Raw genomic sequence first — 57,671 nt, 5'->3', positions numbered from 1 at the left:
CGAGATGGTGCTGGTGGAGGACGGAGGAGGCGACGGCTCCTGGCAGGTCATCCAGGCCCTCGCCGCGCAGGACCCGCGCGTCGTCGGCATCCGCCTGGGCCGCAACTATGGCCAGCACAACGCCCTGCTGTGCGGTATCCGGGCCGCCCGTGGCGAACTGATCGTCACGATCGACGACGACCTGCAGAACCCTCCCGAGGAAGTGCCGCGCCTGCTGGCCGAACTCGGGAACGGCTACGACGTCGTCTACGGCACGCCGCAGGCGGGCGCGCACGGGCTCTTGCGCAACATGGCGTCGCGCGTGACCAAGATCGCGCTGCAACAGAGCATGGGTGTGGAATCCGCGAGCAAGGTGAGTGCGTTCCGGGCGTTCCGCACGCACCTGCGCGACGCCTTCGCGGGTTACCGCAGCCCGTCGGTGAACATCGACGTGCTGCTGACGTGGGGCACCACCCGTTTCTCCGCGGTGCGGGTGCGGCAGGACGAGCGCACCGTCGGCGATTCGGGATACAGCCTGCGGCGGCTGTTCACGCATGCGGTGAACATGGTCACCGGCTTCTCCGTCCTGCCGCTGCAGATCGCGAGCGTCCTGGGCGTGCTGTTCGGCGCCGTCGGCTTCGCCATCCTCATGTACGTGGTGGGGCGGTACATCATCCACGGCAGTTCGGTGCCCGGCTTCACCTTCCTGGCATCGATCATCGCCATCTTCTCCGGCGTCCAGCTGTTCGCGCTCGGCATCTTCGGCGAGTACCTGGCGCGGATGCATTTCCGCTCCATGGAGCGTCCGCCCTATACGCTGCTCGAGAGCACGCGGCGCGAATGATGCCGGCGCGATGGCCCCGGCAGTTCGCGCGATTCGCCACCGTGGGACTGGTTTCCAATGCCGTGCTCTACGCGGCCTACCTGGTGCTGACCGCGGCCGGCATGGGCGCCAAGCTGGCGATGACGCTCCTCTACGCGGTGGGCGTGTGCCAGACGTTCGTCTTCAACAAGCGGTGGACCTTCTCCTTCCGGGGGCCGGGCGCGCCGGCCTTTTCCCGGTATGCCGTGTCCTATGCCCTGGGCTACCTCGTCCAGCTGGCCATCCTCCATGTCTTCGTGGACCGCCTCGGCTTTCCGCACCAGGCGGTGCAGGCCGCAGCCATGGTGCAGGTCGCCGTGTTGCTGTTCCTGCTGCACAGGTTCTGGGTCTTCCCCGCCGCGGCCGCGCATCCCCCTCCGGAGCAACCCACATGAAAGTCCCGTTCAACAAGCCGTACATGACCGGCAAGGAGCTCGAGTACATCGCGCAGGCGCACGCCTCCGGGCACCTGTCGGGGGACGGGGCGTTCACCAAACGGTGCTCGGCATGGCTGGAGCAGTGCGTGGGCTCCCACAGGGCGCTGCTCACGCACTCCTGCACGGCGGCGCTGGAGATGGCGGCGCTGCTGGCGGACCTGCAGCCCGGCGACGAGGTGATCATGCCCTCGTTCACCTTCGTCTCCACGGCCAATGCCTTCGTGTTGCGCGGCGCCGTCCCCGTCTTCGTCGACATCCGGCCGGACACGCTGAACATCGACGAACGGCTGATCGAGGCGGCCATCACCCCGCGCACGCGCGCCATCGTGCCGGTGCACTACGCCGGCGTCGCGTGCGAGATGGATCCCATCCTGGACATCGCGCAGAGGCACCGGCTGCTGGTGATCGAGGACGCCGCGCAGGGCCTGATGTCCACGTACAAGGGCCGCCCGCTGGGCAGCATGGGCCACATGGCGGCACTCTCCTTCCACGAGACGAAGAACATCATCTCGGGGGAGGGGGGCGCGCTGCTGGTGAACGACCCGCGGCATGCCGAGCGGGCCGAGATCATCCGCGAGAAGGGTACCAACCGTTCCCAGTTCTTCCGGGGCCAGGTCGACAAGTACACCTGGGTGGACGTGGGTTCTTCGTACCTGCCCAGCGAACTGGTGTCGGCTTTCCTGTGGGCGCAGATGGAGCAGGCCCGGGAGATCACGCAGCGCCGGCTCGCGCTGTGGGACACCTACCACGACGGTTTCGCCGCGGCGGAGCGGTCGGGGCAGGTCCGCCGGCCCGTGGTGCCGGGCCACTGCGCCCACAACGCCCACATGTACTACCTCCTGATGCCGGACCTCCAGGCTCGCACCGAGCTGATCGCGGCGCTGCGGCACGAGGGAATCCAGTGCGTCTTCCACTACGTGCCCCTGCATGGCACGCCGCTCGGGCAGAAGGTGGGCCGGTCGGCCGGAAAGCTGCCTGTCACGGAAGAGATGGCGGACAGGCTGGTCCGGCTGCCGATGTGGCTGGGCCTGGAGCATGAACAGGCCGGGGTGATCGGGAAGGTGGCCGGGGCGTTCTGAAGAGGCGCGAATCCGCTGCCCCCGGGCGCAATGCGGCGAATCCGGGCCGGGCCCTTGAAACTCCGCCGGTTGCCTTAAACTACGTCTTCCTGGGGCTGCACCGGTTTCGACGTGGGTTCGGAGACGCAGCAGGGCATGTCGAGGCTCAGTTCCCTCGTTAATCCAGCTGAAACAAACCAACTGCGAACGACGAACGTTTCGCCCTCGCCGCTTAATCGCGCGTGAGCCTTGCAACGGTTGGCCGATGGGCCGGGCCAGGGTCGTAAGGTCCTGACTGCAAGGTAATCTACATTGGCTGGCTCCGCATCGGGTACCTTGGTGCGGGGCGAGAAAATAGGGTGCTGGCGGCTTCCGTAGCGTGCGACTGCGCGACGGGGGCGGCGAGAAACAAAACAGATCGCTAAGCATGTAGAACTGTTCGTTGAAGGCTTGCGGACGCGGGTTCAATTCCCGCCAGCTCCACCAAACATGAAGGCCGTCCGGTCCCCACCGGACGGCCTTTTTTCATCTGCCCTCGTGGCCGGAGCGTTCGAAGGCGGGGCCGGCGACCCCCTGTCAAGGCGCGCGGATTCCAGCGGCGGCGATCGTCGACGGGCGGTCGGACCGTCATCACTACGGGTGACAGACGCGCGCGCCACGCTTGCCTATGATCGCGCGCAACGAATCCTGGGGACCAGAACATGGGGTTGGAGAAGGGGATGCACCCGTTGGGGGGTGCATGGAGCGCGCTTGCGCTCGTCGCGGCCATGGCTTGCGCGCCCGCCGCCAGGGCACAGCCCTCGCCGCAGCAACTGCAGGACATCCAGCGGCAGCAGGAAAGCATCCAGCAGCAGGAACAGCAGCGACTGCAGGAGCAACTGCGGCGGCAGGACCCCGCGCGCCGGCCGCCGGGCGGCGTCGACCCGGGGCTCGCGCCTTCCGGCACCGACGGCACCGTGCCCGGCCCGTGTTCGGTCGTGAACGCGATCCGCCTGGAAGGCGCCGACCGCCTCGGCGCGCAGGAGCAGGCACAGCTCACCGCCCCCTTCATCGGCCAGTGCGTGGGCCTGAAGGAGATCGGCGAGCTGATGCGGCTGATCACCAACCGCTACATCGAGCTCGGCCTGGTCACGACGCGGGTCTACATCCCGCAGCAGGACCTGGGCCAGGGCACGCTGCGGCTGCTGGTGCTCGAAGGCAAGGTCGGTGAACTGCGCCTCGAGGACCCGGCGTCGCGCGTGCACCTCGCCTCCGCCTTTCCCGGCCTGCGCGGGCGCGTCCTGAACATCCGCGACATCGAGCAGGGGCTGGACCAGATCAACCGCCTGCGATCCAACAACGCGGCGATGGAGCTGCAGCCCAGCACCGACCCGGGGCTGACGAACATCGTCATCACCAACCAGCCGGGCTCGTGGGTGAGCGGCAGCCTCACCTTCGACAACTACGGCTCGCCTTCGACCGGCGACATCCGCGCGACCGGCACCCTCAGCCTCGACAACCCGCTGGGACTCAACGACGCCTGGTTCGTCTCGCTCTCGCGCAACACCGATGCGCACCCCGGCTCGCGGCTTTCCGAAAGCTCGCTCCTGAGCGTGAACTTCCCGTACGGCTACTGGAACTTCCTCGCCTCGGCCAGCAACAGCCGGTACAACAGCGTGGTGGCGTCCGCGACGCAGCGCTTCAACAGCACCGGCGAGACGGACACCTACAACCTGGGCGTGCAGCGTGTCCTGCTGCGCGGGCAGACCAGCAAGCTCACGCTGAACGTCGGCCTCACCCACAAGGATTCGCGCAACTACATCGAAGGCTCGCTGCTGACCACCGGCAGCCCGAAGCTGACCGACGTGCAGGTCGGCCTGACCTCGGTCTTCTTCGCGGGCGGCGGTTTCTGGACCATCGACGGCGGCGTCTCCAAGGGCCTGTCGCTGTTCGGCGTCGAGGAACTGCCCGGCGCCGGCACCGGGACGATCCCCACCACCCGCTGGCTGCGCTTCCAGGGCTCGGTCTCGTATGGCCGCCCGTTCAAGGTGGCGGACCTCGATGCCAACTGGTCCAGCACGCTGCAGGGCCAGACCAGCCGCGATTACCTCTACGGCTCGGAGCAGATCTCGGTCGGCGGCCTCTACACGGTGCGCGGCTTCGACGGCAGCTCCCTGTCCGGCGACCGCGGCGTGTACTGGCGCAACGACCTCAGCGTGCTGCTCCCCGCGTCGCAGGATGCGGGCGTGGCGCGCTGGTTCGGCCGGCTGCAGCCGTACCTCGGCGTGGACGTCGGCCACATCTCCGGCCGCGCCGGCCAGGCCGGCGGCACGCTGGCCGGCATGGTGCTCGGCCTGCGCGGCGTCGGCGGCCGCCTCGGCTTCGACGTCGGCTACGGCGCACCCGTGCACACCCCGTCCGTGCTGAAGCAGCGCGGCAACGTCGAAAACCACGCGCTGTACGCGCGCGTGACCCTCGGATTCTGAAGATCAGGCGCGCCCGCGGGGCGCAAGGAGTCGTGTCATGAAAGTCATCGCCAAGGCCACCCTCAAGGGCGCTTTCACCGGGGCCTGCCTCGGGATGATCCCCGTCATCCACGTCAGCCACGCGCAGCAGGTGGTCGACCCTGCCGCCGCCGCGGCGAACCGCTCCGCGCTCACGCAGTCCCTCAACGGGACGGCGGTGCAGAACATCGCCGCGCCGAACGCCGGCGGCCTCTCGCACAACAAGTTCACCACCTTCAACGTCGACCCCAAGGGGCTGGTGATCAACAACTCGAGCATCAACGCGATCTCGAACATCGGCGGCGCCGTGGTGGCGAACCCGCACCTGGCCGGAGGCGAGGCCCGGCTGATCCTGAACGAGGTGACCAGCGGCAACCGCTCGATCCTGAAGGGCACGCAGGAACTGCTGGGGGGACGGGCGGCGTACATCCTGGCCAACCCGAACGGCATCACCTGCGACGGCTGCGGCTTCATCAACTTCCCGCGCGCGACGCTGGCCACCGGCGCGCCGGTGCTGTCCAACGGCGCGATCAGCGGCTTCACCGTGAACGGCGGCGACCTGCTGGTCGGCCCCGGCGGCCTGAACGCCACCGGCGTCGACTTCTTCGACATCATCACGCGCGCCACGGTGCTCAACGGCCGTGTCAACGCGAACGACCTCTCCTTCGTCCTGGGCCGCAACCAGGTCGACTACGCGACGCTCGCCGCGACGCCGCTCGCGACCGCGGCGGGCGAGCCGGCGCCGGCCTTTGCGCTGGACTCGTCGGAGCTGGGCGGCATGTACGCCGGCCGCATCTGGCTGCGTGGCACCGAGGCGGGCGTGGGCGTGCGCGCGATGGGCACGGTGGCTGCGTCGGTGAGCGACGTGTCCATGGACGTGAACGGCAAGATCACCTTCAAGGGCAATGCGGCCACCGCGGTGCGCGATGTCACGCTGAAGGCCGCGCAGGTGGAGCTGGACGCGGCCACCGTCTATGCCGGCAACGACACGACGCTGCAGAGCGCCGGCGCGACCACGCTGGCCGGCGGCCGCACGGGCGCTGGCCGGGACCTGCGCATCGAGAGCACGACCCTCACCGACGCGCAGGGTGTGCGCGACGCCGGCCGCGACCTCACGGTGCAGGCGACCGGCGCCTGGACGGTGCAGGGCAGCACGGTGCAGGCCAAGCGCCATCTCACGGCAGCTGCCGACAGCGTGGCACTGCAGGCCGGCGCCAGGGTCATGGGCGAGGCGGACGGCACCGACGCGGACGGCAGCGGCCTGGGCCGCACCCGTGTGACCGCCACCCAAGGCGTCACGCTGCAGGACTCTGCCCTGTTCGGCGGGAACACCGTCGAGGTCGCCGCCGCCAGCCTGAGCGTCGACGCGGCCAGCAACGACAACGGGACGCAGGGCATCCGCGGCGGCTCGGACGTGACCGTGACAGCGGACAGCGTGGACAACGCCGGCCTGGTCGCCAGCGACGCCGCCCTGACCGTCGAGGCGGGCACGGTGACCAACCGCGCCACCGGCCTGGTGCAGGGCGCTTCGACCGCGATCACGGCGGGCACGATCACCAACGCCGGCGATCTCGCCAGCCTCGGCGGCCTGGCCCTGCGCACGAACGCCCTCACCAACCAGACGGGTGGCGCGATCCTGGCCAACGGCACGCTGGACGTGCAGGGCCATGGCGCGGCTTCCACCAGCCTCACCAACGAGGCCGGTGCCGAGGTCAAGGCCCGCGTGCTTTCCGTCCAGCTCGACGCGGTGGCCAACAGCGGCCAGCTGTACGGGCAGGACAGCCTGGCGATCACGGCGGACACCTTGACGAACCATACCGGGGCCTCCATCGCCACCCCGGGCAGCCTCACGCTGCAGCAGGCCGGCCCCGGCGGCACGCTGGCCAACAGCGGCACCGTGGAGGGACGCACGCTGTCGGTCACCTACGCCTCGGTGGACAACGCCGGCAGCGGGCGCCTCTTCGGCGACGACGCGGCGACGCTCGTCGTGTCCAGCCTCACCAATGCGGGCACCGTCGCCTCCGACGGAGTCCTGGCCCTCAACCAGAACGGCACCCGCGGCGCTTCGCTGGCCAACACCGGCACGATCGCCGGGGCGCAGCTGGGCGTCTACTTCGACACCATCACCAACGACGGCCGCCTGTACGGCGCGTCCGCGCTGCTGGCTGGAGCCAGCATCCTCACCAACCGCAGGGTGATCGAGTCCGGCGGCACGATGGGCCTGCAGGTGCGCTCGCTCGCCAACATGTCCACCGCCGCGGCGGCGGCCGACATCTATGCGGTCGGCGACCTGTCGATCACCGACAACCACACGCTCGCCAACACGTCGGCCACCGGCAAGGTCGCGAGCATCGTCTCGCGCGACGGCTCCCTGCTGATCGATTCGCGCAGCGGCGACGCCGCCACGCAGTCGGTCACCAACTCCGGCGGCCTGCTGTTCAGCGGCCAGAACCTCACCGCATTCGTCTCGCGCCAGTACATCAACCAGTCGTGGGTGGGCATGCGCGCCTACACCTTCAGCAACCTCGGCAACATGCTGCTGGGGGCTCCCGACAGCACCACGCTGCTCGGCTCGGCGCAGGCGGTGACGGTACGGAACGTCGACTCCGACATCGAGGCGCGGACCGGCGACATCCAGGTCAACGCCAGCTTCCTGGAGAACACCACCACCGACAGTGCCCCCGTGAAGCAGGAGGTCCACGTCGGCCGCCGCTCGTCCGGCTCCTTCGAGTACGACGGCAACCTCGACGGCCTCGGCGCCATGGTGGAGGTGTACAGCAACTGCGGCACCTTCGCGGACCACTTCGACGAGGGACGCATCGGCCACCGCTGCACGGCGGGCGTCGACATGTACGAAGAGCAATTCACGGGCGGCCCCAACCTCGCGCCGCGCGCCAAGCTGATCGCCGGGCGCGACCTGACGCTGTACATCGAGAACCAGGCGCTCAACTACATCAGCCTGATGTCCGCGGGCCGCGACGTCAACGTGAACGGCGCGCCGGGCGCGACCTTCGAGAACAAGGCGGAGAAGCTGCGCTACCGCGAGAGCGCGTACGTGGTCAGCTACGAGGACGGGGGCGTCGAGAGCAACCCCGGCGTCAATTGCGACGGCGACCGGTGCTTCTACGGCTACGTGGACGGCCCGGGCCCCGACGACGCGCTGTGGCACAAGAAGCGGTTCGACAACATCTCGCTGGCGACCGACCCCTTCTACTACAAGCAGGGCATCGCGTCGACGGTGCAGGCGGTCGGCGCCATCAACATCCACATCACCGACGTGGTGAACAACAGCACGGGCGACCGGAAACCCAATTCCGCACCGATCCCGAGCCCGACGCCGCCTTCCACCCCGGCCGCCGGGTCGCCCATGACGCCCGGCGCCGTCGGCGCCCAGCCGCTCGGCACCGCCACTCTTGGGGGCATCGCCACCCTGGGCAGCAGCCCCTTCTTCGTGCCGGCGGCCAGCCCGTCGTCGCCCTACCTCTTCGAGACCAATCCGAGGCTCATGAGCCTGGAAGGCCTGTACGGCTCGGACCTGCTGCTCAAGAGCCTCGGCCTCGACCCGACCAAGTACATGCGCGTCGGCGACCCGTACTTCGAGCAGCAGCTGCTGCGCCAGCAGTTGCTGGCCGCCGCCGGCCAGCTGTTCATCGCCGACGGCCTGGCCAGCGAGAACGACCAGTTCAAGCTGCTGATGGCGAACGCCGCCTCGGTCAGCGGCGACCTCAAGCTGCGCGTCGGCGTGGCGCTCACCGCGGAGCAGCTGGCCAACCTGAAAAAGGACATCGTCTGGATGGTCGAGACGGTGGTGAACGGCAAGAAGGTGCTGGTGCCGCAGCTGTACCTGTCGGACGCCACCAAGGCGAAGCTCGCGGACGGCGCCCGCTTCGTTGCCTCCAACATCAACATCAAGACCGAAGGCGCCATCACCAACACCGGTGCTTTCGTCGCTTCCAACAACATCACGATCGACGCGGGCACCACCTTCACCAACCGCATGGGCACGCTGGTCGCCGCCAACGGCCTGAGCATCGCGGCCACCGGCGACATCCTCAACCAGAGCGGCACCCTGCGCGGGGGCAACGTGGCCCTGGAGTCGCGCACCGGTTCTGTCGTGAACGAGACCTTGACGCGCGACGAGGTCGTGCGCGGCGCGCACGGGCAGGGGCTCACCACGGTCGTCGGCCAGACGGCCACCATCGAATCCACCGGCAACCTGCAGATCAAGGCGGCGCAGGACATCACCTCGAAGGGCGGCCAGGTCGCCGCGGGCGGCGATGCGAAGCTGGAGGCCGGCCGTGACATCACCTTCACCGGCATCGAGCGCAAGAGCCTGGAATCGTCGGTGACGAACACCAGCCAGGGTGGCTACGATACGACCGAGCGCAGCAGCACGCAGCGCACGCAGGTGCAGGGCTCCGGCCTGACGGTCGGCGGCAACCTCGACGCCAGCGCCAAGCGCGACATCAAGATCGAAGGCAGTTCCGTCGACGTGACCGGCGATGGCCGGCTGGATGCTGGCCGCACCCTCACCATCACGGCCCAGGCCGAGACGTCGAGCTCCAGGCAGGACACCCAGACCGACAGCTGGAACACCAGCAGCAGCGAGAAGACCACCATCGACCGCACCACGGGCAAGGCCAGCACGGTCAACTTCGGTGGCAGCCTGACGATCAAGTCGGGCGGCGACACCAACGTGGTCGGCTCCGAGATCGCGGTGGGCAAGGACCTGAACGTGGAGGGCATCGGCGGCAACCTGAACGTCACCACGTTCCAGGAATCCACCACCATCACCTCGGAGAAGAAGTCGAGCTCCTTCTTCGGCGGCGAGGCGAAGGCCGACGCGGGCGACAACGCCACGCAGAGCAAGGCGTCCGCCAAGGGCACGCTGTACAACAGCTCGGAAGAGACGACCCGCATCGACTCCACCACGCACCTGCGCTCGGGCATCAGCGTGGGCGGCAACCTGAACGCCGGCGAAGGCGCGATCAAGGGCGACGTGAACATCACGGGCTCGAACATCGCCACCGGCGGCGACCTGAAGCTCGTCGCCGGCGGGGACATCAACGTGCTGGCCGCCGACGACAGCACCACCGTCACCAAGACCAGCAAGTCGACGTCCCTGTACGTCGGCGCGGAAGCGTCGATCGACGGAGCGGGCGCCAAGCTGGGGGTCGAACACAAGGAATCGAACGGCAGCGCGACCCAGACCACCGCGCAGGTGTCGGGCCTGAGTTCCGGCGGCAACATGACCCTCAAGGCCGGCGGCGACTTCACGGAGCAGGGCACGCAGGTCGCCGCGGGCGGCGACATCAAGGTGGAAGCCGCCAGCATCCAGAGCCGCGCGGCCAAGGACACCTACACCGAAACCGGCGATTCGCTGTCGGTCGACGTCAGCCTCGGCATCACGGCGGAGACCGGCCTGGGCGGCGTGGTCGGCAGCTTCATGAACGACAAGGGCAAGGCCGACTTCGACATGGCCGCGGCCAGCGAGAGCATCAACGGCTTGTCGGTGCCGGACGCCGGCTCGGTCAAGGCCGAACTGAAGATCTCGACCACCAAGACGACTTCGACCGCCAGCGGCAGCGAGGCCAGGACCTCCAGCTTCACCTCCGGGGGCAACGTCACCTTCACGGCGCGCGAGGGCGACGCCACCTTCGCCGGGACGAACGTGGAAGCGGCCAAGGCGATCGAGGTGACGGCGGCCAAGGGCAGCGTCAACATCCTGGCCGCCGAAAGCAGCGACCAGGCCAGCAAGACCACGACCAAGGCCGACGTGACCATCGGCGTCAGCATGGACGGCACCATCTCCGGCTCCGGCTCCGGCAGCAAGGAAACGGATGCGTCCTCGTCCACGCGCCAGACCGCCGCGTCGTTCAAGGCCGGCACGGACCTGACGATCGAGGCCAAGAAGGACGTGACGCTGGTCGGCACCAACCTGGCCGCGGGCGGCACGGCCTCGATCGAAGCCAAGGAAGGCAAGATCGATTTCCAGGCCGCGCGCAACACGACCAGCGCGTCGAGCGACTCCGAGAGCGCCAACGCCAGCTTCTCCGCCAACGTCTCCGGCAAGGAGGGCAGCATCGGCGGGGGCGGCGGCACGATGTCCACGCGCGAGAATTCGTCCACCGGCGTGGCGGGCTCCATCAGCGCCGGCAACGTGGTGCTGAAGTCCAAGGGCGACATCACCCTGGAAGGCACCAACATCGCCGCCCGGGACAACGCTTCCATCGAGACGCAGGGCAAGGTCGATTTCAAGGCGGTGGAAGACACCTACACGCGGACCGCGCAGGGCAAGTCGGCACAGGTCGACCTGGAGGCGGGCGCGAAGGGCGGCGGCGCCAAGGTCGGCGCCAGCGTCACCGACGAATCCGAGAGCAGTTCCACCAAGCGCGGCGGCACCCTGACCGCGTCCAACCTGACCATCAAGGCGGGGGACGGCATCCGCCTGGAAGGCACGGCGGTGGACGTCAAGCAGGATGCCAGCATCGACGCCGGCAAGGGCAAGCTGGTGGTGGAGTCGGCCGTGAGCACGCGCACCGTGCGCATCAACAACGACTCGGCGGAGGTCGGCCTCAAGGCCGACGTGAAGTCGCAGAACGGCCAGGGTAGCGTGAAGGTGGAGAGCGCGTCCGAGAACACCAACCAGGTGACGAACCAGAACGCGTCCATCAAGGTCGGCGGGAAAGCCGACGTGAAGGCCGCCGGCGGCATCGACGTGAAGGGCACCGGCGTGACCGGCGTGGACAGCGTGATCAAGGCCGGCACGCTCGACACGCACGGCGCCGCCGTGACCGTGGAGCAGCGCCAGGACGTGAACGAATCGACCAAGTCGAACACCAGCGTGAGCGTGGGCGTGATCGTGCCCAGCAAGAAGGCGCGCAAGGAAGTGACCGACACCGTCCAGAAGGCGAAGGACAGCAAGGTCGGCACGGCGCTGCAGAACAAGACGGAAGACACCAAGGCCAGGCTCGGCCTGCAGACCAAGGACGAGGCCACCGAGAACAAGCGCCAGAACAACGTCGCCTACGCCGACCGCAAGGCGACGGAAGCCGAGAGGCGGATCTCTTCCGACCAGTCGAAGAAGGACCAGAAGGCGAGCTACGACCAGCAGAAGGCCGACGATCGGGCGGCGGCCGAGCGCGACAAGGCGCTGAAGGCGATCGACAAGACCGCCGGCGCCCCGGCGCAGGACGCCGCCAAGGCGAAGATCCAGTCGGAGTTCGAGGCCAAGAAGCAGGCCAATGCCGAGACGGCCGACGCGACCAAGCAGCAGAACGCCGTCGCGGCGCTCGATGCGCGCAACCAGTACGCCGACAAGACCCTGGGCCGCAAGGAAGCCGCCGAGACCAAGGCGGCCGAATCGCAGGGGCGGCACGCCGACGACAACGCCAAGGTGCAGGTGGCGCTGGCCACGAAGACCGCCGACGAAGCCAAGGAGATCGACGCCAGGCAGAAGCAGATCGACCGCAAGGGCGAGGTGAATGCCGAGAAGGCTGCCCGTGTGGTGGAACTCAAGGCGGACGCCGACAAGGCCAAGGCCGACAACGACGCCAGGAAGGCGCGCCTGGAAGCGGACAAGACCGCGCAGGAAGCCTCCAAGGCGAAGGTCGACAAGGTCCTGGAGCAGCAGAAGAAGGACGATGCGGACATCGACAAGCAGGCCGGCCTGACCGATGCGCAGAAAGCGGACAAGAAGGCCGAGAACGCGAAGAAGGCGCAGGAGAAGGTGGCCGAAGCCCGCAAGGAGCTCGAGGACGCCAGGGAGGCCAGCGCCAAGGCCGAAGCCGACAAGCTGCAGGAGGCCGTGACCGCCCGGGAGAAGGCCAGGGCCGATGCGGAGCAGGCGAGGCAGGAGACCCTGGCGAAGGCCGAACGCGACCGCCTGGGCCTGCAGCCGACGCAGGACGTGAAGGATGCGCTGGCCAAGGCCGACAAGGCACGCAACGAGAAGGTCGCGGACCTGGACAAGAAGCGCGACGACGCCCTGAAGGACCAGGACAAGAAGCGCGATGACGCGGTGGGCGACGCGCGGAAAAAGCGCGACGCCGAGCTGGCCCGGATCGCCAAGGACACCAAGATGACGGCGAAGGACAAGGCCGCCGCCCGCAAGAAGGCGGAGCAGGACTTCGCCGCGGCCGAGACGAAGGCCAAGGAAGCGCATGCCGCCGAGAAGGGCAAGCTCGACGCCGAGCACGACAAGGGCGTGGAGCAGGCCGACAAGGACCAGGCCGCGGACGCGGACGTGAAGGCGGCCCGCCAGAAGATGGAGCGCGACCTGGACCAGCAGCGCGACGACAGGCTTGCCCAGGCCGGCAAGGAAGCCAAGGTGCGCAAGGAACTGGCCGACCTCGACGAGGCGCGCCGCAAGGCGCTGGCCGAGAAGGCCGAGGCGAGGGCGAAGAAGGACGAGGCCGTCCAGGCCGACGACAGCCTGTCCGCCCAGGACAAGGCCGACAAGCTGAAGGCCAACGCGGAGGAGCAGGCGCGCGACCTCGAAACGGTCGCCGCCGACCACGCGAAGAAGCAGGAGGCCACGAAGGCGGCGCGCGACGACGAAGCCCGCAAGGCGGAGGAAGCCGCCATCGATCCGAAGCTCCCGGCCGCCGACAAGGATGCCGCGAAGAAGAAGATCGCCGACAAGTACGACGCGCTGAAGAAGGACCGCGAAAAGGTGCGCGACGAGCAGGTCGCGGCCGCCGCCGAGGCGAAGAAGCAGGCAGTGGAGGACGCGAAGGTGGAACGCGACCAGCGCGTGGCCGAGGCGCAGGCTGCCAAGGCCTACCAGGACGCCGCCGACGCCCTCGAGAAGACGAAGTCCACGAGGGAGAAGGCCTCGGAGGACCGCAAGGACCGCGAGCTCGCGAACATCAGCACGACGCTGCCGGAAGAGAACAAGAAGAGCGAGCGAGCCCGCATCGAGAAGGAAGCGGCGCTGCGCAAGAACGACCTGCAGGCCCGGCACGATGCCGATGTGGCCAAGGCGGCGGCCGATCGCGACGAGAAGGTGGCCCAGGCCGATTCGGAACGCGCGAAGGCCGCCGCCGACCTGGCCAAGCAGCGCGAAACGGAGGCGGCCAACAAGCTGCCGGCCACCGAAAAGGCCGCGCGCCTGACGGAGATCGCGCAGCAGCACACGGACGCGAAGGCCAAGGCGGACAGCACCTTCACCGCGCAGAAGAAGGACATCGAGGCCCGCCGCGACGAGCAGCTGGCGACCGCGGAGCGCACCCGGCGCGATGCGGACATCGATGCCGACACCGCGCTGACGGCGCGCGAGAAGCAGCAGAAGAAGGCCGAAAGCGAGAAGACCTTCCTGGCCGCGCAGAAGGCCGCCCAGGCCAAGCGCGACGAAGCCAAGACGGAACTCGCCAGGCTGATGACGCCCGAGGAGAAGGCGGCGGCGGACGCGCTGGCGGCCAAGGCCGAGAAGGAAGGGGCGCGGGTGAAGAACCCCTATGCCTTCTCCGTCAAGGCCAAGTACTACGGCAACAAGGTGCGGCGCTGGAAGGAAGTGGTCACGGCCTTCGGCATCGACGTGAGCACCGCGCCCCCGCCCGTGCAGGACGAGGAGGAGAAGCAGGCCACCCTGCGCAGCCTGCTGCCGCTGGCGAAGCAGTTCCAGGCGCAGGACCAAGTGGTCGCGCTGCGGCTGCTGCAGGATCCGGCGGTGCAGGCCGCCACGGCGATCGCCGCCGCGGTGGATGCGATGCGCGAGGAAGCGCGCGACGCGATGCTGAAGGCGTACACGCAGGCCGAAACGGGCAAGCCGCTGGGCGTGCTGACCGTGGCCGACCAGCGCCGCATCCTGGACAGGGAAGGCATCGAGCTGCCCGCCCACCTGCCGTCCGCGGAAGTGACGCGGCAGTTCCGCGCGCACCTGGATGCCGCGGCGGCAGCCTTGCAGCCGACGCCGTCGCAGAAGGCGGAGATCCTCCAGGGCCTCGGCGTCGCGGTGCCCTCCGGCAAGACCGCGGAGCAGGTCTACGCGGAGACGATGGGCAAGGGCCGCGAGAAGGCGCAGGCGCAGATGGCCGGCATGGGGCTGGGCGCGGCCAAGGTGCGGGAACTGAGCGGGATGATGGAGCGATAGCCGGGCCGAGCCGGGCGGTGGCCGCGTCCGGCGGCTCGCTCAGGCGCGCACCAGTTCGGCGTAGACGTCCAGCGTCCGGCGGATGACGATGCGCTCGTCGAATTCGCGCAGCACCTTCTGCCGCGCGGCGGCGCCGAGCCGCGCCCGGAGCGCGGGGTCGTCCTGCAGCGTCGCGATGGCCCGGGCCAGCGCCTGGCCATCCCGCGCGGGGACGAGCAAGCCGTCCACGCCGTCGGCGACGACCTCGCGGCAACCCGGCACGTCGGTCGTCACCAGCGCCCGCGCGCATGCGCCGGCCTCGATCAGCCCCTTCGGCAGCCCTTCCCTGTAGCTGGGGAGCGCCACGACGTCCACCGAGCGGAACAGGGCCGGCATGTCGCCGACGTGGCCCAGCCACTGCAGGAGTTCCTCGTCCACCCAGGCCCGGAGCTCGGATTGCGGGACGGCCGCGGGATTGCCGGGGTCGGGGTCGCCGGCGAGGAGGAAGTCGATCCGCCGGCCTTCCGCACGGAGGATGCGGGCGGCTTCCACGAACTCCGCGACCCCCTTGTCCCAGAGGAGCCTGGCCGGCAGGAGGACGCGCAGCGCCTGCCCGCCGGACGCCGCGTCGGCGGGCCCGGGCGGCCCGAACCGGTCGCTGTCGACACCCGAGCCCGGGATGAGGCGGATCCGCGCCGGCTGGACCAGGCGGGCGCGGTGGAAGAGGGCCACGTCGTCCGGGTTCTGCAGGATCAGCCGCGCGCCGTCGCCGTCGAGCGCGAAGCGCAGGAGCCCGCGCACGACGGGGCGCAGCAGGCGTGCGGTGAGGTCGTCGCTGATGAACACGTAGCCCATGCCGGCGACGGCGCTCACGCGCTGGGGCCGGCCGCCCTCATGCCGGGCGAAGCGACCAGCCAGCGAGCCATACACGGCGCACTTGATGGTGAAGCCATGGACGATGTCGACGCTTTCCGCCACCAGCAGGCGCCGCAGCCAGTGGACCAGCCCGAGCTCGCGCAGCGGATTGAGGCTGCGCCTTTCCATCGGGGCGGGGATCCAGCGGAATCCCAGCTCCCGCAGCTTCTCGCCGTAGGGGCCCGGTGGCGAGACGAGCAGCACCTCGTGCCCGGCCTCCCGCAGCGCCAGCGCCAGCGAGCGCCGGAAGTTGTACAGGTACCACTCGGTGTTGGCGAACAGCAGGACCTTCATCCCGGCCGACCCGCGCGGACCGGGGACACGTTGCAGCACATTCTGGGAATCACTCGAACAGGTAGAAGCGGTAGGGTTTCCAGGCCACGGAGTGGCTGGCGTAATTGAGCCACACGAACTGCACGGCCGCGCAGTAGGCGAGGATGGCGACGACCCACGCACGGTTGGCGCGCCCCGGCGAGCCGAACACCGACGGCAGGTGCGACAGCACCACCAGCTGCAGGGGCAGCATGTAGAGTCCCAGCCGGTCCAGGGCCGTGGTGGAGGGGGAGACCAGGAGGCCGGCGAGCAGCGCCAGCGAGATCACCGCCAGCCACAGCCAGAGTCCCGACTCGCCGGGCGCGAACCGGAACCGCCTGCGGAACAGCAGCAGGACGAGCGCCGGCGCGGCGTTCATCAGCAGCCGCACGAGCGCGCCCTCCGACTGGTATTCGGCCTCGATGTAGTTCTCGATCAGGTCGTCGACGCTGTCCTGCAGCAGGAGGAAGTAGGCGGACGCGGTGACCACGCCGACGAGCCCGATCGTGAGGTAGCGGTTGCGGGAGTTCGCGAGGGCCGCGATCGGCAGGAGCAGCACCGCGGACCGGTGGAAGGTGGCGCCGAGCACCACCCAGACCACGAACCAGGCGATCGAACGCTTCTGCAGCGCCAGCAGGCCCAGCATCGCGAAGCCGAGCGCGACGCCTTGGCGGGTGTAGCCCATGCCCACCACGATGACCATGTAGGGCACCGCGACGGCGAACGCGAGCCATGGGCGCGGAAGGCTGCGGCAGAAGCACGCCAGGCCGATGGTGAAGATCGTCCCGCTGACGAGGTTGACGCCGAAGATGTCCCAGTCGAGTTCGTCGCTGAGCCAGTTGAGCAGGCGGTACCCGGGGTCCTTCATGGTGACGACTTCCTGGAGCGTCGCTCCCTGCACCGTCTCGAGGTACCGCAGGTAGTTGAACCAGTCGCCCCCGACCTGGTAGCGCAGGCCGATCATCAGGCTCGTCGCGGCCGCGGCGAACAGCCAGCCCGGCGTCCAGCGGGCCTGCCGCTGCGGGAGGTGTGCCCTGGGCCCCGTTCCGGCGGTGAACGCGGCGAGGGCGGGCAGCAGGAACAGGATCCAGTAGGGCCACATGTCAGGGGTTCCGGGAAGTCGGCATCAGGGACGATCGCTTCGAAGGTGGCGCGCGAGATCGGCGGGGTTCACGAACAGGAGCGACAGGGCGCGCAGTCCGCGCTTGGCCGCCGTCGACAGGCCCTGTGCGCGCAACGCGAGCGACTGGCCGAAGTACGCGGCAGGCAGCAGCGGCCAGGTCTTCATCATCGTCTTCCAGTGCTTGCGCAGGATGCGGTTGCGCATCGCGAATTCGACGGCGAGCTTCTTCTCGGCGCCCGGCGTGGGATGCTGGTGGAGCACCACCTCCGCCACCGAGGTACACACGAAGCCCTCCTGCGCCGCCCGGATGACCAGTTCGGTGTCCTCGTTGCGCCGCAGGTTCGCGTCGAAGCCGCCCAAGGCCCGCAGCGGCTCGGCCGCCGCGAACAGCGTTCCCGTGCCGAACAGGCCGGGGCGAAGCCCGGGATGCCGCAGGCCCACCGTGGCGAACAGGTACAGCGGCCGGCTCGCCACCACCTGCCCGGCACCGAGGCCGGCCAGGACCTTGCCGCTGCCCTCGACCCGGCGGGCACCGTAGCAGAGGATGCGGTCGTGGCCGAGGCTTTCGCGAACCTGCAGGAACGCGTGCCGCTGGCGCGCGATCCGGTCCGCGGGCGCTTCGTCGTCGTCGTCCAGGAACATGAGGAAGCGCGTCCGGCAGGCCGCCAGGAGCCGGTTGCGGACCACGGCCACGCCCGCGTTCCGCTCGTTGAAGAGGACGTGCAGCCGCGGCTCCTCCCGCGCCTTGCCGCGCAGGACCGCGTCGGTCCCGTCCGTCGAGCCGTCGTCCACCACCAGCACCGCCGCCGGCGCGCAGGCCAGCGCGGATTCGATCGCGCGCACGATGGTGTCGCGGCAATTGTGCGAAGCCAGGCAGACGGTGACGTCGTCGAACACGGGGCGGGGGAGCACGTCGTCGTTCAGGTGGGCAGCTCGTGGTGGCGGGGCGGGCGCATGACGCCGAGGGACCGGAGCACCACCTTGGTGGCGTCGCGGAAGTAGTCGTTGCGCAGCGCCGCGCGGACGCTGGCGCGGTCCCATGCCGCGCTTGCGGCATCCGGGGCCTTCGCCCGGCCGCCGGCCGCAGCGGCGATCGCCGCGAAGAGGGTGCGGCTCTCCTGCTCGAACAGCCCCACCTGCACCGCCACCGACTGCAGGATGGCCGAGGGCTGCGGCAGCCGGGACAGCTGGATCGCCGCGCCCAGGTCGGCATGGGCGGACGGCAGCAGTTCGACGCCATGGCAGTCTTCCGCCAGCCACCGGTTCTTGTGCGTGTTGCTCACCACCAGCCAGCTGGGGATGCCCTTGGTGAGGCAGAAGATCGCCATGTGGTAGCGGCCGCCGACGTGGAAGCGGACGTCCTGGAGCAGGGCTTCCGCTTCGTCCAGGGTGGCGTACGTCAGGAAACGTCCTCCCGCCGCCGTCACTTCGTCGCGGAAGCCGGCGAGGCGCTCCCAGCCCTTGGTGAGGACCATCGGCCGCACGCCGTTCGCCCGGCAGAAGTCCAGCGCCCGGCGGCACAGCGCCCGGTCGTCCTCCACGCTCGCGTGGGCGGCCGTGGTCACCAGCGCGTACTCCCGCTGCGCCGCATCGGCGTCGACCGGTGCCCCGCGCCAGGTGATCGCCGCATCCGGGCAGAACCGGCCGCCGTAGTGTTCGGTGGAAAGGCGGTCCCGGAAGAATGCCGCTTCGGCGCCGGCGACGAGCGACAGCAGCAGGTCCTTGCGATGGTCGCCGAACCGCGGAAAGGTGCCGTTCGCGATCACGAGCGGCTTGCGCAGCGACACGTGCGCGTACAGGGGCAGGCACAGCTGGCGGAAGACCCGGAACGCATTGTTGTCGTCCGAGATCGACCCCTCGGGGTGGTACAGCGCCACGTCGGCGCTTTCGACGTCGGCCACCGCCTGCGCGCCGTACTCCGCCAGCGACATCTCGCGCAGCACGCGCGCCGACAGCACGGAGGATCCGCGCATCAGGGCGAAGGCCGTGTGGGGCATGACCGGCTCGGACGACTTCCTGAATTTCCACGGGCACGAGATCACCTGCAGGTCGCTCCCGGCTTCGGCGGCCCGCTCCAGCAGCGAGGCCTTGAAGCGGGAACTGGTCAGCCTGCAGCCGATGTTCTCGCGTCCGTCGGTGTCGTTGATGACGGCAAGCCTCATGTCAGGTTCTCTGTTCCAGGCGGTCGGTGAGGAAGGAAGCCAGCAGCGGGTCGAGCACGACATTCTTGCCCGAGCGCCGCGCTTCGTCGACGACCCTGCAGAACACGTCCTTCTCCAGGCTGGTCTTGTGCACCACGTTCTGCGCCGTCCATGCTTCGACTTCCGCGGGCGACGAAAGCTGCTGCTGGTAGCCCGGAGCGTAGCCGGTGGTGTAGAACGAAAAGCCGCTGATGGCGAGCTCCGCGAAGTCGGACTGCAGCACGGAGTAGATGCAGGCCAGCCCGGTCGTGGGCCAGTAGCCGTCGAGGAGCTCGCAGAGCGCCGCGTACTCGTGCCGCGGGGTCGCCCGCACCTGCAGCCGCCGCAAGGCCGGGATCCGCCGGCCCAGCCGAGCGTACCTCGCCTTGGCCTTGAGGATCACCGCCAGCTTCTCGTCGGTCGGCGTGGGGCACACGATCAGGTGCGTCCCCTGCGCGGCGAGCGCTTCGCTGCGGATGGGGCCGGTGCTGCGTTCACCGTGTTCCTTCAGGTTGTGGTACAGCACGTCGGTGCGCGTGCCCAGCGCACCGCGCGCGTTCTCGACGAGGTCGAGCGAGGAGTTCACGCGCACGACGAGGTCGTACGCATCGATACGGGCCGGAGAGAAGTGGCGCGCGGCGGTGTCGGCAGGGCCGACGACGACGATCCGCTTGCCGCGGAAAGCCGAGCCGTCGTGCCAGAAGGCGCCGCCCAGGGCCGCGGCGGCCAGCCGGGCCAGCAGGGTCTTGGCGCGCCGCGAGGGCGACGGCTTCTGCCCGGTCATCGCGTAATAGGAAAGGCGGTCCGTCATGGGCGTGCTGTGGTTCGCGTCGTCACGGCGCAGCGTACAGGGCCAGCACCCGGTCCACCATGGTGGAAAGCTGGTAGTCCCGCTCGATCCGCTGCCGGCCCGCCTGGCCCATGGCGCGGCGCAGGCCGGCGTCGGCGGCCAGCGTCCGCATCGCATCGGCGATCGCGGCGGTGTCGGTGGCGTCGACCACCAGCCCGGTGGCGCCGTGCTGGACGACGGTGGGCATGCCGCCGGCGCGGCTCACCACGCACGGCAGCCCGTTGGCCATGGCCTCCAGCAGGGCCAGCGGCAATCCCTCGTGGAAGGAGACGAGGCAGAAGACGTCCGCGCCCGAGGTCAGGCGCGCGGCGTCGGGGTCCGCGCCCAGAAGGTGCACGCGGGCACCGATGCCGAGCGCGTCGATGTGCGCGCGCAGTGCACCGCGCTCGTCGCCTTCGCCGAAGAGGACGAGATGGGGCAGGGCGTCGCCACCGGCCGTCCCGAACGCCCGCGCGAATGCGTCCACCAGGCCTGCATGGTTCTTCTTCTGCCAGAGGTTCGCGACGCAGGAAAACAGCAGCGTGCCCGCGTCCAGCTGCAGGCGCAAGCGAAGCCCCCCCGAACCGTCCGGCCCCGAGGGCAGGCGGATCCCGTTGGGCACGACGCGCGAGGGCCAGCGCATGGTGTCGGCCACCTCCTGGGAGCAGCTGATGCGGACGTCGTCCATCCCGTGCGTGAGGTGCTCGCCGAGGCGGATCAGGGGATGGTGCCTCGCGAACGTGTTGTGGTAGGTGGTGACCAGGCGGTAGCCGAGCACGGGACGCAGCATGCGCGCAAGGAACTTCAGGCGCGGGGAATGCGCGTGGACGACGTCGGGCGCGATCCTGCGCAGCTCGCGCGCCAGGTCGCGCAGCAGGCCGCCCGCGCCGCCGTCGCCCACGCCGACCACCTCGACCCCGTGCGAGACGAGTTCCGGCCGCAGCGCATCGAGGTGCACGTCGGAGAACAGCACGCTGACGGAGTGGCCGCGCCGCTGCAGGTCCGCCGCCAGGTCGACGACGTGCCGCTCGGCCCCGCCGAGCGCCAGCGTCTTGATCAGCATGCAGATCCTCATGGAACGCTCCCGGTGGCGGGCGGGGCCGGCAGGAGGTCCAGCACGCGCACGTATTCGCGCGCGATGCGCCCGAGGTCGAAGCGCGGGGAGATCTCCAGCGCGCCTTCGCGCAAGCGTTGCCACGAGGCGGGATCGCCGGCCACCTGCGCCAGCGCGCGGAGCAGGGCGGCACGGTCGGAGAAGGGCGTGAGGCGGCCGTTCACGCCGTCTTCGAGCACGGTCGCGACATCGCCCACTTCCCAGGCGACCGTGGGCAGGCCGGCGAGGGTGGCCTCGATGACGACGCCGGGCACGCCTTCGGTCTCACTGCAGAGGAGGTGGATGCCGGCGCGCCGGTAGAACGGCCACACGTCCGCCACCTGCCCGGCGAACTGCACGGCACCCTGCGGGAAGCGCGCTTCGACCTCGCGTTCGAGCGCGGGCCGCAGCGGCCCGTCGCCGACGAAGGTCAGGTGCAGGTCGGGCCGGTCCCTGCGCAAGGCTTCCAGCAGATCGAGCACGAGCGCGGGGTTCTTCTCCGGCGACAGGGACCCCACCACGAGGATCTCCGAGGCGTCGCGGGGCGCCGCGGGGCCGGGATGCGACGGGGACCGCCTCCCGTTCGGGATGATCGCGATCCGCTCCGCCGGGACGCCGAACGCGGCGTTGAGCTCCTCGGCCTGTTTCGGGCCGAGGCAGATGCACATGTCGGTGCGGGCGAGCAGCCAGCGGTTCAGCGCCTTGCGCACCGCCGCGTGCGTCCGCAGCCACGGCAGGATCATCCCGATCTGCTTGAGGGCGAGGGCGGGGCGGCGGCCGCCACGGAAGGCGAGGGCAGGCAGCACCTCCTTGAGCGGACCTTGCCCGTGGCAGAGGACGACGGACGGACCCTCGGCGCGGAGTTGAGCGCGCAGCCAGGAGAAGGCGCGCAGCCGGGACAGCGTGGCGCTGCGCGGGGCGATCTCGCAGCCGTCGATGGCGGGCCGCGGCGAGGAAAGGCCCTTGAGGAAGACGATGCGCTGGCGCACGCCGCAGCGGGCCAGTTCCTCCGCGAGCTGCACGGCGAACGTCTCGGCGCCCCGCAGCCGCGGCCCGTTCATGACATGGATCAGCACGATGGGTTCCTCAATCCGGCCGACCCAGCCGCCCGACCGCGGAGACGAAGCCGGGAACGAGGAAGCGCGCCCCGGCTTCGGACAGGTGATTGTGGTCGAAGTAGAACACCTGGCCCTGCCAGGCATTCAGGCAGCGTCCCTTGATGGCCGTATCGCACAACGTACGGTCCGGCCGGTACTTCACCAGGCGGGGATGTTCGAGCGCGTCGAAGGCCCGGATCACCTCGGCGTACCTGCGCAGGTAAACGTCGTGGCGGGTCGAGAGGGTGTCGCGGCCGGCGCCGTGCAGCGCGGACTTGGCCAGGTACAGGGGCACGTCCCACCCGGCCTCGGGGATCGGGTACACGAGCACGACCTGGAGGCCGGCATCGAGGTAACGCTGCACGCCACGCCGCATCAGCTCCAGCGCATGGTCCTCGTGCGAGCGGCCCGGCCCGAGGTCGAAGAGGAAGGTCTTCTTGTCGTACACCACGGAGGCCGGGTCGTGCCCACCCTCGCCGTTGTCGAAAGGGGTGTCGTGGTAGAGCGAGGCGTAGCGGCCGGTCAGGACCACGGTCTTGATGCCGCCGCGGGTGACGTAGTCGAAGATCCTCCGGTTGACGCGGTCGCAGGCCAGCAGCGCCCGGTCGTAGCCGGAGAACGGCAGGCAACCCGAGACGGTGATCTGCGTGGCCGTGACGCCCTGCTGGCCGAGGGCGGTGGCGAACTGGGAGGCGACCACGTCGCCGTGGCTGTCTCCCAGCAGGGCGACCGCCGGCTCGCGCCCCGGGCCGAAGACGCAGTTCGGGTCCGGCAGTTCCGGCAGGCGGTCGACCCCCTTCATGGCGCGGTAGTGGCACGTCTTGCGGTGGGGATTGGTGTCGTCCTTCGCCGCCAGGTAGCCGCGCACGTCGGCCGGGATGCGAGCCGGCGCGCCTCTCGTGAGATGCCCGGCCAGCCCCGCGACGAACAGGAGGAGCAAGCCGGCGCACGCACAGGCGACGAAGCGCTTGCGATCCGAGAAGAAGGTGTTTCCGCGCTGGCGAAACGGCTTCTCCACGTAGCGGTAGGTCAGCCATCCGGCCACGAGCGCCAGGACGCTCAACGCTCCCATGAGCGCCGGGGACGGTTCCGTCAGGGCGCGCACCCTCGCGAAGGCGAAGATGGGCTGGTGCCAAAGATAGAAGGAGTAGCTGACCAGGCCGACCCCCACGAGGATCCGGCTGGAGAGCAGGCGGCCGACGACGCCGGTGCCGCCCGCGAACAGGATCAGCAGGCAGGCGCCGAGCACCGGCAGCGCGCTCAGGACCGAAGGAACACGCGTTCCGCTGTCGAAGAGGAAGACGGCGGCGACGATGAGGGCCAGCCCCGCTGCCGCGATGGCGTCGTTGCCGCGCGGGGGCCTCTTGAGCATCCACAGGGCGCACAGCGCGCCGGCCAGGATCTCCCACGCCCGCGTCGGCAGCAGGAAGAAGTTCGCCACCGGCGAGTAGCGCGACGCCAGCTCCGCGAGCAGGAGGCTGGCGGCCGCGACACCGGCCACGACGAAGACCTTCGTCCTCCAGGTGCGTGTCCGGATCGCCAGCAGCAGGAGGGGGAAGAGCACGTAATACTGCTCCTCGACCGCGAGGCTCCACGTGTGCAGCAGCGGCTTCAGTTCCGCGGCGGCGGCGAAGTAGTCGGTTTCGCGCCAGAACAGGATGTTCGATGCGAACAGGACGACGGCAACGAGGCCTTGCGCGTGGTCCTGCAGCTGCGCCGGGAACATCCAGAACCACGCGAACGGCAGGGTGGCGAGGCACACGGCGAACAGCGCGGGCAGGATGCGGCGGGCGCGGCGCTCGTAGAAGTTGCGAAGGGAAAGCCGTCCACCTTCGAGTTCATCCAGCAGGATCTTCGTGATGAGGTACCCCGAGATCACGAAGAAGACGTCGACGCCGACGTAGCCGCCCGAGAAGGCGCTGAAGCCGGCGTGGAAGAGCACCACGGGCAGGACGGCGACGGCGCGCAGGCCGTCGATTTCGGGGCGGTACTTCATGCCGGTTCGCTCACTTGGCCCATTCCCTCACCCTCGCCGCGAGGCCCAGTTGCCGCCCGAGCAGCGCGGAACCTTCGCGCGTGAGGTGCCCATCGTCGCGGAACAGTGCGACCCCCTCGAAGTAGGCACTGCAGACCCCTTCGCGGCAGATCGCCTCATCCAGCCGGATCACGGGCACGTCCGCCGCGATGCGCCGCATCAGCTCGAAGGGCCTGCGATTCGTCAGTGTCGAAACAGCCATGTCGCACGTGTCCGGAGAAAGGGCGAACCATTCCACCTTGACGCTGCACAAGCCGATGTCCCTGTCGTTGCGCGGCGTGGGCGAGACGAAGACCACCTTGCGACCGCTCTCCCGGATCTTCGCTGCCGTCTGCGCGATCTGCCCGCGCAGGAACTCCAGGTTGTCGCCCGTGGAGCGCACGTCGCCGTCCCGCAGCAGGAGATCGCCATCCACGATGGTCATCGGCGACGACAGGACGACGTACTTGACGGAGGGCGTTTGCACCAGCCACTCCATGACGCTGTCGTTGAACTGGATGCAGTCCCGCGCCTGCGCCAGAGGCTGCGCGGTTCCCACGCGCGCCACGCCGAGCACGGGATTGCAGCGCGACCTGGTGTGCTGCTGCATGCGAAGGTCCGGCTGGCTGGCGACGAGCGCAGGGGCCAGATGCATCGCGAAGCTGTCACCCCACAGGAGGAACTCCGGCTCTGCGGACGTCCGGCACGCGGGGGCGAGCGTGAAGCCGTCGCACTTGGCGCTCAGGCCGTGGTTCGGCTGGAGCCGCCGTTCCAGCAGGGCGAGGTCCGTGTCGCCCCCGCGCAGCTTGGGCAGGCCATCGCCCAGGTGTCCAACGGCAGCGAAGAGGACCAGTGCGGCTGCTCCAGCCCCGCAGGCCGCGAACAGCCTGGGACGGCTCGCAAAGAGCGCGAGCTTGCGCCGGCGCACGGGCTGTTCGACCAGGCGCCAGGTGGCGTACGCGAGCACCAGGGACGCGCCGATCAGCATCAGCATGACCGCGGCCGGCGGTTCGTGCGTGCTCCGGATCCTCGCCAGCGCGAACAGCGGCTGGTGCCAGAGGTAGGCGCTGTAGCTGACCAGCCCGACGCCGACGAGCGCGCGGGAGGAGAGCACCTTGCCGACCGCAGTGCCGTCGCCCGCGTAGAGGAGGATGAGGGCGGTCCCGAGGACCGGCAACAGCGCGTAGGCGCCAGGGAAGGGGATCTGGTTGCTGTAGAGGCCGATCGACAGCAGCACCATCACCACGCCGCCCGCGGCGAGCAGCCCGTTCTGCCGCTCGCCGCGATAGCGGATGGCATAGGCGCACAGGGAGCCGACCATCAGTTCCCAGAACCGGCCGGGTGCCAGGTAGAAATTCGCGCTGGGCCAGTGCCTGGAGCCCCACTCGCTCAGCGCGAAACTGATGACGGCGATGCCGCTGATGGCCCACAGGGCCGTCCTGCGACCGCGGGCCAGCAGCCAGACGAGCAGCAGCGGGAACACCAGGTAGAACTGCTCCTCGACGGCCAGGCTCCAGGTGTGGAGCATCGGCTTGAGTTCCGCCGCGGCGGCGAAGTAGCCTTCCTCGCGCCAGAACAGGAAGTTCGACGCGAACAAGACCACCGCGGCCAGGCTCTGCGAGAAGTCCTTGTACTGGCCGGGCAGCATCCACATCCACGCGAACGGGATGGTGGCGAGCATCACCACGAAGAGCGCCGGCAGGATGCGGCGGGCGCGCCGTTCGTAGAACTTCGCCAGCGAGTACGTGCCCGACTCGATCTCCTCCAGGAGGATCCCCGTGATGAGGTAGCCGCTGATGACGAAGAAGACGTCGACGCCGACGAAGCCGCCGGAGAACGTGCTGAAGCCCGCGTGGAACAGCAGGACCGGAAGGACCGCAACCGCGCGCAGCCCATCGACCTCGGGACGGTATTTCATCCGGCCTCCTGCTACACCGCGGACGGGGCTTCGGCGGCTTCCTGCGGGCTCTTGCCCGTCCGGCTCACCAGCTCCTGGAAGATGGCGTTGCCGGCCAGCAGTTCCTCCCACGTGCCGAACGCGGAGAGGCGCCCCCGGTCGAGGACCATGATGCGGTCGCAGTGGCGCACGGTGCTCAGGCGGTGGGCGATGATCAGGACGGTCTTGGTGCCGGGCAGCTGGTTGATGGCGTCCACCACCTCCGCCTCCGTGACGTTGTCGAGCGCGCTGGTCGCCTCGTCGAAGATGATCAGGTCCGCGTCGTGGTACAGCGCCCGCGCGATGCCGATGCGCTGCCGCTGTCCTCCGGACATGCGCACGCCCTTCTCGCCCAGGCGGGTGTGGAAGCCTTCCGGGAGGTCCTTCTCGATCACGCCGGTGAGGTTCGCGATGTCCGCGCTGCGCCGCACCTTGTCCATGTCGATCTCGGCCGACGCAATGCCGAGCGCGATGTTCTCCGCGACCGAGGCGTCGGAGATGAAGATGTCCTGGGGCACGTAGCCGACGGTCTGCTGCCAGGACCGGATGTTCTGGTCGGTGAGTTCGACGCCGTCGACCGTCAGCGCGCCGCCTTCCAGCTTGAGCAGGCCGAGCAGCAGGTCGGCGAGCGTGGTCTTGCCGGCCCCCGAGCCGCCGACGATGCCGACGCGCTCGCCCCGCCGCACGCAGAACGACAGGTCGACGAGGCTGCTGCGCTCCGCCTGCTCGTAGCGATGGTGCACGTGCTTCGCGCAGACCTCCTGGCGGAACGGCAGGGGCTGCGGGGTCTGGTGCACGAGGGGCGGCAGCTCGGGCTCCTTCTGCAGGTCGCGATACACCTGGCCGACCGCGGCGGCGCCGTACTGCAGCTTGTTCAGTGCGGCATAGGTGCGCTGCAGTTCCGGGATGAGCCGCTGCGCGGCGAACGCGAAGATGCCCAGCAGCGGGATGATGTCGCTGGTGTTCTGCTGCGACGCGAGCAGCCGCGGGTCCAGGACCAGCAGGCAGATCAGGACGATCCCGCCGAGGGAGGCGGCCTCGACCACGTACTTGGGGGCTTCGCCGATGACGTTGGCCCGGGTGCGGCCGTCCGCGATGCGCGTCGACGGGTCCTCGAACCGGCGCAGGTAGTGCGCTTCGCGGCCGAGGATCTTCACGTCCTTGATGCCGTTCAGGGCCTCGCCCGCGATCCGGTAGCGTTCGTTGTTGGCCTGGACGCGGATCTTGCCGAGGAGCGCCACGCGCCGCCGGCTGTACCCGAAGGTCACCGCGTACACGGTGCCGAGGAACACGATGGCGGAGACCGCGATGAGCGGGTTCATCGCGATCACGACGGACAGGATGGCGGCGACGGTGAGGGCGGAGGCGACGAGGTCCGCGGTCGGCTTGTAGACCTGCATCACCAGCTGCTCGCATTCGGAAAGCACGGACGTGGCCATGTCCCCCGAGTGGCTGCGGATGAAGAATTCGTAGGGCTGGCGCAGGTAGACGGCGAGCAGGCGGCAGCTCACCGTGTGGATCAGGTTGGCCGTCAGCTTCCAGGTGGCGTGGACGCGCCAGATGTTCGCGACGCTGGAGAAGGCGATGATGGCCACGGCCGCGGCGCCGAGGAGCGCGATGAACCGGTACTCGCTCGAGATGCCCGTCCACCGGTAGGCCTGCGCGATCACCCCGTTGCCCTGCAGCAGCCGGGGGTCGCTCAGCACCGACAGGAACGGGATGACCGAGGCGATCGTCAACGCCGACGCCAGTGCCGCGATGACGATGGGGATGCACACGAGCAGGGCCCTGCGCCGCTCGGCGGCGGTCAGGATGCTCACGGCCATTCTGAAGGTGTCACGCATCAGTTCACCAGGATTTCGAGACGGGCCGGCGCGGCGCCGGCACCCCGGTCAGGCCGCGTAGTGCTTGCGATACCACTGGACGAAGCGGCCCACCCCGACGGCCACCGGGGTGTTCGGCTTGAACCCCACCCAGGCGTCCAGCTCGGAAGTGTCCGCGTTCGTCGCCGGCACGTCGCCCGGCTGCATCGGCAGCATGTTCTTGCGCGCCTCGATGCCGAGGGCTTCTTCCAGCGCGCGGATGTAGTCCATCAGCGGCGTCGGCTGGCTGTTGCCGATGTTGAAGATGCGATAGGGCGCGTTGCTCGTGGCCGGATCGGGCGACGACGGGTCGAAGCCCGGCGAGGGCGTCGCCGTCTTGTCGTTCACGCGGATCACGCCTTCGACGATGTCGTCGACATAGGTGAAGTCGCGCACCATCTGGCCGTTGTTGAAGACGTCGATCGCCTTCCCTTCCAGCATGGCTTTCGTGAAGAGGAACAGCGCCATGTCCGGGCGCCCCCACGGGCCGTAGACCGTGAAGAAGCGCAGCCCGGTGGTCGGCAGCCGGAACAGGTGGCTGTACGTGTGCGCCATCAGCTCGTTCGCCTTCTTCGAGGCGGCATAGAGGCTGACCGGGTGGTCGATGTTGTGGTGCTCCGAGAACGGCATGGCGGTGTTGCCGCCGTACACGCTGGAACTGCTGGCGTACGTCAGGTGCTCCACGCCGTTGTGGCGGCAGCCTTCCAGGATGTTGATGAAGCCCTGCAGGTTGGCGTCGATGTACGCGTGGGGGTTGGTGAGCGAATAGCGCACCCCGGCCTGCGCGGCCAGGTGGATCACGCGCTGGGGCTGCTCCTGCGCGAAGACGCGCGGCATGCCTTCGCGGTCCTCGACGCTCAGGTGGTGGAGGCGGAAATTCGGGTGCGCCTTCAGGCGCTCGAGCCGGGCGAGCTTCAGGTTGACGTCGTAGTAGTCGTTGAGGTTGTCGACGCCCACCACCGTGTCGCCGCGTTCCAGCAGGCGAAGGGAGGTGTGCATTCCGATGAAGCCGGCGGCGCCGGTGACGAGGACTTTCATTCTGTTCAGAGCCGGATGGCCTTTGTGCGAAGGGTGGTCGGGGACGGGGGAGCTAGAAGCGTGCCCGCGTCCGCGACGCGCCCTGGGTGGGTTTCGGAGGCGGCTCGGTTCGAGTGCTCGCCCGGGCGGAAACCGCGCGGCCGTTCAGGACAGCGCAATGTAGCAGCTTGATACATTCAAGACAATCAACCATTCATGGGTTTACGAGAAGGGCGCGGCGTTCTTCACGCGCGCGCGAAGGCCGGGCCCGTGGGGTCGACGGTCCCTAGCGCCGCGGGCGGTACAGGAAAGGCCGGCGGAACATGCCTCCGAAGTGGTGCGGGTTGAGACCGCGCAGGGTGAGGAGGTTGGCGCCCGGCCGCAGCCGGCCCGAGACGTCGACGTCCCATTCGAAGCGGTAGTCGTTCTTCCACCAGGGCTCCCGCAGGGGCCGATGCTTCACCAGCACGCCGTTGACGTAGAGCCAGCACTCGTTGAACAGCCCCGGGAAGAGCAGGTGCACCTCGCCGGCGGACTGGGCGGCGTCGAGTTCCACGTCCGCCTGGTACCAGTAGTGGCCGGTGAAGCTGTGGCCGTCCGGGTGGCGCACGCCCTGGCCCTGCATGTAGACGTCGGTCCGCAGCATCTCCCAGGCGTCCGGATAGTCCTTCCGGTTGGCTTCCGTGACGCGCGGGGCGGCCGTCTTCCAGTGGGACAGGTCGGCGCGCGTGTACGCCCAGCCCCGGGCGAGGCCGGTGTCGGTGGCATCCCTGCGGAACGCCCACTCGAGCGGGGTGCGTGCCAGCAGCGTGCCGGCGGTGCCGTCGGTCAACGTGGCCAGGGCACGCATCTGCTCGATCTCGCCGGGCAGCCAGCGCGGCCCCTTCTCCCCCATGCGGTAGTTCGTGAAGGTGGGATTCATGGCCGTGAGCTTCTCGCGGGCGGCCAGGGCCTTCTCGCCGTGCTCCGCGGCACGCGCGTACTGGTTCTCGGCCGCGGATGCGTGCACCAGGCCGACGTAGTTCTCGATGATGTCGAACGACAGGCTGGTGAAGTCCATGCGCTGCAGGTACAGCGCTTCGTTGCGTCCCGGGGCCGGCTTCGCCCGCAGGGGCGCCACGGCACGCTGCGCCTCGGCCAGGTGTCCCTTGAGGGTGGCGACGAGCGCCCGCGTGTAGATCGCCGGTGCGACGAAGTGCTCGTGTTCGGTGGCGGTCGTGTCCTGCCAGGCCTTGAAGATCGCCGTCCAGTACCGCGCCATCGCCGGGGCCGCGGGCCCGTAGAAGGCGGGGTAGAACTCGGCCAGCAGGGCGTCGACGTCCTGGTCGGGGTTCCACAGGAGCTGCAGCCGGAAGAACAGGTTGAGGAACACCGTCGACGTGGCGCCGCGGCTTTCCGTGAACGCGCCGAGGATGCCGGCCTTGCGGTAGTGCCTCACGTCCTGCGCGAACGCATGCTGCGAAGGGTTCGGCAGGTCGCGCCAGATCAGCTGGCCCTGGTCGTAGTCGCGGATCAGGAGCCGTCCCTGCATGACGTCGGCCCAGCGGTACATGATGCCCTTGAGCTCCTGCCGGGGGGTGGAATGGAGGTCGTCCATGCCGTGGTTCGGGTCGATGTCGATCGGCGCCAGCCACATGACGACGTTGGGCTCGATCTTGAGCACCTGTTGTGGCGGGAGCGTGACATTCGAATACGCCAGCCCGAGGATCTTGGTGGGACTGTCCGGATGTTCGTCGCGGAGCTTGCGCGCGACGCCGTTGTACAGCGTCATCATGGCGTCGGTGTTGGCCGGCGCGAGCATGTACTTGTCGATGATGCCGGCCTGCAGGGCGGCATCGTTCTCGGACCCGCTCACGTAGCGGCCGTCCTCGATCGCCAGGGAGATGCCCGGCACCCCCTTCGCATAATCCGGCTTGATGCGGGACGCCACGTGATCGATGGTCTGCGGGTCCGACAGCGGCACGCTGAATGCCGTCTTCCCCGGCGGGACCAGCTCCTTGGTGTAACGCCCGAGCGCGTGGCTGGCCTGCCAGGGGGGGCGGGGCGTCGCGAAGTTGCGCCGATGGAAGTCGGCCAGGCCGGTCGCGTCGCCGCGCCACGCCAGCCAGTAATGGCGGATCTCGAAGGGCGAGCCGTAGACGATGTCGAGCGCGCCGGCGGAGAGGTCCCTGTGCTCGGGCACGACCTCGCCGAACGCCGTCGGCATGTACCACCGGCAACCCCACTCCTGCAGCAGGCGCGCGACGGCGTAGTAGTGCGCTCGGTCGCTGTTGCCCGCGACGAGGAGGCGGTCGCGCACGCGCCGCACCGCGACGGCATCCGAATAGAGCAGCGGGTCTTTCTTGGCTGCATCCCGCAGCCGGGCGGAGAGGGCGGGCTCCGCGGCCAGCGCCGCCTGGCCCACGAAGATGCCCGGCCCCGCGGGTGCCGGTGTTCCGGAGGCCCAGGTCACGACCGCCAGCCGGGCGCCGGACATCATCTCCACGTACTTCACGAGGTCGGCGCCCGCCAGTTTCTCTTCCTTGCCGGCGTCCGCGGCGACGACGACCGGGACGAGGGGCTTGCCGTCCTGCACCACGTGCAGCGGCGACGCGTCGTCGCGTCCGGCGGTCCTGGCGACCGTCCATGGCGCAGCGCCTCCCACCGCGAGGCCCGCGATAAAGTCACGTCGAAGCACCTGTGCCTGCCCTCACTAGAATGCGGTGCACGATCGTAGCTGAGGCACTGCGTGCCCTTGTGTCATTTCTCGGGCTTGCGTGCATGGAACTGCAGGACATCCTTTTCAGCCAGGGCTTCGGTCCCCGGCGCGTGTGCCTCGGGCTCGTGCAGGGCGGGCACGTGACCGTGGAAGGGGCGCCGTGCACGGATCCTTATGCGGATTTCCCCGCCGAGGGCCTGCGGTTCTCGGTGGAAGGCAAGCCCTGGGCGTACCACGCGAGGGCTTACCTGATGTTGCACAAGCCCGCGGGTTACGAATGCTCCCAGAAGCCCTCCGCCTGGCCAAGCATCTACACCCTGCTGCCCGCACCCCTGCGGCAGCGGCCCTCCAAGGGCGCCAACCCGGGCGTGCAGGCGATCGGCCGGCTCGACCAGGACACGACCGGGCTCCTGCTGCTGTCCGACGACGGCGCCTTCATCCACAGGATGAGCTCACCGAAGCACCACGTTCCCAAGGTGTACGAGGTGCAGGCGGCCGACGCCGTGGACGACCGCCAGGTGCGGCAGCTCCTGGCCGGGGTCGTGCTGGACGACGACCCGCGCCCCGTCCGGGCCGCCGCCTGCGAGGCCACCGGGCCGCATGCCCTTCGCCTGACGCTGACCGAGGGCAAGTACCACCAGGTCAAGCGGATGCTCGCCGCGGTGGGCAACCGTGTGGTGGCGCTGCATCGCTCCCGCATCGGAAAGCTGGAACTTCCCCACGATCTGCCCCCCGGCGGGTGGCGCTGGCTCACCAATGCCGAGCTTGCCGCAGCCTCTGATCGGGGACAATAGCGGCCGCCCCTGCGGTCCTCCGCCGGCCGCCCTGGCGCGTTGAAGTGCCTTCCCCCCTGAGTGCCCGCCCGTGAATCTTCTTTCCCCCTGGCGCGCCGGCCTGGCCGCCGCGCTGCTGCTCCTGGCGTCCGGCCTTGCCGCCGCCCAGCGCGCGCCCATCTTCGTCCTGAATTCGCTGGAGGCGGACGTGAGCGTGATCGACGCCGCCACGTGGCGGGAGGTCAAGCGCATCCCCACGGGCAAGGAGCCGCACCACCTGTACATGACGCCGGACGAGAAGTCGATCATCGTCGCCAACGCGCTGGCCGACTCGCTGACCTTCATCGATCCGCGGACGGCGGAGGTGCAGAAGACCATCCGCGGCGTGGTCGACCCGTACCACCTGCGCTTCTCGCCGGACATGAAGTGGCTGGTCACGGCCGGCAACCGCCTGCACCACGTCGACGTCTACAAGTGGGACGGCAAGGACCTCGCGCTGGCCAAGCGCATCCCGACCGGCAAGACGCCCAGCCACATCTACATCGACACCCGCAGCACCGTGGCCTACGTGACGATGCAGGACAGCGATGAACTGGTGGCGGTGGACCTTGCCCGCCAGGAGATCCGCTGGCGCATCAAGACCGGCCCGATGCCGGCCGACGTCTTCGTGACGCCGGACGACAAGACGGCCCTGGTGGGCCTGACGGGCAGCGACTCGGTGGAGGTGTTCGACGTGAGCGGCGACGCGCCGCGCACGGTGCGCAAGATCAAGACGGGCGCGGGCGCCCACGCCTTCCGCGGCGCCGGCGACCAGAAGCACGTCTACCTGAGCAACCGCGTCGCCAACACGATCAGCAAGATCGACGTCACCACGCTGCAGGTGGTGGAGACCTATCCCGCCCCCGGTGGCCCCGACTGCATGGAAGTGCTGCAGGGCGGCCGGCTGCTGATGGTCACTTCGCGCTGGGCGCGCAAGCTGACGGTGATCGACACCCAGACGAAGCAGATCGTGAAGCAGGTCAAGGTGGGCAAGTCACCCCACGGCGTATGGACGCTGGACCATGCGGCGCGGTTCTAGTCCGCGCTCCCTCCCCCTCTGGGGGAGGGTTGGGGTGGGGGCGCTCGGCCTCGTTCTTCCCGCGGCGTTCGCGCAACCGGCTCCGCCGCCGTCCGCCTGCGGCAAGCCGGTCTACCTGACCTTCGACACCGGCCACATGGAAGTGGCCCCGCTGGTGGCCGACGTGCTCAAGCGCCATGACGTCAAGGTCACCTTCTTCGCCGCCAACGAAACGACGAAGGAAGGCGACGGCAGCCTCGGGAACCACTGGGCGGCCTGGTGGAAGGCGAGGGCGGCCGAAGGCCACGAGTTCGCCTCGCACACCTGGGACCACACCTACTGGCGCGCCGACTTGCCGGGTGAACCTGTGCGCTTCCGTGTGCGCGCGTCGTCGGGGCCGCAGGCCGGCAAGGACTTCACCTGGACCGCCGCGCAGTACTGCGCCGAGATCGACAAGGCCTCACGCCGCCTGGAGGAGCTCACCGGACGCAAGCCGCTGCCGCTGTTCCGCGCGCCGGGCGGGAAGACCTCGCCGCGCTTCCTCGCCGCCACCCGGGCCTGCGGCTACCAGCACGTCGGCTGGTCGCCGGCCGGGTTCCTGGGCGACGAGCTCCCCAGCGCATCGGCCAGCAACGCGCAGCTGTTGCAGAAGGCCTTGCGCGACATCCGCCCCGGTGACATCCTGCTGGCCCACCTGGGCATCTGGTCGCGCAAGGACCCGTGGGCACCGGCCGTGCTGGAGCCGCTGGTCACGGGGCTGAAGGCCAGGGGCTTCTGTTTCGCCACGCTGCGCGACCACCCGGACCACCGGGCCTGGATCGCGCGCACCAAGTAGTACGGTTCGACCATGCAGTGGATCCAGGAAATCTTCGAGCGCGCGCAGCAGTGGCTGTTCGAGACGGCCACCCAGCCGATCCTGTTCTCGTTCGGCTTCGGCAACTTCCTCGAGGACGGCTACACGGCCACCGGCTGGCTGCTGGTGGGCCTGGTGCAGATCGCGGTGATGCTGGCCATCATCGGGCCGCTGCAACGCTGGCGGCCGGTGGAGCCGATGACGGATGTGCGCGCGATCCGCACGGACGTGCTCTACACGCTGCTGCACCGCCTGGGACTGTTCCGGCTCGCGCTGTTCTTCAGCGTGGAGCCGCTCTTCGACGAGATGTTCAGCGCGCTGCGCGTCGCCGGCTTCGCCACCTGGCACCTGGACCAGCTCGCCGCCGGCTTCACCGACCACCCCTTCCTCAGCTTCCTCCTGTACCTGGTGGTCTTCGACTTCGTCGACTACTGGATCCACCGCGGCCAGCACGGCCTGAACTGGTGGTGGAGCCTGCATTCGCTGCACCATTCGCAGCGGCAGATGACGATGTGGAGCGACAACCGCAACCACCTGCTGGACGACCTGCTGCGTGACAGCCTGCTGGTCGTGCTGGGGCAGATGATCGGCGTGGGGCCGGGGCAGTTCGTGGCCATCGTGGCCATCGCGCAGCTGAGCGAGAGCCTGCAGCACGCGAACATCCGCCTGCATTTCGGCCGCATCGGCGAGCGGCTCTGGATCTCCCCGCGCTTCCACCGGCTGCACCACAGCATCGGCATCGGGCACGAGCGCGGCGTGGCGGGCGACTCGCTGAAGGCCGGCCGCAGCCCCGCGCTGGGCGGCCACAACTTCGGCGTGCTTCTGCCCTGGTGGGACATGCTGTTCCGCACCGGCAACTTCGAGATCCGCTACGACCCCACCGGCATCCGCGACCAGGTGGAAAAGGGCCGCCACTACGGCACGGGGTTCTGGGAGCAGCAGTGGTTGGGGCTGCTGCGGCTGGTCGGGAAGGCCTGAGGCGAATGCGCACCGGATGGCGCATCGGGATCGCCGTCCTCGTTCTCGTGACCATCGCTTCGGCCGGCGTGCTCGTGTCGGCCACGCGGGCCGGGGCTGCGCTGCTGCTGTCGGCGCTCGAGCAGGCGTCGGCGCCGGTCGAGCCCGGCCGGCTCGCGGGCCAGGTGGATGCCATCGTCGTGGTCGGAGGCCGCACCGCGCGCGTCCACCATGCGGCCCGGCTGCACCTGGCCACCGGGCTCCCGGTGCTCCTCAGCGGCAAGGGCACCGGCGACAGCGGCTTCCGGGCAGAGTCCGAGAAGATGGAAGACATCCTCCTGCGCCAGTACGGCGTCGGGCCGCGCTGGGTGGAGACCGAGTCGGTCAATACGCACCAGAACGCCGTCTACTCGTGGTGTCTGGTGGCGGGCATGGGCGTGCGCCGGATCGCTCTGGTCACCGACCCGTACCACATGCCCCGCGCACGGGCGGAGTTCGCCGCGGCCGGCTTCGAGGTCGTTCCCGCGCCCGTCCCCGGCGGCACCGACCCCGGCGGCCGACCGCCATTCCGCTGGAGCCTGGAGGCCTTCCGACCCGGCAAGGCGGGATGGCAGGCGGCGCGCCGGCCCTTGCTGGAATGGGGCGGAGCGATGCGGGCCGCCCTGGCGGGAACGGTCCCTTTCCGCGCGCCATCCTGTCCCTGAGCGTGGCCCCGGCGCCGGCATGGAAGAATGCGCACTGCCCCAGACCCGGCGTCCGCCGCCACGACGACCCCCATGCCCCAAAACCCTGACATCGGCCTCATCATCGTCGGCGACGAGATCCTCTCCGGCAAACGCGTCGACAAGCACCTGCCCAAGGTGATCGAACTGCTCGCCGCCCGCGGGCTGCAACTCGCCTGGGCCGAATACGTCGGCGACCAGCCGGGGCGCATCACCGACAGCCTGAGGCGCGCCTTCGCCTCCGGCGACATCGTGTTCTCCACCGGCGGCATCGGCGCCACGCCCGACGACCACACCCGGCAGTGCGCGGCCCGGGCGCTCGGCATCGAGCTCGAGCTGCACCCCGAGGCCGAGCGCCTGATCCGCGAGCGCATGCAGGACGTCGCCCGGGAGCAGGGCACCACTTACGAGCCGGACCGCCCGGACAACGTCCACCGCCTGAACATGGGGGTGTTCCCGAAAGGCGCGACGCTCATCCCCAATCCGTACAACAAGATCCCGGGCTTCAGCGTGCGCGACATCCACTTCGTGCCCGGCTTCCCGGTGATGGCCTGGCCGATGATCGAGCACGTGCTGGACACGCGCTACGGCCACCAGTTCCAGCGCGGCGCCTACGTCGAGAAGTCGGTGATCGTGTTCGGCGCCATGGAGGCCCTGCTCACGCCGCTGATGGAGCAGGTGGAGCGGGAGCACCCGGGGGTGAAGGTCTTCAGCCTGCCGAGCGTCGACCATCCCACCCTGGGCAAGCACATCGACCTCGGGGTCAAGGGCGCGCCGGCCGCGGTGGACCCGGCCTACGGGCTGCTCCGGTCCGGGCTCGAGGCCCTGGGCGCCAAGCTCGGCCCCGAACTGGTGCGTCCTTAGCTGCACCATTGCAGTGCAAGAGGAGGATTGCACCGGCGAGGTGCACTGCTGAGCGCAAAACCGGGCCGGAAGCGGCGAGAATGCGCCTCTTCCGCCCTGCCGGCATGCACCAGCTTCTGGCACAGAACCTGCATCCTGCCCGCCGTCCCATTCGACAACCACCAACCATCCCCAGGAGAACCTTGATGGCAGCCAAGACCGTCGCAGACGTCATGAAGATGGTGAAGGAGAACGAAGTCAAGTTCGTCGACTTCCGCTTCACCGACACCCGCGGCAAGGAGCAGCACGTGACCGTGCCTGTGTCCCATTTCGACGAAGACAAGTTCAGCGCGGGCCACGCGTTCGACGGTTCCTCCATCGCGGGCTGGAAGGGCATCGAAGCCTCCGACATGCTGCTGATGCCGGACCCGAACACGGCCAACGTCGACCCGTTCTTCGAAGAGACCACGCTGATCCTGTCTTGCGACGTGCTGGAGCCGGGCGACGGCAAGGCCTACGACCGCGACCCGCGTTCGATCGCCAAGCGCGCCGAGGCCTACCTCAAGGCCTCCGGCCTCGGCGACACCGCCTTCTTTGGCCCGGAGCCCGAATTCTTCATCTTCGACGACGTGCGCTGGGCCGCCGGCCCCTCCGGCTGCTTCGTCGAGATCGACGAATACGAAGCCCCCTGGAACACCGGCAAGAAGATCGAAGGCGGCAACAAGGGCCACCGTCCCACCACCAAGGGCGGTTACTTCCCCGTGCCCCCGGTCGACAGCACGCAGGACATGCGCGCCGAGATGTCCCTGATCCTCGAGCAGCTGGGCATCCCGGTCGAAGTGTTCCACCACGAAGTGGCGGGCGCCGGCCAGAACGAGATCGGCACCAAGTTCAGCACGCTGGTGCAGCGCGCCGACTGGTCGCAGCTGCAGAAGTACGTGATCCAGAACGTCGCCAACGCCTACGGCAAGACGGCGACCTTCATGCCCAAGCCGATCGTCGGCGACAACGGCTCCGGCATGCACGTGCACCAGTCCGTGTGGAAGGACGGCAAGAACCTGTTCGCCGGCGAAGGCTATGCCGGCCTGAGCGAGTTCGCGCTTTACTACATCGGCGGCATCATCAAGCACGCCCGCGCGCTGAACGCCATCACGAACCCCGGCACCAACAGCTACAAGCGCCTGGTGCCCGGCTTCGAAGCGCCCGTGAAGCTGGCCTACAGCTCGCGCAACCGCTCGGCGTCCATCCGCATCCCGTACGTGGCGAACCCGAAGGGCCGCCGCATCGAGTGCCGCTTCCCGGACCCGCTGATGAACCCGTACCTGGGCTTCGCGGCGATGCTGATGGCCGGCCTCGACGGCGTGGAGAACAAGATCCATCCGGGCGAAGCCGCCACGAAGGACCTGTACCACCTGCCGCCGGAAGAAGACGCGAAGATCCCGACCGTGTGCCACAGCCTCGACCAGGCGCTGGAGTACCTGGACAACGACCGCGGCTTCCTGACCAAGGGCGGCGTGTTCAGCGACGCCATGATCGATGCCTACATCGAGCTGAAGATGACGGAGGTGACCCGCTTCCGCATGACGACGCACCCGATCGAGTTCGACATGTACTACAGCCTGTAATTAATCACAGGCTGAGCGGTAAAGAGGCGACATTTGTCGCCTCTTTCCCTTTTAAATCAATCACTTAATTTGCAATCTGAAGAGTTTGCGCGATACTGAAAGGCCGTCCCCCGTGCATCCGTCCGATGCCAGGAGAACCGTTCATGAAGACCGCATCCATCCTCATCTCCGCTGCTTTCGTCTTTGCCGCCGCTGGCGCGTCCGCGCAGGCGCAGATCTTCCGTTGCCCCGGCAACGTGTACACCAACAGCCAGGCCGAAGCGCAGTCGCGCGGCTGCAAGCTGATGGAAGGCGGCAACGTGACGGTGGTGCAGGGCACCCGCGTGAACGGGGCTGCGGCGACCGGCGTGGCGAACGTCAGCGCGCCCGGCAGCGCGGCCTCCCGCGAGGCGGTGCGCGTGAACTCCGGCGACCAGAAGGCCCGCGACAGCGATGCCCGCGCCATCCTCGAAGCCGAGCTGAAGAAGGCCGAGACGCGCAAGGCGGAACTGCTCAAGGAATACAACAACGGCGAGCCCGACAAGCTGGGCCCCGAAACGCGCAACCACCAGAAGTACCTGGACCGCGTGGCCGAACTCAAGGCCAGCATCGAGCGTACCGACAATGACATCAAGGGACTCCAGCGCGAACTTGGCCGCACCGGCGGCAGCACGGCTTCCAAGTAAGGTCGAGCGCTTCCAGTCGCTCGACCTGCTGGCCACGCTCGTGGCCATGGTCCGCGGCGACGGCACGGTGCTGTTCGCCAATTCCGCCCTCGAGGACGCGCTCGGCACCTCCCGCCGCAGCATCGAGGGCGCCAGCTTCCTCCCCTTCTTCACCGAACCGCAGGTCCTGCGCACCGCCCTCGACGGCGCGCGCATCAACGAATACGCCGCGCTGCGCTACGACGCGCGGCTGGTGCGCCACCTGTCGGAGCCCATGCCCGTGCACGTCGTGCTGGCGCAGACCGACACCCCCGACGAGTTCGTGGTGGAGCTCCTGCCGCTCGAGGCGCAGGCCCGCCAGGACCGCGAGGAGCGCCTGATCGACCAGGCGCAGGCCAACAAGGAACTGATCCGCAACCTGGCCCACGAGATCAAGAACCCCCTCGGAGGCATCCGCGGCGCGGCGCAGCTGCTGGAGATGGAGATCGAGGGCAAGGACCTCAAGGAATACACCCGCGTGATCATCCACGAGGCCGACCGGCTGCAGACGCTGGTCGACCGCCTGCTGGCGCCGCACCGCCGGCCGCACGTGGTGGGCGACGTGAACATCCACGAGGTGTGCGAACGCGTGCGGTCGCTGATCCTCGCCGAGTTCCCGCGCGGGCTGCGGGTGGTGCGCGACTACGACACCTCCATCCCGGAATTCCGCGGCGACCGCGAGCAGCTGATCCAGGCGGTGCTGAACATCGCGCACAACGCGGCGCAGGCGCTGGCCGAACGCATGGCCGCCGGCGACGCGATGCTGACGTTCAAGACGCGCATCAGCCGGCAGGTCACGTTCGGCAAGCAGCGCTATCGACTGGCACTGGAATTGCATGTCATCGACAACGGGCCCGGTGTACCGGACTCGATCAAGGACCGCATCTTCTTTCCCCTGGTGTCGGGGCGGGAAGGCGGGTCCGGCCTGGGGCTCACGCTGGCGCAGACCTTCGTGCAGCAGCACCATGGCCTGATCGAGTGCGACAGCGTGCCGGGGCGGACGGACTTCAAGATCCTCATCCCCTTGCCCTGAAGCCTTTTCGAGAACATTGCAGCCAGCCTGACCACAAGGGACCCATGAAGCCGATCTGGATCGTTGACGATGACCAATCCATCCGCTTCGTGCTGGAAAAGGCGCTCCTGCGCGAGGACCTGCCCACGCGCAGCTTCACCAACGCGCGCGAGGTGCTGACGGCCCTGGAAGCCGCCAACGACGAGGACGGCCCGCAGATCCTGGTGAGCGACATCCGCATGCCGGGCGGCTCCGGCCTGGACCTGCTCACGCGCGTGAAGGAAAAGCACCCGGGCCTGCCGGTCATCATCATGACGGCCTTCTCCGACCTGGACAGCGCCGTCTCCGCCTTCCAGGGCGGTGCCTTCGAATACCTGCCCAAGCCCTTCGACCTGCCCAAGGCGATCGAGCTGATCCGCCGCGCAGTGGAGGAAAGCCAGCGCGAGGAAGTCGCCGAGGAACGCATGGCGGCCGCCCCCGAAATGCTCGGGCAGGCACCGGCGATGCAGGACGTGTTCCGCGCGATCGGGCGGCTCTCTCAAAGCAACGTGACCGTGATGATCACGGGCGAGTCGGGCTCGGGCAAGGAGCTGGTGGCGCGCGCGCTGCACAAGCACTCGCCGCGCGCCAACGGACCCTTCGTCGCGATCAACACCGCGGCGATCCCCAAGGACCTGCTGGAGTCCGAACTCTTCGGCCACGAGCGCGGTGCCTTCACCGGCGCCCAGACCATGCGCCGCGGCCGCTTCGAGCAGGCCGAAGGCGGCACGCTGTTCCTCGACGAGATCGGCGACATGCCCTTCGACCTGCAGACGCGCCTGCTGCGCGTGCTGTCGGACGGCCACTTCTACCGCGTGGGCGGCCACAACGCGATCAAGGCCAACGTGCGCGTCATCGCGGCCACGCACCAGGACCTGGAGCAGCGCGTCAAGGAAGGCAACTTCCGCGAAGACCTGTTCCACCGCCTCAACGTCATCCGCCTGCGCCTGCCCGCCCTGCGCGAGCGGCGCGAGGACATCCCGATGCTGGCGCGGCACTTCCTGCAGCAGAGCGCCAAGCAGCTCGGGGTCGAGCCCAAGCGCATTTCCGACGCGGCGATCGAGAAGCTCATGACCTTCCCGTTCCCGGGCAACGTGCGGCAGCTGGAGAACATCTGCCACTGGCTGACGGTGATGGCGCCGGCACAGCTGATCGAAGCGAAAGACCTGCCGCCGGAGATCGGCCTGGTGGCGCAGGCCGACGTGCCACGCCCGGACGTCGCCGCGGCCGACGTCCCCGTCCCCTCGCTGCCGGCGGAGCCGCATCCGCAGCCGGCGATCGCACCGGTGGCGGGCCTCGTGCCTCCGGGCGGCTGGGAGGCCGCGCTGGAAGTCGAAGCGATGGCCCTGCTGACCAGCGGCCGGCACGACGTGTGGGAAGAGCTGACCAAGCGCTTCGAGTCGAAGCTGATCCTGACCGCGCTGCAGAACACGCGGGGCCGCCGCATCGAGGCCGCGCAGAAACTGGGGATCGGCCGCAACACCATCACCCGCAAGATCCAGGAGCTCGGCCTGGAGTGAGCGCGCTCAGCCCAGTTCGACGGTCACCGGTGCGTGGTCGCTGGGCTTGTCCCACTTGCGCGGGACGCGGTCGATGCTGCAGCCCTTCACCAGCGGCTTGACGGGTTCGCTCACCAGGACGTGGTCGATGCGCAGGCCGCGGTTCTTCGGGTAGCCCAGCATCCGGTAGTCCCACCAGCTGAAGCTCTTCTCCGGCTGCTCGAACAGGCGGAAGCTGTCGACCAGCCCGAGCGCCAGCAGCCGGCGGAAGTGGTCGCGCTCCTCCGTGGTGTGGTGGATCGTCTCCTTCAGCCCCACGGGGTCGTAGGAGTCGCGGTCCTCCGGCGCGATGTTGAAGTCGCCGACCAGCAGCAGCCGGGGGTGGTGCGCGAGTTCCTCCCGGACATAGTCGCGCAGGCCCCGCAGCCACGACATCTTGTAGTCGAACTTCTCGGTGCCCGGGGCCTGGCCGTTGACGAAGTAGCCGTTCAGGACGCGCAGCTCGCCCACCGGCGTGTCGAGCGTCACCGACAGCAGCCGCGAGCTGTCGTCCTCGAAGCCGACGATGTTCTTCACCACGTCACGAACGGGGTGGCGGCTCAGGACCGCGACGCCGTTGTACGTCTTCTGCCCGAACACCGCGCAGTGCTCGTAGCCGTGGCCGCGCAGCACGTCCAGCGGGAACTTGTCGTCGGTGAGCTTCAGCTCCTGGATGCACAGCACGTCGACCGGGTTGGCGGCGGTCCAGTCCAGCACGTGCTGCAGGCGGGCGGCGAGGGAGTTGACGTTCCAGGTGGTGATCTTCATGGCCGCGATGCTAGCGCGGTGCCAGCCTCGCGAGGTAGTGGCCCCCGGTGCCGTCCACGCGTTCGCATTCCCATCCGCGCATGCCGGCGACCCTGGACAGGGTCTCGAAGTCGACCTGCAGCACGGGGAAGGGCGCGCCCCGCAATCCCTTGTACTCGAAGCGCATGTCCGTTTCGCCGAAGTAGCGGCCCTCCTCCTGCTTGCGCAGGAGCGCATCGCGCCGCGACCCGCTCGCGCCCACGCGCACGTCGAACGAGTCGGCCAGGAGCGCCCCGCCTGGCGCCAGCAGCCGGCGCATGCGGTCCAGGAAGTGCGGCAGGCTGGCCAGGCGGCCCACCTTGTCGAGGCCGTTGCACAGGCACAGGATGGTGTCGAAGGGCCCGCCGGCGTACGACAGCACGTCGGCCGCCTCGGCCCGCGCCACCCCGCGCTCGCGCATCACGGTGACGCACTCCGGCGCGACGTCGATCGCCGTCACGTCGAATCCGCGGCGCTGCAGCGCGAGCGTGTGCAGCCCCGCGCCGGCACCGGCGTCGAGCACGCGGCCGCGGCACAGGGCCAGCGCCTTCTCCTCCAGCGGGTCCATCGTCTCGCGGAGCCAGAACGCCGCGGGCACGTCGTCGCGCTCGCCGTCCTGGTGGCACACCAGCAGCGCACCCCGTTCGCCGCGGAAGCAGTCGAACACGGCGGCCCCGTGCGGGTGGTACGCGGTGCTCATCGCGCCGCCGCGGGTTCCTGCCGCTCCCCGCGCCCCAGCGCCGCCGCCTGCTGCAGGCTGATGCCGGCGGCGAGCGGATCGGCGTGGCGATGCACCAGGTGCCACTCCGACCCGTGCCGTCGGTAGACGAGCGTCACGCGCAGGGTCCAGTCCTGGGCCGGAAGGCCGCCGACCTCGACGTGCAGCGCGCGCTCGATGATGGCCAGGACGACCATGTCGGCGGTGCCCCAGGCCTGCACCACCTCCTGCTGGAGGTCGCCGTTGCGGAAGAAGCGGCCCATGGACTGCATTCGCTCGGGCGTGTACGAGGCGCCATGCGAAGGCTCCCCGCCGAAGGGTGACATCAGCGTGAAGTCGGGTGCCATCTTCACCAGCTCCATGTAGCGGGCGATGTCGCCGCGCATCAGGGCGGCATTGCCCTGCTCGGACAGGCGGGTGAGTTGCGCGATCTCCCGGGGAGGGCCGCCCGCGGCGGGGGCGAGGTCGGCGGCGGCAAGGGCGGCGCCGGCGGCAAGGACGTTGCGGCGTGACGTGGACATGGAAGCTCCTGGATGGGTGGCCGGCCGCTCCGGGGCGACCGCGAGGAGCGCATGGTCGGTTGGCTCGCCTGCTGAAGCAAGTGATACGATTTCAGGAACATGCTGAACCAGATCGATCTTGCGCGGGTGGACCTGAACCTCCTGACGCTGTTCGAGGTGGTCCTTGCCGAGGGGCACGTCGGGCGCGCCGCCCAGCGCATGCACCTCACCCCGTCGGCCGTCAGCCATGGCCTCGGTCGCCTGCGGCGGCTGCTGAACGACCCGCTGTTCCTGCGCACGCCCAAGGGCGTGGTGCCCACGGCGCGGGCCATGGAGCTGGCCGAACCCATCGCGCAGGTGCTCGCCGGCGCGCGCAGCATCGTGTCCAGCGCCGAGGCCTTCGACGCCGGAAGCTCCACGCGCCGCTTCACCATCGGCGCGCCGGACGGCGTGTCGGCCGTGCTGCTGCCGCCGCTGCTGGCGCGCGTGCGCGCCGCGGCCCCCGGGATCGCCCTGTCCGTGCGCCAGCTCCTGCCGGAACCGGGCGACGCCGCCGTGGAGCGCGCCTGGCGCGGGGCGTACGCGGAGCTGGAAGCGCGGACGATGGACATCGCCATCCTGCCGGCTGCATCGAGCCCGGCCCGTTTCCATGCCCAGGTGCTCTACGAGGAGGACTTCGTGCTGGCGCTGCGCAAGGGGCACGCCCTGGCGAAGGCACCGACGCTGGATCGGTACTGCGAAGCCGAGCACCTGGTCGTCTCCCAGACCGGCGACGGCCACGGCTTCGTGGACCAGCTCCTGGCCGGACAAGGCCGCTCCCGCAGGGTCGCGCTGACGGTGCCGAACTTCCTGTTCGCGCTGTCGGTGATCGCCGAGACGGACCTCGTCTCCGCCTTGCCGCGGCGCTTCGTTGCGCTGCATGGGGCGCGCCATGGCGTCACTGTCGTGGAGCCGCCGCTGCCGCTCGGCAAGTTCCAGCTGCGCGCGGTGGCGCCGCACGCGGCGATGATGGATGCGGGGCTGGACTGGCTGTTCGCCTTGCTGGCGCAGTCCCGGCCGGCGCCGGCGAAGACGCCTACTCGCCCGCCTGCCCGCGTCCGTAAGTGACGAAGGCGTAGCGCAGGCCGTTCGCCGCGGTGTGCTCCTCGCGCGCGACCTGCGTCCAGTCGGGCCCGAGCTCCGGCGCATGGGTGTCGCCGTCGAAGTCGGCATCGATCTCGGTGACTTCCGCGATCTGCGCCAGCGGCACCGCGTGCCGGTAGAGCTCCGCCCCGCCGATCAGCCATGCATGCGCTGCGGGTTCGCACAGCGCGACCGCCTGCTCCACCGTGTTCGCCGTCTCGGCGCCGGGCGCGGACCAGCCGGCTTGCCGCGTCACCACGATGTTCCTGCGACCCGGCAGCGGGCGGAACTTCGGCGGCAGCGAGTCCCAGGTCCTGCGGCCCATGATCACCGGCGCGCCCGTCGTCACCTTCCTGAAGTGGGCGAGGTCCTCCGGCAGGTGCCACGGCAGCACGCCGTCCTTGCCGATCACGCCGTTGCGCGCGCGCGCGAAGACCAGTCCCAGCTTCATACCGCCACCGGCGCCTTGATCGCCCCGTGGCACTGGTAGTCGAGCACCTCGAAGTCCTCGTACCGATACTCGAAGATGGAGGCCGGTTTGCGCTTGATGTCCAGCGTGGGATAAGGGTAGGGCGCGCGCGACAGCTGCAGTTCCACCTGCTCGTGGTGGTTGCTGTAGATGTGGCAGTCGCCGCCCGTCCAGATGAAGTCGCCGACGCCCAGGTCGCATTGCTGCGCCATCATGTGCGTGAGCAGCGCATAACTCGCGATGTTGAACGGCACGCCCAGGAAGATGTCCGCGCTGCGCTGGTACAGCTGGCAGGAGAGCTTGCCGTCCGCCACGTAGAACTGGAAGAAGGCGTGGCAGGGCGCCAGCGCCATCTTCGGGATGTCGGCGACGTTCCAGGCACTGACGATGATGCGGCGCGAGTCCGGGTTGGCCTTGATGGTCTTCACCGCCTCCGCGATCTGGTCGACGTGGCCGCCGTCGGGCGTCGGCCAGCTGCGCCATTGCACGCCGTACACCGGGCCGAGGTCGCCGTCCTCGCGCGCCCACTCGTCCCAGATCGTCACGCCGCGCTCGCGCAGCCTGTTGTTGTCGCTGGAACCCTCCAGGAACCACAGCAGCTCGTGGATGATGGACTTCAGGTGGACCTTCTTGGTCGTCACCAGCGGGAAGCCCTCGTTCAGGTCGAAGCGCATCTGGTAGCCGAACACGCTGCGCGTGCCGGTCCCCGTGCGGTCGGTCTTGGGCGTGCCATGCGTGTAGACATGGCGCATGAAGTCTTCGTACTGCGAGCGGACGGGGCGGGTCGTCATGGCGCGATTATCTCAATCCGCCAGCGGCAGCACGCGCCCAGGGTTCAGGATGCCCTGCGGGTCCAGCGCCTTCTTCAGCGCCCGCATCATGCCCAGCGCGACTGGCGACTTGTGGTGCGGCAGCTTCGCGGCCTTCAGCGTGCCGATCCCGTGCTCGGCCGAGATCGAACCATCGAAGCGGCGGACCTGCTCGAACACCAGCGCGTTCACCCGTTCCTCCTGGTCCCGCAGGAAGGCCTGCATGTCCCCGCCCTCCGGCGCCTGCACGTTGTAGTGCAGGTTGCCGTCACCGAGGTGGCCGAAGTTGACCAGCCGCACGCCGGCGATCTCGCGCTGCAGCAGCGCGTCGGTCTCGGCGCAGAACGCCGGGATGCGCGAGACGGGGATCGAGATGTCGTGCTTGATGTTCAGGCCTTCCTGGGCCTGCGCCAGCGGGATGGATTCGCGGATGTGCCAGAGCGCACGGGCCTGCGAAATGTTCTCGGCCACGACCGCGTCGGTGACGCAGCCGTCCTCCATCGCGGCTTCCAGCAACTTCTCGAACAGCGCGCGGGCATGCGGCTCCGACTCCTGGTCCGAGTTCTCCAGCAGCACGCCGTAGGCCGACTCCTGCAGGAAGGGCACGCGCTGCTGCGGGAAATGCCGGGGCACCAGGCTGAGCGCGAAACGGCCCATGACCTCGAAACCGGTGAGCCCCGCGCCCAGGTGCCGGTGCGCCAGCCCCAGCAGGGTCAGCGCCGCGTCCATCGAGGGCACCGCGGCCCAGGCGGTGAGCGTCGCGGCCGGCTGCGGGTGCAGCTTCAGCGTGGCGCCCGTGATCACGCCCAGCGTGCCTTCGCTGCCGATGAAGAGGTCGCGCAGGTCGTAGCCGGTGTTGTCCTTGCGCAGCCCGGAGAGGCCTTGCCAGACTTCGCCCTGCGCCGTCACCACCTCGAGGCCCAGGCACAGCTCGCGCGCGTTGCCGTAGCGGACCACCTGCGTGCCGCCGGCGTTCGTCGCCAGGTTGCCGCCGATGGTGCAACTCCCCTCGGCGGCGAGGCTCAGGGGAAAGAACAGGCCGGCATCCTCCGCGGCCTGCTGCACGTTCTGCAGCACGCAGCCGGCGTCCACCGTGAGGGTCAGGTTGTCGGGGTCGACCGAGCGGATGCGGTTCATGCGCGTGAGGCTCAGGACGACTTCCCGCCCCGACGCATCGGGCGTCGATCCCACCACCATGCCGGTGTTGCCGCCCTGCGGAACGATGGGCGTGCCTGCGGCGGCACAGGCGCGCACCACGGCGGCGACTTCCTCCGTCGTCCCGGGGCGGACCACCGCGAGGGCCTTGCCGTGCGAACGGCGCCGCCAGTCGAGTTCGTAGGCGCTCAGGTCGCCTTCGGTCAGCACGTTCGCGGCGCCGACGGCGGCGCGCAACGCGGAAAGGAGCGGGTTCATGGCGTGGCCTTGCGCAGGCGCAGCCGCACGTGCAGCGCGCAGGCGGTGAAGAGGGCGATGGAGAGCGCGATCTCCAGCAGCGCGAGCGGCAGGCTGTCGCCCACGCCGCGGCCGGTGGCGCGCACCACGCCTTCGGTGAAATAGGCCCAGACCAGCAGGCTGGTCCAGCGGTAGGTGTACATGCGCCGCAGGTACAGGCCGGGCAGCGCGGCGCACAGGGGCAGGACCTTCAGCGCCACCCAGGAGCCGCCCGGCCGCAGGGGCGCCAGCCACAGCTCCCACGCCAGGCCCAGGAGAACCAGGCCCAGGGCGGAGCCGAAACCGAGCCAGCGCGTGGCTTCCACCGCGGGCGGGACGAGGACGGGCTGGGAGGTCTGCATGTGCGATGGCATCATAGCGAGCGATGAACCTTCGCCAGCTGCTTGCCGACCTCGCGCGCTTCCCGTGGCGGTCGACCGCGCTGACGCTGCGCGAGCGCTTCCGCGAAGACCGGCTGGGCCTGACGGCCAGCAGCCTGACCTTCACGACCACCATCGCGCTGGTGCCGTTCTTCACGGTGGCCCTGGCGCTGTTCACCGCCTTCCCCATCTTCGGCAAGCTGCAGCAGACGCTGCAGACCTGGCTGGTGCAGAGCCTGGTGCCGGACGCGATCGCGCGGCAGGTGCTCGGCTACCTCACGCAGTTCGCCGGCAAGGCCAGCCGGCTGGGCGGCGTCGGCCTCGCGGCCCTGGTGGTGAGCGCGATCGCGCTGGTGCTCACGATCGACCGCACGCTGAACAACATCTGGCGGGTGCGCCGGCCGCGGCCGCTGGCCCAGAAGCTGATGATCTACTGGGCCGCGATCACGCTCGGCCCGATGCTCCTCGCCGTCAGCCTGGGCACCACCACCTACCTGCTCACCGCCAGCCGCGGCGTCACGCGTGCGCTGCCCGGCGTGCTCGGTTTCATGCTGGACCTCGTCGAGTTCGTGCTGATGGCGGCCGCACTGACGGCGCTCTACAGGTACGTGCCCAACACACCGGTGCGCCGGGGCCACGCGATCGCGGGCGGCGTGTTCGCGACGCTGGGCATCGAGGTCGCCAAGCGCCTGCTCGCCTGGTACCTGGCCAAGGTGCCGACCTATTCCGTGGTGTACGGCGCCTTCGCCACCGTGCCCATCCTGCTGGTCTGGATCTACATCGCGTGGGTGATCGTGCTGTTGGGCGCGGTCGTCACGGCCTACCTTCCCAGCCTGCTGGCCGGCTCGCGCCGGCGCGGCGGCGCGCATGGCTGGCAGTTCCAGCTGGCGCTGGAGGTGCTGCAGCAGCTGCACGCGGCGCGCACGGGCGCGCGCCGGGGCCTGACGCTGACCGAGCTGGCCGATGCCCTGGAGGTCGAGGAACTGCAGCTGGAGCCGGTGCTGCAGACGCTGGTGCAGCTGGACTGGATCGGCCGCCTCAACGAAGTGGACGACCAGGAGCGCACGCGCTTCGTGCTGCTGGCCGACGCGCAGTCCACCGCGCTGGAGCCGCTGATGCGGCACCTGCTGCTGCCACAGTCCGACGCGACGGCCAAGTTGTGGCAGACCGGCCGCCTGTCCACCCTGTACCTGCGGGACGTGCTCTGATGCGCGCGCCGCCTTCGACGCTGGAGGTGGTGGAGGCCCGGGCCTGGAGCGAGCCGCAGCGGCCGGCGCTGTACGAGGGAGGCGTCCAGCTGGGCTACGGGCAGCTGGCCAACCAGTTGCTGCAATGCGCGCAGCACCTGCGCACCCTCGGCGTGCGGCGCGGCGAGCGCGTGGCCGTCGCCGGGCCGGGCTTCGGCATCCAGATCGTGGTGCTGCTCGCCTGCGAGGCGATCGGCGCCGTGACGGCATCGTTCGAGGCGCACGAGGACACCGATGCGAGCGAGCTTTTCAAGCACGTGGACTGGGTGTTCTCGGCCCTGCCGCAGGACGTGCCGCCGGGAGTGCGCTTCGTGCGGCTGGACGCGGCGCTGGCCCGCCGGCTCGCGCAGCCTTTCGCTGCGGAGATGCCGCGCTGGGAGCCCGCCGGCTTCGACGAGCCCCAGCGCCTGACGCGCACCTCGGGCTCCACCGGCGCGTCCAAGTTCATGCTGCTGCGGCGGCAGGCGCAGGAGAGCTGGATCCATCCCATCCTCGACGTCGCCGGCTACGACCCCGGCACGCGGCTGCTCCTGCTCGGCCCGCTGGTCGCCAACGCCATCTACGGCCGCGCCAGCGACTGCCTGCGCGAAGGCGGCCTGGTGATGGTGGGGGAGGGCCGGGACATCGGGCGGCTGCAGCCGACGCACGTGTACGGCCTGCCGCTGCAGCTGGAGCTCTTGCTGGCCCAACTGCCCGCCGGCTACGTGGCGCCGCACCCGGTGAAGGTGACCACCATGGGCGGCTTCGCTCCGCCGCAGTTGCGCCAGCGCGCACGCGCCGTGTTCCATACCGAACCGGGCAGCCGCTACGGCAGCAACGAAGCGCACATCATCTGCGTCGACCTCGATGCCGAAGGCGCGGGCGTGCTGTGCCCCGGCGTCGAGGTGCGCATCCTCGGACCCGGCGGCGACGCGCTGCCCACGGGCCAGCCGGGCGTGATCGCGGTGCGCACGCCGGCCATGGCGGATGGCTACCTGGGGCGGCCGGAGGAGAGCGCGGCCGCGTTCCGCGATGGCTGGTTCGTCTCCGGCGACTTCGGCGCCCTGGTCGGGCCGAGACGGCTGCAGCTGCTGGGGCGGACCGATGAACTGCTGAACCTCGGCGGCGTGAAGGTGCCGACGGTGCGGGTGGAGGACGCACTGCGGGAGCAGCCCGCGTTCCAGGACGTCGCGGTGCTGGGCGGCAGCTTCGCGGGCGGTGCGACGCTGGGCATCGCCGCGGTGCTCGCGCCCGCCGCCGCGGCGGAGGACGTCCTGCAGGCGGTGCGCTCCGTTTTCGGGCCGGATGCCGCGGAAGCCGTGCGTGTGCTGCGGGTCCCCGCCCTCCCGCGCCTTCCCTCCGGCAAAGTGGACCGGCCCGCGTTGCTCGAGGCGCTGCGCCGCGCCTGAGTCCTAGACCGCGAAAGGCGCCTGCAGGAAACCCCGGAAGCGCGCGCGGCCGCCGCGCGTCGGCGGCTCGGTCAGCCGGTAGCGCGGGAAACGCGCGAGGAAACGCCCGATCGCCACCCGGCCCTCCAGCCGCGCGAGGCTCAGGCCCGCGCACTGGTGGATGCCGAAGCCGAAGGCCAGGTGCCGGTTGTTCTCGCGCGCGAGGTCCAGCACGTCGGGGTTCGCGAACTGCGCCGGGTCGCGGTTCGCCGCGCCGATGCACAGGGTGACCAGCGCACCGGCCGGCAGCGCGACGCCGCCGACTTCGCAGTCCTTCACCGCGCGCCGGTTGCCCAGCTGGTTGCTGGATTCGAAGCGCAGGAACTCGTCGACCGCCAGCGTCATCACCGGCTCCAGCGCGTCCCAGTCCGGCTGCGTGCCGATCGCACGCAGCAGCTGGGCCCTGGCCTGCGGCCATTCCTCGAGCGCCACCAGCGCGTTGCCGATCAGGTTGGTGGTGGTCTCGTGGCCCGCGTTCAGGATGAACACGCAGTTCTGCAGCAGTTCGGTCTCCGACAGCTTCTCGCCGGTCGCCTCGCCCTGGATCAGGCGCGTGAGCACGTCGTGTTCCGCGTCGCCGGGATGCTTGCGGCGGTCGGCGACCAGCACGCGCAGGTAGTCCAGGAACTCGGTCACGCTGCGGTTGCCGAGCTCCTCCTGCTGCGGCGTGAGCTTCGGCTCCAGCGCGCCGAGGATGGCGAGCGACCAGGCGCGCAGCGGCCCGCGTTCGTCGCGCGGCACGGCCAGCAGGTTGCCGATGATCTCCACCGGGATCGCGGAAGCGAAGTCCTCGACCAGGTCGCCGCCGCCTTCCGCCTCGATGCCATCGAGCAGCGATTCGACCAGCAGGACGAGGCCGGGTTCCATGTCGGCGATGGCGCGCCGGGTGAGCGCGCCCATGATCAGCTTGCGCACGCGGGTGTGCAGCGGCGGGTCGTTGAACACCAGGCTGGTGGTGTGGTGCTCGAGCAGCGGCGCGCCGGCGCCGTACTTCGGCGTGAACTCCACCTTCTTGTCCGAGCTGAACGACTGCGCGTCGCGGTAGACCGCCACCAGGTCGGCGTAGCGGGTGAGGAACCACGAGCCATCCGGCATGCGATGCACCGGATCGGTCTCCCGCAAGGCGGCGTACACCGGGAACGGATTGGCGTAGAAGTCCTCCGGCAAGGCGCGCAGGTCGAAGGCTGCGGCGATCTCGCGCGCGCGTTCCGCGGTCATCGGGGGCGTCACCTGCATCGTCACGCCTTCAGGAAGTCGCGCAACGCGAACAGCACGGCGTCCGGCGCCTCCGACATCATCTGGTGGCCGCCCTCGACGACCACCGTCTTCGCGTCGCGCGCATTCTGTTGCAGCGGCAGCGCCGCCTTCGGGGGCGCCATCGCGTCGCCCTTGCCCAGCAGGAACAGGACGGGACAGCGCACCTTGCCGATCGCCGCCTCGCCGCCCCCGTAGCTGTCGCAGGCGACGAAGCCGCGATGGAAGAGGTTGATCCGCGGGTTGCTCGCCAGCACGCGCTTCATCAGGGCGCGGGCACCGCCGTACAGCCAGGTGCCGGGACCGAGCGAGGAGGGCGGGGGCGCCAGCATGGAGTGCGAGAACACGCTGACCATGGCGATCGCCTTCAGGGGCGCGTGCTGCGAGTTCTCCAGCAAGGCGGGCGAGACCTTCATCGGGGCCGCCGGGCCGAGCAGGGCGAGGTGCGTCACCCGCTGCGGTGCGCGCGCCGCCGCTTCCAGCACGGTGAGCGCGCCGAAGCTGTGGCCGACCAGCGCGGCCTTCTCCACCTTCGCCGCATCGAGCAGCGCGATCACGAAGTCCGCCGCCTCCTCGACCGACTTCGGCGGCTCGCCGCCGCTCTTGCAGTGGCCCGGCAGGTCCACCGCCAGCACGTTCCAGCCGTGGTGCGCGAAGTAGCGCGTCTGCAGGATCCAGACGCTGTGGTCGTTGAGCACGCCGTGGACGAACACGATCGTGGGCTTCGCGGCATCGAAGGGCTTGCCGCCGGTGTAGCAGAAGGTGCGCGCACCCTGGACATCGAGGTACATGCGGCGTTCCTCAGGCTTTCTCGGCGGCCCGCAGCGCGCGCTTGAGGTCGTCGAGGAGGTCATCGGGATCTTCCAGGCCGATCGAGAGGCGGATCGTGCCCGGCCCGATGCCGGCGCCTTGCAGCGCCTCGTCGCTCATCCGGAAATGCGTGGTGCTGGCCGGGTGGATCACCAGCGAGCGGCAGTCACCGACGTTCGCCAGGTGGCTGAACAGCTTCAGCGCCTCGATGAACTTCTTGCCCTGTTCGCGGCTGCCCTTCAGGTCGAAGCTGAAGACGGACCCGGCGCCTTTGGGCAGCAGCTTCTGCGCGAGTGCGTGACTGGGGTGCGACTCCAGCATGGGGTGGCCCACGCGGGTGACGAAGGGGTGCGCCGCCAGGAACTCCACGACCTTGCGCGTGTTGGACATGTGCCGGTCCATGCGCAGCGGCAGCGTCTCGATGCCCTGCAGGATGAGCCACGCGGTGTGCGGGCTCATGCTGGCGCCGAAGTCGCGCAGGCCCTCGCGGCGCGCGCGCAGCAGGAAGGCGCCGACCGTGGACTCCTCGCTGAACACCATGTCATGGAAGCCGTCATAGGGCTGCGTCAGTTCGGCGAAACGGCCGGAACGTTCCCAGTCGAAGCTGCCGCCGTCCACCACCACGCCGCCGATCACCGTCCCGTGGCCGGAGAGGAACTTCGTCGCGGAGTGGTAGACGAGGTCCGCGCCCAGGTCGAAGGGCTTTTGCAGGTAAGGGGTGGTGAAAGTGGAATCCACCAGCAAGGGCAGGCCGGCGTCGTGCGCGATGGCGGAGACGGTCGGGATGTCGAGCACGTCCAGGCCCGGGTTGCCGACCGTTTCGCCGAACAGCAGCTTGGTCTCGGGGCGGATCGCGTTGCGCCAGGCATCGATGTCGCCGGGCTTGACGAAGGTGGTCTGGATGCCGAAGCGCCGCAGCGTGTAATGCAGCAGGTTCTGCGAGCCGCCGTACAGCGCCGTGCTGGCGACGATGTGCGAGCCGGCGCCCATCAGGGTCGCGATGGCCAGGTGCAGGGCGGCCTGGCCGCTGGCGGTGGCGATGGCGCCGATGCCGCCTTCGAGCGCGGCGACCCGCTGCTCCAGCACCGCATTGGTGGGATTGCTGATCCGTGAGTAGACGTGGCCGGAGCGCTCCAGGTTGAAGAGGGCGGCGGCGTGGTCGCTGGATTCGAAGACGAACGAGGTGCTCAGGTGGATGGGCACGGCCCGGGCGCCCGTCGCGGGGTCGGGCGCGGCGCCGGCGTGCAGCGCCAGGGTGTCGAATCCGGGATCGGCGTAACCGGGCATGGGGAGCTTCCCTCCTCGTATGGCAGTGGTGCGGATTGTGGGCTATATTCTTTCGGACCCGGCCGGCGGAAGAGTGCCGGCACTAGGAGACAGCCATGAAAGTCAGCGACATCCTGCGCGTCAAGGGCAACACCCTGTACACGGTGGGCCCCGAGGAACCGCTCGCGCGTGCCATCGACATCATGGCGGAGAAGGACATCGGCTCCCTCGTCGTCATGGACCACGGCGACCTGGTGGGCATGCTCACCTTCCGCGAAGTCATCCAGTGCATCGTGACCAACCAGCACACGGTGGGCAGCACGGTGGTGCGCACGGCGATGGACGACCACCCGCTCACCTGCACGATGGAAACCGAGCTCGACGAAGTGCGCCGCATGATGCTGGAGCGCCATGCGCGCTACATGCCCGTGATGGACAAGCGCATGCTGATGGGCGTGATCAGCCTGTACGACGTCGCCAAGGCGGTCGTCGACAGCCAGAACTTCGAGAACCGGATGCTGAAGGCGTACATCCGCGACTGGCCGGCGAGCGAGGATTCGCAGCCGACGGCGCAGCTCTGAGGCTGGCCCTTGGCCTGCGAGGTCGGCGCGCGTGCGCGCGAACCGACCTCGCTCTTGCGGCTCCTTTCGCCGACCGCTAGAACCCCACCCGCACGCCGCCGTTGAACCGGTAGGCGTTCTGGCCGGCGCCGCGCACTTCGTAGTTGGCGTCCAGGTAGACGCTGACATCGCGCGTGAACTGCCCGGTCACGGTGGCGCCCAGCGTCAGCGCGTTGCGCTTGAGCGGGACTCCGGTCGCGGTGAAGCGGCCTGGCTGGCCGGCCAGGCCTGCGGTGACCGGCGAGTCGTTGTCGCCCGCCAGGTGCGAAGCGATCGCGCGCAGTTCCAGGCCCGCCTTGCCCTGGTTGAACGGGCGCACGAAGTGCATGCCCGCCGAGAGCAGGGTGTTCTGCGTGGTCCGCCTGGCCACCACCAGGTTCGCCGGGCCCGGGCCGGTTTCGGTGAAGCCGTCTTCGCTGAGGTGTGCGTAGCGCAGCCCTGCCAGGGGACGCCATTCCCATTCGCCGGCCTGAATCGGCATTTCCACCTGGCCTGCGAGGCCCCATTCGCGACCCTTGTGGCTGGACTCGGCCCGCGTGCGGGCCCCGCCGATGCTGACGGTGCGGTCGGTCGTGAAGTCGTGCCCGGACAAGGTGCCGTCCATGCGCACGCGGAAGCGGTCGCCCGTGTAGCGCGCATACAGGCCTGCCTGCGGCGACTCGAGCGTGCCGCTGGCGGCGTCGCCGCCGGTGCTGTTCCAGGAACTGCTGCTGTAGCCGAAGGCGCCGCCGGCGATCCACCGGCCGGTGACGGGCTGGTCGTAGCCCAGCACCAGGCCGCCGTTGCGGTAGCGCGAACCGTCCGCGTTGCCGTCGCCGTCCATGCGGCCACCGGCCCCCAGCGCTTGCACCCACAGGCCTCGCTCCTGCGTGGCGGCCGGCGCTGCGACGGAGGCCAGGCTGGCGTAGCGCACCTGGCTCCAGTCGTTCATCGCGTTGCCCAGGCCGCCCGCGCTGAAGCCCGAGCGCGCCGCCAGCGCCGCGGAGAAGTTGCGGCCCAGCGCCGAGGCGACCTGGCTGGCGGACGCGTGCTGGCTGCCGGCCATCGACCCGAAGCTGGCGGCGGCCTGGTCGGCCGTCATGTTGTCGATCTGCTGGATCAGCGCCGCCGCATCGCCCGGCGTGTTGGCAAAGGCTTGCAGGTAATCGGCCACGGCCCGCTGGTTGGGCGTGCGCGCGACGGTGGCATAGGTCAGCACGTCGCTGGATTGCAGGTTCAGCAGGACGCCGTCGGCCGAATAGCTCAGCGTGGGCGTGAGGAAGGCGAGGTTGCTGGTGACATTCGTGAATTGGCCCGTGGTCGCGCCGCCCGAGCGGAGGATCGTGTAGGTCGTGTTGCGCTGGTAGCCGGCGCCACCGGCCTGGACTTCCACGGTGCCGCCCTGGATGGTGATGGTGCCGGCGCCGGTGGTGTTGACGCGGTCGGCGGCGCCGGCGGCATTGGCTTCCACCCGGTAGGTGGAGCCGGCAGCGAAGGTGAGGTTGCCGCTGGCCGTGAGCGTGCCGATGGAGTTGCCGGGCGCCAGCGTGCCGCCGCCGGCCACGACGATGGAACCGACGGTCCCGGTGCCACCGAGCGTGCCGCCGCTGTTGACGGTGGTGTTGCCCACGATGGAACCGTTGACCGACAGCGTGCCCGCGTTGACGAAGGTGCCGCCGCTGTACGTGTGGGTGCCTGCGATGACGAGGTTGCCGGTGCCCTGCTGCACGAGCGAGCCGGTGCCGCCGATCGGGCTGGAGAGCGTGACGGTGTCGCTGCGCTGGAAGGCGAGGGCGCCGTTGTTGGTCACCGTCCCCGAGCCCAGCGAGCCGCTCGTGCCGCCGTTGCCGACCTGCAGCGTGCCGGCGGCGATCGTGGTGGCGCCGGTGTAGGTGTTGTCGGCGGCCAGCACGGTCGTGCCCGTGCCGGCTTGCGTCAGCGATCCGGTGCCGCTGATCGCGCCGTTGACCGTGCCCGTTCCGGTGCGGTTGAAGACCAGCGCCGCGTTGTTGGTGATGCCGCCCGAACCCAGCGTGCCGGTGGCGCCGCCGTTGCCGACCTGCAGCCTGCCGGCGGAGATGGTGGTCGTGCCCGCGTAGCTGTTGTCGGCCGCCAGCACCGTGGTGCCGGCGCCGGCCTGCACCACGGAGCCTGCGCCCCCGATCGCGTTGGCGACCGTGAACGCATTGCTGCGGTTGAACGTGAGCGTGCCGTCGTTGGTCACCGCGCCGGTGCCCAGCGTGCCCGTGGTGCCGCCGTTGCCGACCTGCAGCGTGCCGCCGCTGACGATGGCCGTGGCGCCGGAGTACGTGTTGGCGCCGGTCAGCGCCAGGGTGCTGCCCGCGGCCTGCGTGAACGTGCCGGTGCCGCTGATCGCGTTGGCCACGCTGATGTCGTCCGAGCGGTAGAACACCAGCGCACCGTCGTTCACCACGTTGCCGCCGCCCAGCGAACCGGCGGTGCCGCCGTTGCCGACCTGCAGCGTGCCCGCGGAGATGGTGGTCGGGCCCGCGTAGGTGTTGGCGCCGGCCAGCACCGTGGTGCCGGCGCCGGCCTGCGCGAGGGCGCCGGTGCCGCCGATGGCGTTGGCCACCAGGATGGCGTCGCTGCGGTCGAAGGCCAGCACGCCGTTGTTGGTCACCCCCGCGGTGCCCAGCGTGCCGTTGGTGCCGCCGTTGCCGATCCGCAGCGTGCCGCTGCTGATGGTGGTCGCGCCCGCGTAGCTGTTGGCGCCGGTGAGCGTCACGGTGCTGCTGCCGGCCTGCGTGAGCGTGCCGCTGCCGC

General features: G+C 69.6%; 42 protein-coding genes and 1 other RNA gene (2 of these 43 only partly in view). 20 read left to right on the top strand and 23 right to left on the bottom strand.

What is annotated here, in order from left to right:
• The 6 genes from IM787_RS20340 to IM787_RS20315 form a co-directional block, all read left to right on the top strand.
• Positions 1-823, top strand: the 3' portion of a protein-coding gene (locus IM787_RS20340) for a glycosyltransferase family 2 protein (protein WP_193678551.1). 107 nt of this gene lie to the left of the window's left edge; 823 of the gene's 930 nt are visible here — the last part of the coding sequence; its start codon lies off the left edge, out of view; it ends in the stop codon at positions 821-823.
• 41 nt (positions 824-864) lie between these two features.
• Positions 865-1,236, top strand: a complete 372-nt coding sequence (locus IM787_RS20335; RefSeq protein WP_354004456.1) for a GtrA family protein — start codon at positions 865-867, stop codon at positions 1,234-1,236.
• Entirely contained in the window at positions 1,233-2,357 is a 1,125-nt protein-coding gene (gene rffA / locus IM787_RS20330) for a dTDP-4-amino-4,6-dideoxygalactose transaminase (RefSeq protein ID WP_193678549.1), read from the top strand. The genes IM787_RS20335 and rffA overlap by 4 nt, the downstream gene beginning before the upstream one ends.
• A 91-nt stretch (positions 2,358-2,448) precedes the next feature.
• Positions 2,449-2,822, top strand: a transfer-messenger RNA (tmRNA) gene (gene ssrA, locus IM787_RS20325).
• A gap of 233 nt (positions 2,823-3,055) precedes the next feature.
• Positions 3,056-4,801 (top strand): ShlB/FhaC/HecB family hemolysin secretion/activation protein, encoded by a 1,746-nt coding sequence (locus tag IM787_RS20320; protein WP_193678548.1) that lies wholly within the window; start codon positions 3,056-3,058, stop codon positions 4,799-4,801.
• Between the two features lie 37 nt (positions 4,802-4,838).
• A complete protein-coding gene (locus tag IM787_RS20315) occupies positions 4,839-14,912 on the top strand; it encodes a hemagglutinin repeat-containing protein (protein WP_193678547.1) in 10,074 nt (3,357 codons plus the stop codon).
• Positions 14,913-14,951: 39 nt separating this feature from the next.
• On the opposite strand, the gene IM787_RS20310 is transcribed toward IM787_RS20315, so the two are convergent.
• From IM787_RS20310 to IM787_RS20255, 12 genes are all read right to left on the bottom strand, one after another.
• Positions 14,952-16,100, bottom strand: a complete 1,149-nt coding sequence (locus IM787_RS20310) for a glycosyltransferase family 4 protein (protein ID WP_193678546.1) — start codon at positions 16,098-16,100, stop codon at positions 14,952-14,954.
• Positions 16,101-16,149: 49 nt separating this feature from the next.
• Positions 16,150-17,220: an EpsG family protein gene (locus IM787_RS20305; protein WP_193678545.1), complete on the bottom strand. Its 1,071-nt coding sequence runs from the start codon at positions 17,218-17,220 to the stop codon at positions 16,150-16,152.
• A gap of 24 nt (positions 17,221-17,244) precedes the next feature.
• A complete protein-coding gene (locus tag IM787_RS20300; protein WP_193678544.1) occupies positions 17,245-18,153 on the bottom strand; it encodes a glycosyltransferase family 2 protein in 909 nt (302 codons plus the stop codon).
• 8 nt (positions 18,154-18,161) lie between these two features.
• Positions 18,162-19,403: a polysaccharide pyruvyl transferase family protein gene (locus IM787_RS20295; RefSeq protein ID WP_193678543.1), complete on the bottom strand. Its 1,242-nt coding sequence runs from the start codon at positions 19,401-19,403 to the stop codon at positions 18,162-18,164.
• Position 19,404: 1 nt separating this feature from the next.
• Positions 19,405-20,232: a glycosyltransferase family 29 protein gene (locus tag IM787_RS20290; protein ID WP_193678542.1), complete on the bottom strand. Its 828-nt coding sequence runs from the start codon at positions 20,230-20,232 to the stop codon at positions 19,405-19,407.
• A gap of 22 nt (positions 20,233-20,254) precedes the next feature.
• Positions 20,255-21,325 carry a glycosyltransferase family 4 protein gene (locus IM787_RS20285; RefSeq protein WP_193678541.1) on the bottom strand — a complete coding sequence of 357 codons (1,071 nt, stop codon included), beginning with the start codon at positions 21,323-21,325 and terminating at the stop codon, positions 20,255-20,257.
• Complete coding sequence (locus IM787_RS20280; protein WP_193678540.1) at positions 21,322-22,419, bottom strand: glycosyltransferase family 4 protein; 1,098 nt, start codon at positions 22,417-22,419, stop codon at positions 21,322-21,324. The genes IM787_RS20285 and IM787_RS20280 overlap by 4 nt, the downstream gene beginning before the upstream one ends.
• A 10-nt stretch (positions 22,420-22,429) precedes the next feature.
• Positions 22,430-24,436 carry an acyltransferase family protein gene (locus IM787_RS21620; RefSeq protein ID WP_227494534.1) on the bottom strand — a complete coding sequence of 669 codons (2,007 nt, stop codon included), beginning with the start codon at positions 24,434-24,436 and terminating at the stop codon, positions 22,430-22,432.
• Between the two features lie 10 nt (positions 24,437-24,446).
• Positions 24,447-26,372: an acyltransferase family protein gene (locus IM787_RS20270; protein ID WP_193678539.1), complete on the bottom strand. Its 1,926-nt coding sequence runs from the start codon at positions 26,370-26,372 to the stop codon at positions 24,447-24,449.
• 11 nt (positions 26,373-26,383) lie between these two features.
• On the bottom strand, positions 26,384-28,210 hold the full coding sequence (locus IM787_RS20265; RefSeq protein WP_193678538.1) for an ABC transporter ATP-binding protein: 1,827 nt from the start codon (positions 28,208-28,210) through the stop codon (positions 26,384-26,386).
• A gap of 72 nt (positions 28,211-28,282) precedes the next feature.
• Positions 28,283-29,290, bottom strand: a complete 1,008-nt coding sequence (locus tag IM787_RS20260; RefSeq protein ID WP_193678537.1) for an NAD-dependent epimerase — start codon at positions 29,288-29,290, stop codon at positions 28,283-28,285.
• A 265-nt stretch (positions 29,291-29,555) separates the two neighbouring features.
• On the bottom strand, positions 29,556-31,946 hold the full coding sequence (locus IM787_RS20255) for a DUF4838 domain-containing protein (protein WP_193678536.1): 2,391 nt from the start codon (positions 31,944-31,946) through the stop codon (positions 29,556-29,558).
• An 83-nt stretch (positions 31,947-32,029) separates the two neighbouring features.
• Between IM787_RS20255 and IM787_RS20250 the strand changes: the two genes are divergently transcribed.
• The 10 genes from IM787_RS20250 to ntrC all read left to right on the top strand — a co-directional run bounded on the left by IM787_RS20250 (position 32,030) and on the right by ntrC (position 42,051).
• Positions 32,030-32,761, top strand: coding sequence for a 16S rRNA pseudouridine(516) synthase (locus IM787_RS20250; RefSeq protein ID WP_193678535.1), 732 nt, complete (start codon positions 32,030-32,032; stop codon positions 32,759-32,761).
• 70 nt (positions 32,762-32,831) lie between these two features.
• Complete coding sequence (locus tag IM787_RS20245; protein ID WP_435531177.1) at positions 32,832-33,818, top strand: YVTN family beta-propeller repeat protein; 987 nt, start codon at positions 32,832-32,834, stop codon at positions 33,816-33,818.
• Positions 33,802-34,632 carry a polysaccharide deacetylase family protein gene (locus IM787_RS20240; protein ID WP_193678534.1) on the top strand — a complete coding sequence of 277 codons (831 nt, stop codon included), beginning with the start codon at positions 33,802-33,804 and terminating at the stop codon, positions 34,630-34,632. Before IM787_RS20245 ends, IM787_RS20240 begins: the two co-directional genes overlap by 17 nt.
• Before the next feature lie 12 nt (positions 34,633-34,644).
• Positions 34,645-35,628 carry a sterol desaturase family protein gene (locus IM787_RS20235; RefSeq protein ID WP_193678533.1) on the top strand — a complete coding sequence of 328 codons (984 nt, stop codon included), beginning with the start codon at positions 34,645-34,647 and terminating at the stop codon, positions 35,626-35,628.
• Positions 35,629-35,633: 5 nt separating this feature from the next.
• On the top strand, positions 35,634-36,311 hold the full coding sequence (locus tag IM787_RS20230) for a YdcF family protein (RefSeq protein ID WP_193678532.1): 678 nt from the start codon (positions 35,634-35,636) through the stop codon (positions 36,309-36,311).
• Positions 36,312-36,383: 72 nt separating this feature from the next.
• Complete coding sequence (locus IM787_RS20225; RefSeq protein WP_193678531.1) at positions 36,384-37,193, top strand: competence/damage-inducible protein A; 810 nt, start codon at positions 36,384-36,386, stop codon at positions 37,191-37,193.
• A 185-nt stretch (positions 37,194-37,378) separates the two neighbouring features.
• On the top strand, positions 37,379-38,797 hold the full coding sequence (glnA, locus tag IM787_RS20220; protein ID WP_193678530.1) for a type I glutamate--ammonia ligase: 1,419 nt from the start codon (positions 37,379-37,381) through the stop codon (positions 38,795-38,797).
• Between the two features lie 143 nt (positions 38,798-38,940).
• A complete protein-coding gene (locus IM787_RS20215; RefSeq protein ID WP_193678529.1) occupies positions 38,941-39,462 on the top strand; it encodes a hypothetical protein in 522 nt (173 codons plus the stop codon).
• A 46-nt stretch (positions 39,463-39,508) separates the two neighbouring features.
• Positions 39,509-40,513 (top strand): nitrogen regulation protein NR(II), encoded by a 1,005-nt coding sequence (gene glnL / locus IM787_RS20210; protein ID WP_227494554.1) that lies wholly within the window; start codon positions 39,509-39,511, stop codon positions 40,511-40,513.
• Between the two features lie 44 nt (positions 40,514-40,557).
• Entirely contained in the window at positions 40,558-42,051 is a 1,494-nt protein-coding gene (gene ntrC / locus IM787_RS20205) for a nitrogen regulation protein NR(I) (RefSeq protein ID WP_193678527.1), read from the top strand.
• A gap of 6 nt (positions 42,052-42,057) precedes the next feature.
• Here ntrC and xth read toward each other — a convergent pair whose 3' ends face one another.
• From xth to IM787_RS20190, 3 genes are read right to left on the bottom strand one after another with little or no spacing between them, the layout of a single operon-like run.
• Positions 42,058-42,837, bottom strand: coding sequence for an exodeoxyribonuclease III (gene xth / locus IM787_RS20200; RefSeq protein WP_193678526.1), 780 nt, complete (start codon positions 42,835-42,837; stop codon positions 42,058-42,060).
• 10 nt (positions 42,838-42,847) lie between these two features.
• Complete coding sequence (locus tag IM787_RS20195) at positions 42,848-43,555, bottom strand: class I SAM-dependent methyltransferase (protein WP_193678525.1); 708 nt, start codon at positions 43,553-43,555, stop codon at positions 42,848-42,850.
• Entirely contained in the window at positions 43,552-44,094 is a 543-nt protein-coding gene (locus IM787_RS20190) for a YybH family protein (protein WP_193678524.1), read from the bottom strand. The genes IM787_RS20195 and IM787_RS20190 overlap by 4 nt, the downstream gene beginning before the upstream one ends.
• Positions 44,095-44,193: 99 nt before the next feature.
• Between IM787_RS20190 and IM787_RS20185 the strand changes: the two genes are divergently transcribed.
• Positions 44,194-45,180 carry a LysR family transcriptional regulator gene (locus tag IM787_RS20185; protein WP_193678523.1) on the top strand — a complete coding sequence of 329 codons (987 nt, stop codon included), beginning with the start codon at positions 44,194-44,196 and terminating at the stop codon, positions 45,178-45,180.
• Here IM787_RS20185 and IM787_RS20180 read toward each other — a convergent pair.
• Genes IM787_RS20180 through IM787_RS20165 form a run of 4 tightly spaced genes read right to left on the bottom strand, consistent with a single transcriptional unit; the run spans position 45,149 to position 48,266 of the window.
• Positions 45,149-45,646, bottom strand: a complete 498-nt coding sequence (locus tag IM787_RS20180) for a dihydrofolate reductase (protein WP_193678522.1) — start codon at positions 45,644-45,646, stop codon at positions 45,149-45,151. The genes IM787_RS20185 and IM787_RS20180 overlap by 32 nt on opposite strands.
• On the bottom strand, positions 45,643-46,455 hold the full coding sequence (locus IM787_RS20175) for a thymidylate synthase (RefSeq protein WP_193678521.1): 813 nt from the start codon (positions 46,453-46,455) through the stop codon (positions 45,643-45,645). Before IM787_RS20175 ends, IM787_RS20180 begins: the two co-directional genes overlap by 4 nt.
• A gap of 12 nt (positions 46,456-46,467) precedes the next feature.
• On the bottom strand, positions 46,468-47,886 hold the full coding sequence (locus tag IM787_RS20170; RefSeq protein ID WP_193678520.1) for an FAD-binding oxidoreductase: 1,419 nt from the start codon (positions 47,884-47,886) through the stop codon (positions 46,468-46,470).
• Entirely contained in the window at positions 47,883-48,266 is a 384-nt protein-coding gene (locus tag IM787_RS20165; protein ID WP_354004454.1) for a DUF2069 domain-containing protein, read from the bottom strand. Before IM787_RS20165 ends, IM787_RS20170 begins: the two co-directional genes overlap by 4 nt.
• Before the next feature lie 23 nt (positions 48,267-48,289).
• Here IM787_RS20165 and IM787_RS20160 point away from each other — a divergent pair, with 23 nt between their 5' ends.
• Positions 48,290-49,492: a YihY family inner membrane protein gene (locus tag IM787_RS20160; RefSeq protein ID WP_193678519.1), complete on the top strand. Its 1,203-nt coding sequence runs from the start codon at positions 48,290-48,292 to the stop codon at positions 49,490-49,492.
• On the top strand, positions 49,492-50,919 hold the full coding sequence (locus tag IM787_RS20155) for a class I adenylate-forming enzyme family protein (protein WP_193678518.1): 1,428 nt from the start codon (positions 49,492-49,494) through the stop codon (positions 50,917-50,919). Before IM787_RS20160 ends, IM787_RS20155 begins: the two co-directional genes overlap by 1 nt.
• Before the next feature lie 3 nt (positions 50,920-50,922).
• Here the strand turns inward: IM787_RS20155 and IM787_RS20150 are convergent, their stop codons facing one another.
• From IM787_RS20150 to IM787_RS20140, 3 genes are read right to left on the bottom strand one after another with little or no spacing between them, the layout of a single operon-like run.
• Positions 50,923-52,194 carry a cytochrome P450 gene (locus IM787_RS20150; protein WP_193678517.1) on the bottom strand — a complete coding sequence of 424 codons (1,272 nt, stop codon included), beginning with the start codon at positions 52,192-52,194 and terminating at the stop codon, positions 50,923-50,925.
• Between the two features lie 2 nt (positions 52,195-52,196).
• Positions 52,197-53,003, bottom strand: a complete 807-nt coding sequence (locus IM787_RS20145; protein WP_193678516.1) for an alpha/beta fold hydrolase — start codon at positions 53,001-53,003, stop codon at positions 52,197-52,199.
• 10 nt (positions 53,004-53,013) lie between these two features.
• A complete protein-coding gene (locus IM787_RS20140; RefSeq protein ID WP_193678515.1) occupies positions 53,014-54,309 on the bottom strand; it encodes an O-acetylhomoserine aminocarboxypropyltransferase in 1,296 nt (431 codons plus the stop codon).
• A 95-nt stretch (positions 54,310-54,404) separates the two neighbouring features.
• Here IM787_RS20140 and IM787_RS20135 point away from each other — a divergent pair, with 95 nt between their 5' ends.
• Entirely contained in the window at positions 54,405-54,869 is a 465-nt protein-coding gene (locus IM787_RS20135) for a CBS domain-containing protein (RefSeq protein WP_193678514.1), read from the top strand.
• Between the two features lie 76 nt (positions 54,870-54,945).
• Here IM787_RS20135 and IM787_RS20130 read toward each other — a convergent pair whose 3' ends face one another.
• A protein-coding gene (locus IM787_RS20130; RefSeq protein WP_193678513.1) for an autotransporter-associated beta strand repeat-containing protein crosses the window boundary here: on the bottom strand, positions 54,946-57,671 show its end. It continues 4,327 nt past the right edge of the window; 2,726 of the gene's 7,053 nt are visible here — the last part of the coding sequence; its start codon lies off the right edge, out of view — the gene reads right to left on this strand; its stop codon occupies positions 54,946-54,948.

This window comes from Ramlibacter pallidus, from assembly GCF_015070875.1.
GTDB lineage: Bacteria > Pseudomonadota > Gammaproteobacteria > Burkholderiales > Burkholderiaceae_C > Ramlibacter > Ramlibacter pallidus.
This window is presented reverse-complemented; position numbering and strand designations above follow the sequence as displayed.

Bases quoted from the DNA above. Each gene is read 5' to 3' on its own strand.
- xth (WP_193678526.1), bottom strand. From the start codon at position 42,837: ATGAAGATCACCACCTGGAACGTCAACTCCCTCGCCGCCCGCCTGCAG.
- ntrC (WP_193678527.1), top strand. From the start codon at position 40,558: ATGAAGCCGATCTGGATCGTTGACGATGACCAATCCATCCGCTTCGTG.
- IM787_RS20320 (WP_193678548.1), top strand. From the start codon at position 3,056: ATGCACCCGTTGGGGGGTGCATGGAGCGCGCTTGCGCTCGTCGCGGCC.
- IM787_RS20310 (WP_193678546.1), bottom strand. From the start codon at position 16,100: ATGAAGGTCCTGCTGTTCGCCAACACCGAGTGGTACCTGTACAACTTC.
- IM787_RS20150 (WP_193678517.1), bottom strand. From the start codon at position 52,194: ATGCAGGTGACGCCCCCGATGACCGCGGAACGCGCGCGCGAGATCGCC.
- IM787_RS20250 (WP_193678535.1), top strand. From the start codon at position 32,030: ATGGAACTGCAGGACATCCTTTTCAGCCAGGGCTTCGGTCCCCGGCGC.
- rffA (WP_193678549.1), top strand. From the start codon at position 1,233: ATGAAAGTCCCGTTCAACAAGCCGTACATGACCGGCAAGGAGCTCGAG.
- IM787_RS20215 (WP_193678529.1), top strand. From the start codon at position 38,941: ATGAAGACCGCATCCATCCTCATCTCCGCTGCTTTCGTCTTTGCCGCC.
- IM787_RS20225 (WP_193678531.1), top strand. From the start codon at position 36,384: ATGCCCCAAAACCCTGACATCGGCCTCATCATCGTCGGCGACGAGATC.
- IM787_RS20295 (WP_193678543.1), bottom strand. From the start codon at position 19,403: ATGAGGCTTGCCGTCATCAACGACACCGACGGACGCGAGAACATCGGC.
- IM787_RS20145 (WP_193678516.1), bottom strand. From the start codon at position 53,003: ATGTACCTCGATGTCCAGGGTGCGCGCACCTTCTGCTACACCGGCGGC.
- IM787_RS20185 (WP_193678523.1), top strand. From the start codon at position 44,194: ATGCTGAACCAGATCGATCTTGCGCGGGTGGACCTGAACCTCCTGACG.
- IM787_RS20235 (WP_193678533.1), top strand. From the start codon at position 34,645: ATGCAGTGGATCCAGGAAATCTTCGAGCGCGCGCAGCAGTGGCTGTTC.
- IM787_RS20165 (WP_354004454.1), bottom strand. From the start codon at position 48,266: ATGCAGACCTCCCAGCCCGTCCTCGTCCCGCCCGCGGTGGAAGCCACG.
- IM787_RS20135 (WP_193678514.1), top strand. From the start codon at position 54,405: ATGAAAGTCAGCGACATCCTGCGCGTCAAGGGCAACACCCTGTACACG.
- IM787_RS20305 (WP_193678545.1), bottom strand. From the start codon at position 17,220: ATGTGGCCCTACTGGATCCTGTTCCTGCTGCCCGCCCTCGCCGCGTTC.
- IM787_RS20160 (WP_193678519.1), top strand. From the start codon at position 48,290: ATGAACCTTCGCCAGCTGCTTGCCGACCTCGCGCGCTTCCCGTGGCGG.
- IM787_RS20315 (WP_193678547.1), top strand. From the start codon at position 4,839: ATGAAAGTCATCGCCAAGGCCACCCTCAAGGGCGCTTTCACCGGGGCC.
- IM787_RS20170 (WP_193678520.1), bottom strand. From the start codon at position 47,886: ATGAACCCGCTCCTTTCCGCGTTGCGCGCCGCCGTCGGCGCCGCGAAC.
- glnA (WP_193678530.1), top strand. From the start codon at position 37,379: ATGGCAGCCAAGACCGTCGCAGACGTCATGAAGATGGTGAAGGAGAAC.
- IM787_RS20240 (WP_193678534.1), top strand. From the start codon at position 33,802: ATGCGGCGCGGTTCTAGTCCGCGCTCCCTCCCCCTCTGGGGGAGGGTT.
- IM787_RS21620 (WP_227494534.1), bottom strand. From the start codon at position 24,436: ATGAAGTACCGCCCCGAAATCGACGGCCTGCGCGCCGTCGCCGTCCTG.
- IM787_RS20175 (WP_193678521.1), bottom strand. From the start codon at position 46,455: ATGACGACCCGCCCCGTCCGCTCGCAGTACGAAGACTTCATGCGCCAT.
- glnL (WP_227494554.1), top strand. From the start codon at position 39,509: ATGGTCCGCGGCGACGGCACGGTGCTGTTCGCCAATTCCGCCCTCGAG.
- IM787_RS20155 (WP_193678518.1), top strand. From the start codon at position 49,492: ATGCGCGCGCCGCCTTCGACGCTGGAGGTGGTGGAGGCCCGGGCCTGG.
- IM787_RS20180 (WP_193678522.1), bottom strand. From the start codon at position 45,646: ATGAAGCTGGGACTGGTCTTCGCGCGCGCGCGCAACGGCGTGATCGGC.
- IM787_RS20270 (WP_193678539.1), bottom strand. From the start codon at position 26,372: ATGAAATACCGTCCCGAGGTCGATGGGCTGCGCGCGGTTGCGGTCCTT.
- IM787_RS20195 (WP_193678525.1), bottom strand. From the start codon at position 43,555: ATGAGCACCGCGTACCACCCGCACGGGGCCGCCGTGTTCGACTGCTTC.
- IM787_RS20260 (WP_193678537.1), bottom strand. From the start codon at position 29,290: ATGAAAGTCCTCGTCACCGGCGCCGCCGGCTTCATCGGAATGCACACC.
- IM787_RS20285 (WP_193678541.1), bottom strand. From the start codon at position 21,325: ATGAGGATCTGCATGCTGATCAAGACGCTGGCGCTCGGCGGGGCCGAG.
- IM787_RS20140 (WP_193678515.1), bottom strand. From the start codon at position 54,309: ATGCCCGGTTACGCCGATCCCGGATTCGACACCCTGGCGCTGCACGCC.
- IM787_RS20230 (WP_193678532.1), top strand. From the start codon at position 35,634: ATGCGCACCGGATGGCGCATCGGGATCGCCGTCCTCGTTCTCGTGACC.
- IM787_RS20290 (WP_193678542.1), bottom strand. From the start codon at position 20,232: ATGACGGACCGCCTTTCCTATTACGCGATGACCGGGCAGAAGCCGTCG.
- IM787_RS20190 (WP_193678524.1), bottom strand. From the start codon at position 44,094: ATGTCCACGTCACGCCGCAACGTCCTTGCCGCCGGCGCCGCCCTTGCC.